Below are 56,591 nucleotides of genomic sequence, written 5' to 3' on the forward strand. Positions count from 1 at the left end.
GTATCGTAAAGTAAAGCCATCCGACGTTACGTAATGTATCAATCCCGAAAGAGACGAATAGTTTATCCGCATTGGAGGAATGGGATCGTGGAGCTCAAACAGTATTTAATGGTCATCCGCAAGCGATTTTGGTTCATCGCAGCGATCGTCATCGTCGTTTGCGCACTGGCCGGAGTCAAGAGTTATCTTTTTACAACACCGATCTACGAGGCCAACGCCAAAATCATCGTCAACCAAACCTCGGAATCGAACGGTGCTGCCACAGTAAATTACAGCGACGTTCAAACGAATATTATGCTGATCAATTCTTATAAGGAAATCATCAAGTCTTCCGCCATCATGAACAAAGTGAAAGAGGAATATCCGGACATCAAAGAATCCCCTGCCAGCATGGCCTACAGCATCTCCGTATCCGCCTCCAACCAGTCCCAGGTGATGAATTTGACATATCGGGACGCCTCCTACAAGGAAGCCGCAAAAATCGTCAACGCGATCGCGACGGTATTCAAGCTTCAAATTCCTTCCATTATGAAAGTCGACAATATTACGATTTTGAATCAGGCCAACGAAAACGACAGGCCGGCTCCCGTCAATACGAATCCCGTCGTTACGATCTTAATCGCGTTTGTGCTCAGCCTGCTGCTCTCTCTGGGAATCGTCTTCCTTATGGATTATCTCGACCATAGCTACAAGACGGCACTTGAAGTGGAAGCCGATCTGGGATTGCCGGTGCTTGCCAGTGTGGTGCAGATGAAGAAGTCGGATCGCAAACGTCTGACTCCATCCCAAAAGCAGAAAGTAGGGGACGGCGCTTATGCTACATCGGCCAACTAACAAGGTAAACAAGAACAGCCTCGTATCGCTGCTCAACCCTGCGTCGCCCGTCTCCGAGGTATACAAGACGCTCAGGACGAACATTCACTTCTCTTCGATCGATTCGCCGCTCAAGGTCATTATGATGACTTCCGCTGTGAAGGGCGAAGGGAAGACGACAACGGTCTGCAATTTGGCCGTCGCCTATGCCCAGGAAGGCAAGAAAGTGCTCCTCATCGACTGCGACTTGCGCGCCCCCGCCGTCCACCAATTGTTCTCCCAAAGCAACCGTACGGGTCTAACCAACATCTTGGCCAACCAAAATCAGTGGCAAGAGGTGATTCGCGACACCCCGATCGATACCTTGTCTTTGCTCACCAGCGGACCCATCCCGCCCAATCCCGCCGAACTGCTCGGATCCTCGCGGATGCAAGCCTTAATTGAAGAACTGCGCCAGCATTACGACGTCATCCTTCTCGATGTTCCGCCCGTTCTGGCTGTTACCGACAGTCTCGTTGTCAGCGCCTTGTGCGATAGCGTCGTGATGGTCGTCGTTGCCGGCAAGGTCGACAAGGAGCTGGTCAAGAAGACGAAAGCCAGCCTGGAGCATGTCAACGCGCGCCTGATCGGCGTTGTGTTCAACCGAATTAACCGTAGAGAGCGGAAGGCGGCTTTCAGTTACTATTGATCGCAATGGAGCGGCTAGCTCAGGTAATGTCTACTGCACCTCTATCACTGTAGGCACTCGGTCATGCTGTGGGTCGAAGACCTTAGACGTGGATCGTCGAGGGTGTGACGCGAGGGGGGGTTAGATGCCCCATTTTCTGAAAAATCGAGCTATGTTTTTTATTGCTTCGTCAGCGGCGTCATAGAAAACGCAGCTCGCTTTTTTAGCAGACATAATCGATGGAGTGTAGAGAAAAATAACAAAGGATAGGATGGGTGATCGTATGTCCAGAGTTCGCAAAGCCATCATTCCCGCAGCGGGATTGGGAACAAGATTTCTGCCCGCGACCAAGGCCATGCCCAAGGAGATGCTGCCGATCGTAGACAAGCCGACCATTCAATACATCGTCGAAGAAGCGATCGAGTCCGGAATCGAGGACATTCTCATCGTGACCGGCAAAGGCAAACGAGCGATAGAAGATCACTTCGATATCGCCTTTGAATTGGAACATAGTCTGATGGAGAAGGGAAAATTCGATCTGCTGAAGGAAGTGCGCAAGTCTTCCAACGTGGAAATCCATTATATCCGGCAGAAAGAAGCGAAGGGTCTCGGGCACGCCGTGTGGTGCGCACGGAACTTTATCGGCAACGAACCGTTCGCGGTTCTTCTTGGAGACGACATCGTTCAATCGGAAGTTCCGTGCACGAAGCAGTTGATCGATCAGTTCGAGGCGCTTGGGCAGCCCGTCTTCGGCGTTCAGATCGTTCCCTATCAGGAGACGCATCGTTACGGTATCGTCGATCCTTCGGACTCCTTCGATCGGTTGTACAAGGTGAACCGGTTGGTTGAGAAACCGCCGCTAGGGCAGACGCCCTCGAATCTCGCGATTATGGGCCGCTACGTTCTGACGCCGGAAATCTTCCGATACTTGGACGAGCAAGAGATTGGAGCCGGCGGGGAGATTCAGCTAACCGACGCCATCGCGAAGCTCAACGAAACGGTTGGCGTTTATGCTTACAACTTCGAAGGCACGCGTTTTGACGTAGGAGAGAAGCTCGGCTTTATTCTGACGACGTTGGATTTCGCGCTTCAAAATCAGGAGCTTCGGGGCCCGCTGTTGGCTTCCCTGGAGGCAATCGTCGCGAGGAACCAAGTCCAGTTGATCGGCTCAAGGGGTGAAGCCCCGTGAGCGCCGAACTGGAGAAGAGCGGCCGAATGGAGAGTGCGCTCGGATCGCAGTTGAAGGCCAAGACGGAAACGTGGACCGTTCGGTCCTTCGTTAAACGAACGATCGACATTGCGGGCGCCTTAATCGGACTGCTTCTGTTGTCCCCTGTCTTCTTGACCATCGCAACTCTTATGAAAGCGCAGGAACCGACAGGACCGATCTTTTTCCGGCAAATTCGAGTCGGTAAAAACATGCACACTTTCAAAATGATCAAGTTCCGCTCCATGGTCGTGAATGCGGAAGAACGGCTTCGGATGGATGTTGGGCTCTATCGGAAATACATCGAGAACAACTACAAGCTGGAGCCGGAGGAAGACCCTCGCATTACGAGGCTTGGACGCTTCTTAAGGAAGAGCAGCCTCGACGAGCTTCCGCAATTGTGGAATGTGCTGCGGGGCGAGATGAGCTTGGTCGGTCCGCGCCCCGTCGTGCGGGAAGAGCTTCGCGAATACGGCGATCGATTGATGGATTTTCTGTCCGTCAAGCCCGGTATTACCGGATATTGGCAAATTAGCGGGAGAAGCGATGTCGGCTATCCGGAGCGGGTGGATCTTGAGCTGTATTATGCGTTCAATCAGTCCCTCCGGCTCGATCTGAAAATTATCGTGCTTACCATCTGGCATGTGCTAAGAAGAAAAGGAGCTTATTGATACCGCAGCATCACTGCAGGAGGGATACCATGGATAAGCAGGATTCGATTTATGTCGCCGGCCACCGGGGATTGGTGGGATCGGCTATTCTAAGAAAGCTCGAACGAGAGGGCTATCGGAATCTCATATACCGAAGTTCGTCGGAGCTCGACTTGCGCGATTCTCGTCAGACAATGGCCTTTTTCCAGGAGCATTCGATCGATTACGTATTTCTAGCCGCGGCGAAGGTCGGCGGAATTGCCGCCAATAACGAATATCCGGCGGATTTCATTCGGGACAACTTAATGATTCAGACCAACGTCATTGAAGCCGCATACCGAACGAACGTCAAGAAGCTGCTTTTTCTCGGCTCCACTTGTATCTATCCGAAGCTTGCCCCTCAGCCTCTAAAGGAAGAGTATTTGCTGACAGGCGAACTGGAGCCGACCAACGAGCCCTATGCGATCGCCAAGATCGCAGGCATAAAAATGTGCCAATCTTACAATCGCCAATACGGAACGCGGTTTATATCCGCCATGCCGACCAACATGTACGGCCCGAACGACAACTTCAATTTACATACGTCTCATGTGCTGCCTGCACTCATTCGGAAATTTCATGAAGCCAAGGAGAACCGTCTCCCGTCCGTCGAGGTATGGGGAACCGGCAACCCGAGGCGCGAATTTCTCCACTCCGACGACTTGGCGGAAGCTTGTCTGTTCCTGATGAACCATTATGAGGACAGCGAGATTGTGAATATCGGAGTGGGCGAAGATATCTCGATTCGGGAATTGGCGGAGAAAATTCGGGACATTGTCGGGTATGACGGCGACATCGTCTTCAACCCTTCCATTCCGGACGGCACTCCTCGCAAGCTGGTGGATGTAGCGAAGATCAATCGCCTGGGGTGGAAGGCAAAAATCGGTTTGGATAATGGCCTCCGTTCCGTCTACGACGCTTTCCGTCAAGATGATCTGGTCAAACAATAACCTGTGGAGTTGGAGGAGTCTGGATGAAGCGAGCATTGATTACGGGGATTACCGGCCAAGACGGTTCATATCTGGCAGAGTTTCTGCTGAGCAAGGGGTATAAGGTATTCGGCTTAAGAAGACGAACGAGCACGCCGAATTACGAGAACGTACAGCAGGTTAAGGATAAGATTACTTGGATCTCGGGGGATTTGACCGATCTCGCATCGCTGATAGAAGCCGTCCGGATTTCCGACCCTGACGAGGTCTACAATTTGGCCGCTCAATCCTTCGTGGCGGCATCCTGGCCGCAGCCGCTGGCCACCGGCCATCTGACAGCCATCTCTGTCACCAACATGCTGGAAGCCGTTCGGATCGTCAAGCCGAGCGCTAGGTTCTACCAGGCTTCCAGCAGCGAGATGTTCGGCAAGGTCGTGGAAACTCCGCAGCGGGAGACGACCCCCTTTTATCCCCGAAGCCCCTATGGCGTAGCGAAAGTTTACGGCCATTGGATCACGGTAAATTACCGCGAAAGCTTCAACATGTTCGCATGCTCCGGCATCTTGTTCAACCACGAATCCCCCAGGCGCGGACTGGAGTTTGTAACGCGGAAGGTATCCGACGGAGTGGCGCGAATCAAGTTGGGTTTGAAGCACGAACTGCGCATGGGGAATTTGGAAGCTCTACGGGATTGGGGCTTTGCCGGAGATTACGTGAAGGCCATGTGGCTGATGCTCCAGCAGGAGGAGCCCGACGACTATGTCATCTCTACCGGGGAGACGCATTCCGTGCGGGAGCTTCTCGAAGTCGCCTTCTCGTATGTGGGCCTGGATTATCAGCAATATGTCGTCATCGATCCCGAATTCGTTCGTCCTGCCGAAGTCGACCTGCTTCTGGGCGACTGCAGCAAGGCCAAGGAGAAGTTAGGCTGGAAGCTTGACGTAGGCTTCAAGCAATTGATCGAGATGATGGTCGATGAAGATCTGAAGCGGGTGCGGGCTGAAAACAACGCTTTTTTACTTGTCAATTGATAGCAGTTTAGACGGTAGCAGAGAAATTCCGGCCATGTGCGTAAACGGGAAGTGTAGGTGTCACCATGAAGATTGATTTTCTAAGAAAGATATCCTCATTAAAAAAAAGCCGGGATTTTAAAAACGTCTCGTATAGTTTATTGTCGTATTCAATTACACCGTTTGTTATTTTCATAACGACACCATTGTTATTGAAGTACCTGGGTCCGGAAAATTACGGGATATGGGTATTGATTAATTCAGTTGCTGCTTTTATGACCTTTTCTAATTTTGGGCTAGGAAATGCGCTAATTAAACTTGGTTCGGAAATTATCTCTGATTCGAAAGACAGTCGAAATGAGTTTAACCGACTCTTTAGTGTAACGCTTACTCTCACAATTTTGATCTCATGTCTTTTTGTGATTGTTATTTTTTTATTCGGTCCCTCAATTTTATCATTATTTATAAAAGGGCACACTGACAACGCAACTTTAAATCTGTCTTATTTATTGGGATTCATCACCGTATTAAAGCTGCTTAACAACGTTATTGCCGCATCCTTTATGGCCAAACAACGATACGACTTAAACAGCAAAATCAATATCGCTGTGAACCAACTCTCTGTTCTTGTTTATACGGTAATAGCCGTTTTAACAGGGAGTCTCTTTTGGCTCGTTATTGCCCTTTTGATCTCCTCGCTAGTGTTAATGCTCATCAGCATTCTCGTTGCCAAGAAGGTTGTACAAGGAATTAGATACTCTCCTTCGCTTGACAAGAAGACAGCCAAGAAGATCATCGATTATGGTTTCTATTCTTGGTCGCAATCATTTATCACATCTATACAAGGCTCGGCTGACAAATTCATTATAGGTGGGTTATTGGGACCAGCGACTATGGGGTACTATACGGTATGCATGACTTTGGTTACGAAAATACAAGAGATCCCCTACGCATCCGGGGGGTTCTTGTTAGCAAAGTTCAGTGCCCTGCATGAAACAAACAACTATAAAAAAATAAGCCGCGTCTACCACACTACCTTAATCTTAAAAAGTATATTTATTGTTTGCGCTACGTCTTTTGTTATTGTGTTCGCGAAAGAAATATTGGCAATTTGGATTAGCGAATCGTTCGCTAATCAGCACTATGAGCTTCTGCGCATTCTTGCAATTGGTGTTGCCATTAGCGCTTTTAGCGTTTTTCCAAGTTATTGCATGAATGCGATGGGATTTGTAAAGATCAACAGCATCATTTCGTTTATTATGTCGGCAATATCACTTGGGTTCTTGTACTTTTTTATTCCTGAATTCGGCGTATATGGAACGGGATATGGTCGATTGGCAGGACTTCCGGTTTTACTATTTTTACTCTACTTTGTGGAGAGAAATGTTCTGAACAAAAAATCGTATTCCGGAAAAAAAGCAGAAGCGTTTAATTCATGAAGCAGGTGATGGTTCTATGCTGGTAACATTCATCCTTTGCGCTGCTGTTCTTATTGTTACCGTATGGAAACGGGAGGTAGGCCTAGCCGTATCGATTCAAGCTTATTTAATTAAATGTTCTCTGAATCCCCCGGATTATTCATACGGACCAAAGGCGCCAATTGAAACGAATGATCTTCTTAGCATTCTGATTCCCATTATCGTATTTGGAGTGATTTTACTAAAAACAGTAAAGAAAGACGACAAGTTTTTCCTCAGGCCGTTGGACGTCCTTTTTGTCACTCTCGGAGGTGTCTTGTTGGGGGGATCGATGTATTCGCCACTTCAAAATAACGGATTATTCATTACGTTTAAATACTTTGCACTCGGAATAAGCTTTTATTTTGTAACCAGATTATTCTTTTCAAAAACATCCCATTTTCAAACCGCTTTAAAAAACATGATGAATACAACGTGGCTTCTTGCTCTCTTCCTTGGACTATTTGCATTCATACGCTCTTGGGGAATGAGTTACAATCGATTAACGCTAGGTTCCGCGCATCCAATACCTTTTAGTCTTTTATTGGCGATCGGTATTGTCATCAATTATGGCTGGTTATTGCGAAATGGGGTTCCATTATGGAAAAAATCACTGCAGGCTGTTAGCTTTATTATTCTGCTTTATATCTTTATTGATTCCAATACAAGAGGAACGATAATCTCTGCATTTGTCGCGATTCTTTTTATAACTGCCGTCTTTGTTATTCGATATAAAGCCTTTACACGTTTACTGCTTTATGTCCCCTTAATCTTAGTTGGAATCGGCGCCGTTAATTGGATCAATCCGAACCTGGTTAATAGAGTAAGCGACAATCTCAGTCTCATTACAAGTGAGGAGCATGGACAATCTATTAATGGCCGGCAAACAGCTTACATGGATGCTTGGGAGATGTTCAATAACAGCCCTTTCTTTGGCGTTGGAACCGGTGCATTCCAACAGCATTCTTTGCTTAGTTACCCGCATAATACATTTCTTGAGCTATTGTCCGAAAACGGGATCATAGGTTTTTTGGTATTGCTTGCTGTATATATGTTAACCATCTATTACATTATTAATATCTGCAGGAAAGGGGGAGTTGATTCCTTCATCTTAGCTTCCGTGGTTCTTTTAAATTTAATTGAAACGCAATTCAGCTTTACTTTATGGATGCATAAAAGCTTTTATTTATATTGTGGAGTGCTGGTTGCCCATTATTACAAAGATAAAATGAAATCGAATACTGCTGTGCATAATCAGGAGATGAAGGAAAATAACCGGCGGGTTGTGTTCAAAATTGATTACTCGTGGAGATAATAATTTCATTCATATTATGGACAATGCATTTAAGGGTCATCACCTACTTTATATAAATGCTTTAAAGAGACTTCCCTTTGTGAGAGATATTTCCAGAGAATATACAGTAAGCTCCAATAAGACGCGACTTATCTCTTATATTCGCGATCGTAAAAGGATTCTAAACTATGCATTAAGCCAAACACAATCGAACGAAATTTTACACTTGTTGTTTCTAGATAATCTCTATACAGCAAGTATTTTTATGCACATTCCTGAGAAAGTAAAAATGATAGGTACCTTACACCATTATCCGAACTGTAAAAAGAAAGAATGGTTATTAAAGTACTTAAGCAAACGTCTCAAATTTATTATTGTTCATTCTGAGTATATAGGAAAACAATTAGAGGCTATACAAATTCGAAATTATATCGTGATCGATTACCCGGCATTCCACTCTTCAAACTCCGGCCTAAATGATCCAGCCAAGTTGCGAGAGAAAGCAGGAATTCCGGGCGATAAAATCGTTTTATCTGCTCTTGGGGGAACTAGATATGATAAGGGACTAGATATCCTCCTCGATTCGCTAAAGTATATCGATGAGGATTGCAAAAGAAAATTATTAATTAATATTGCCGGTAAAGAAGAAACATTTAGCGACCAATTTATTATCCGAAAGACGGAAAATTGCGGTGTGGATATAAGAATAAATTTACGATTTATGTCGGATGAAGAATTTGATCAAAATATACAGCTATCCGATGCAATCATATTGCCATATAGAAACGTTTTTACCGGAAATAGCGGTCCCATGGCGGAAGGGGTTTTTCGGAACAAACCTATTATTGCAACGGACTTTGGCAACTTGGGATTTCTTGTGAACAGTCATCGTCTTGGGTATACGTTTCAAAGTGAGAATTCACGTTCTCTTGCAGGTGTAATTTCCAATTTTATACGCAATGGTTGGTCCATTAGTAATAAAAGTGAAACTTATCGAGAAAAACTTACACTTCAGAATTTTTTAGAGAATCACTATAACTTATACATGAAGCTGGGAAAATAGAGGATGACAGTCTTTAGGGGTTAGACGGCGCTAGCGAAAGGATGCGAATTGTAAATGACGAATAAAGCCAATATACCTAAGCTACTTCTTATAAGCCTCTTATACTTACTAAGCTTTTCTTACATCCTTTCCTATTTCGAAATCGCTTATAATTACTCCATGCTTTCCTACCTGAAATGGATGATGTTAATACTTAATACAGCCTTTCTCCTACTTTTAGTCGGCAAAAAAACTGAACCTCTTGCAAAAATGAACTCCCTCAACTTGAGTGTGGGGGCGTTTATCCTAATGTTTCTGATTTTAAACATTTTTTTGTCCCTCAATGGGACCACAAGTCTTGCCACTTCAGGAATTATTGTATTGTCTTTTATTTTTTTTAAATTGTTAAGTAAGACTGTGAGCCAAGGAATCCTTTCTGTAGTTGAAATTAATCAAATTATTTATACCTCCATCTTTTTTATGGTCTTAATATCGGCCTTCTTATCCATTCATGAGTATCTTACATTTATGGATGTTCTAACGGGCAGCGGGCGTTATAGAATTAAGGGACTCTTTAGACATCCGAATACTTTGGCAATGAATTGTGTTCTGGGAAGTTTTGCTCTGTTTGATAACATCATTAAGTCGTTGTTCGAGAAGAAGAAGCATTTTTTTCAATATGTCATTCTAGCGTTTTTTATTTTCAACATCGTGGTCTCTGATTCGAATACAGCCAAGTATACATTGATTGTATTCGTCATCCTTTATTTTTATATCTATATGCTAGAGTATAAAGTAAACTCCCTTAGGGCCTTCCATTTGTACTTGATTATTATCTTACTAACGGCGGGGATTTGTTACTTACTTTATTACTTATCGACAACCAACCTTGAGGATAGAGCCAACAGTGTTAGCGTTAGATTGAATTCATGGATTACGGTATTTAACTATATTACATCGGAGCCTATACACCTTCTATTCGGGTACGGGTTGAGTGGAACGGGTGGATATAGTACTGGATCGTTTCAACAATTAGAACTGGCTGTGGACAATGGGTATGTAACTTTTCTCTACCAGGCAGGGTTATCCGGTCTTGTTGTTATTGCTTTTTATTTCTTCTCTGTCCTGCTCAAAATCATTTTCAAGCCGGATCTCAAGTCGGAAAGACATTTAAAGGCGATCGTTTTTGCATGCGGATTTAGTTTGCTTCTGTATTCGGTGTTTGAAAATCTCTTAATCGCTATGGGGAATTTCATAACATTATACGTATGGTTTAGGATTTTCAACTTTAAATATGAAGTCAGGACACACACGAAAATATAGCGTTACGGATTAATTCGAAGATCTCTGTATGGTCATTCTTTAGGAGAGTGAAGGAAATTGAGAGCACTTCTATTAACGAATACGATGTCCCCTTATCGGATCCCTGTATTGAATAAAGTCCATGCCGATAAAGACATCGACCTGACGGTATGGTATCTGCAGGAAAGAGAAAGCAACCGGAAATGGAACATCGATCGTGATGAAATCAAATACAACTACGAATGTCTAAAAGGATTTCATACGTATATTCAACGACTGGATTTCGGCCTTCACATTAATCCGGGCCTGTTCTGGAAATTGGTCAAGCACTCTCCGGACATCATTATGACAACCGGCTATGATGCTCCAGGCTATTGGGTCGCTTTATTGTACAGCAAAGTCTTTCGGAAAAAATTTACGGTTTGGTGGGGGAGTACATTAGAGAGCAGCAGAGTTCAGAATACATGGGTAAATCGGCTGCGCTCGTTTTTCTTGAAGCAAGCTGACTCTTTTGTAACCTACGGTACGGAAGCTTCGAAATGTTTAGTGTATTACGGCGTGGAAGAAAAGAAAATCGTTACGGGGTATAACACGGTCGATGTTCGATATTTTTATAAACAATATAAGAAGAAAAGAAAAAGTTCGCAGGATTTGCAAACGACAAATCATGTGAACTTTTTATTTATTGGGCAGCTTATTCCCCGGAAAGGGCTCGAAGAAGTAATCGATGCGTTTTCGGAAATACCGTATACCAATTGGGGCTTGAAAATTGTAGGCTCCGGTCCCATTGAAGAGCTTCTACGAAATCGAATAGCCGAAAAGAAATTGGAGCAGAACGTCACTTTTGAAGGGTTCAAGCAGAAGGAAGAGCTTATCAATTACTTAATCGAAGCCGACTGCTTGGTGTTTCCTTCTTTAAGAGAAGTCTGGGGCTTGGTTGTAAACGAGGCTTTGGCGACCGATACCTTTATTCTGGCATCCAAATATGCGGGAGCTACGAAAGATATCATTATAGATAAGGAAAATGGTCTCGTTATCGATCCCTTAGATCAACATAATCTCGTTCAATCTTTAAATTGGATCATGTCTAACGTCAGCTATGTTAAATCCGCAAGAAAGTTAAGCTTCAAATTATGGCGAAAGCTTCACCCGTTTTCCTATGGCCGTTCTGTAATCCAATGCATAAAATCTTTCAATTAAGATGAGGGGATTCCAATGCCCATAAATTTATTGGTTAATGCCACCGCGCTAAACAGCAGGGGAGGGTTGACCGTCGTCAAGCAATTTATTACAGAAGTCGAAGATTATTTGAGGAAAACAGATGAATTTGCTTTAACGATCATGGTCTCTGTTAAAGATTTTATGCACCACAACCATCGCAATTTAAATATCATTTATAATGATTCGCCAAAGAAAGGGTTTGTTCAGAAATATTTATTTGAAAAAAAAGAAATTCCGAAAATCATCAAAAACCATAACATAAACTGCTACTTTTCGCTTGCAAACACTTTTTTGTTTAAAAGCGATCTTCCACAATATGTGTTGATCCACAACCCGCTTCCTTTCGATCGTCTGAAATGGAGTGAAGTCGACATTCCTAGTTATTTAAAATACAAAGTTATGCTGAATCTAATTTATAAAACTAGGCTTTCCAAAAAAGTAAACGGAATAATCGTACAAACCCAGTGGATGAAGAACGCCATTGTTTCCAAGTACGATTATAAGGGACACGTGCAAGTCATAAGACCCTCTGTGTCCTCCAATAGCGCAACTGAACGGTTAGTCCCGCTTAACTTGCATTTGAACGATGACGACAATGGCTACTTGAAATTCATCTATCCGACGAGCGTCGATAAGTATAAAAATACCCGGAGATTAATCCAAGCGGTAGAACGGTACAATCAGGTTTCGGCCCAAAAGGTCATCCTGTTTTTGACTTTGGAAGGACAAAGTACGGAGCTTGTGAAATATATCGGGAAAATACCGTACGAATCCATGTATTGGGTGTACCGGCAAATGGATGCGCTCATCTTTCCCTCGCTGACAGAAACATTAGGACTTCCACTGCAAGAAGCACTGGACAACGATCTCCATGTGCTGGCGGCCGACTTGCCATATGCAAGAGAAGTATGCGGACTTCACGCTGATTATTTTAATCCTAGAAGCGTTGAAGATATCGCATACGGGATCGGGAAATATGTTCGAAAGAAAAACAAAATAAAGCGTCCATCGCGAAAATATGGAGATATGAATCATTCGTATATCGATTTTTTGGACTTCATCAAAGAATGTGAACTTGGAAAGGGAGAAGGTTCTCCCCATAGACGCTCTGTAGCGTCCCAAGGTACGTTCTAGGAGTTTAGATAGACCACGAAGGAGTGGAAAGAATGGAAAATCGAATGCGATTGGATCAATATCGTCAGCCTGCAGGCTACTCCCGAGGACGAGGTTCAATTTACATTCTTATCTGGTGGTTTGTACAAGCGACGCTTTTCAGACTCTCTCTTCACAATATGTATGGATGGCGCAATTGGCTGCTTAGGAGATTCGGAGCGAAAGTTGGGAAAGGCGTCAAAATACGCTCCTCGGCCAAATTCACCTATCCTTGGAAGGTAACGATCGGGGATCATACTTGGGTTGGCGACCATGCCTACTTTTACAGCTTGGATGAGATCCGGGTCGGAAGTCACTGCTGCATCTCGCAAAACACGTATTTATGCACGGGAAGCCACAAAATGGATGATCCGACGTTCGGACTCGTCGTGAAGCCCATTGTTATCAAAGACGGCGCGTGGGTAGCCAGCGACGTCTTCGTCTTCCCCGGGGTGACCATTCATGAGATGGGCGTAGCCGGAGCGAGAAGTACGGTGACAAAGTCCATTCCCGCCAACGAAGTTCATGCGGGCTATCCGGCTAAATACTTGAAACAGCGTTTTGCAACCGAGGTTGTGACCCCGGATAAAAAGCCTGAAAAAGAGGTCGTGGTCGTATGAGTAAGTTTGGTAAACCCCATATTGTGTTCGTGCCCAATTACTTCTATCCCGACGTAGCGTCGGTCGGGCAGCTGTTCACCGAACTGTGCCTGCACCTGCAGCACGACTTTAATATTACGGTCGTTGCGGCGCAACCCAATTACGCGGGGGAGGAGCTCGGCAGGACAAAGCGGGTGGAGCACGATCGGCTCGAGAACATCCGGATCATTCGAATCAAGCTTCCGAAAGTGAATAAGCAAAGCAAGCTAAGTAGGCTGCGGTATATCGCAACCTACTTTTTTTATTCCGTTTGGGTTGTCATCAGGCAGAAAAATGTGGATGTCGTCTATTCGATCTCCCAGCCCCCCATCTTGGGCGGGTTAATCGGAACGATCGGCAAATGGGCGAAGCGTTCAAAGCATATTTACAACATTCAAGATTTCAATCCCGAGCAAGCACAGGCAGTCGGTTTTATGACGAATAAACTGATCCTGCGCGCAGCCAAGTGGCTGGATATGTTGAATTGCAAATATGCGGATCACATCGTGACTGTCGGGTCCGACATGCAGGAAACGCTGCTGAAGCGGTTCGTTGCCGAACGCGCGATTACGGATAATTCCGTCATCCACAATTGGACCGACGAGAAGGATATCGTGCCTCTCCCTCCCACGCATCCAGGCGTTCGGGCTTTCAAGGAGCGTTATGGATTGGAAGGGAAATTCATCGTTATGTATTCGGGAAACGTAGGGCTGTTCTACGATCTGGAAAACTTGATACACATAACAGAGGAGTTCAAGGGGGAGGCCGGGCTTGCGTTCGTCTTCATCGGAGAAGGGGCCGTTAAAAAACAGATGCAGGAATACGTCACGCTTCGAAATATCCCCAATGTGCATTTTCTCCCCTATCAGGCCAAGGAGCAATTGAAGTACTCCCTCAATGCGGCGGACGTTCATTTGGTAGTGAACCAGAAGGGGATCAAGGGCATCTCGGTCCCGAGCAAGATTTATGGCGTCATGGCCGCAGGCAAACCTATCTTAGGCGTTCTGGAGAGAGGAAGCGAGGCGTGTCGCATGATCGAGGAGAGCCGATGCGGAGTGGTCGTAGAGCCGCAGCGGTATGAAGAGATTGCCGAACAGATCGGCCGATTGTATCGGGAGAGTCCGGCGGAATTGGCCGCCGCGGGCTTACGCGGGCGCGCTTACCTGGAGCAGCATCTGAGGAAGGACATCTCCTTGGATAAATACCGCCATCTGTTGCAGTCCATATCCTAACAATCGAAGGAGGAACGGGGATGAAGCTGGTTCTGTTGTCCGGCGGATCGGGCAAACGCCTGTGGCCGTTATCGAACGACGCAAGATCGAAGCAGTTTCTGAAGGTGTTGGAGGGAGAGAATCGGGAGCGCATCTCGATGGTCCAGAGAGTATGGGGACAAATTGAAGCGAACGGTCTCGGCGAATCCAGCTTTATTGCGACAAGCCGTGCGCAAATCGAGATGATGCGGAGCCAGATCGGGACCGACGTTCCGCTTATTATCGAACCGCAGCGCAGGGATACGTTCCCGGCGATCGCCCTCGTTTGCGCTTATCTGAACTCCGTTCAAGCCGTTCATCCGGAAGAGGTTGTAGCGATATTGCCCGTCGATCCGTATGTGGAAAATCACTTCTTTGACGCGATCAAGGAGCTGGAGGACGTTCTGAACCGCTCCGGGGCGGATCTGGCGCTGATCGGGGTGCAGCCGACGTACCCGTCCTCCAAATACGGCTACATTATTCCGTCGGATGAAAAAACTTGGCATACGGATTACAAGCGTGTCAGCCACTTCCACGAGAAGCCGTCGGAGAAGAAGGCCGAAGAGCTGATTCGAAGGCAAGCTTTGTGGAATTGCGGCGTGTTCGCGTTTAAACTCGGCTACTTGCTGTCCCTGCTGGAGAGCCGGGGATACCCGACTCGGTACGAGGAACTCGTTGAACGTTACCAGGAGCTGCCGCAAATCAGCTTCGATTACGAGGTGGTCGAGAAGGCAGCCAACATTAGCGTGCTCCCTTATGAGGGCTATTGGAAGGACCTGGGCACTTGGAACACGCTGACGGAGGAGATGGCCAACAATCAGATCGGCAAAGGCATCATCAGCGACGATTGCATCAACACGCATCTGATTAATGAGCTGGAAATTCCGGTATCCATTCTCGGATTGTCCAACGTCGTCGTTGCCGCAAGCCCGGACGGCATTCTGGTTACCGAGAAGAGCGCCAGTCCTCGGATCAAAGATTTTATCAACTACGATCAAGGCCCTATGTACGAGGAACGGCAGTGGGGCTGGACGCGCATCCTCGACGATCAGACGTACGAGGACGGACGCTGCGTCGTGACCAAGCGCGTAGGCGTAGAAGCGGGCAAGAGCTTCAGCTATCAGATGCATTCGAACCGCGAAGAGGTATGGACCATCGTTAAAGGTCATGGCGAATTCGTTCACAACGGCAATTACATGAAAGTGCAGCCGGGCAATGTGCTTCATATTCCGGCGAAGACGCTTCATACGATCCGGGCGTTGACGGAGATGGAAGTCATTATCGTGCAGAGCGGCCTGAAAGCCGAGAAAAATCAGATTGTCGAGCTATACAGCACGTGGGACGAAGTATCCCGGCATTGTGTAAAGTAACAGGCTTCCCGATGCGAACCGTCTGTTATTACATTTCCGATTACGGTTACGGGCACGCGACCCGAAGCATCGCCGTCATTCGGCATCTGTTGCGATCGGCGGGGGACGAGCAGAAGCTGATCGTATGCGCCGGGAAGACGCTCCCCTTCGTGCGCGATTCTCTGGGACCGGATTGGCGTATCCGGTATCGGAGGGTCGCATCCGATCTGGGCTATATTCTACGCAGCGATACGTTGGAGCCGGACTTCGAACGATTTCGTGCAGCCTACGAGCGGGAACTGGTCGAGCTCCCGGAGCGAGTCGAACTGGAAAGCGCCTTTCTGCGAGCCCACAATGTCGGTCTGGTCGTCTCCGATATTTCGCCGGTTCCGTTCGCTGCGGCGCAGCGTTGCGGCATACCATCCGTCGGAGTCTCGAATTTTACTTGGTATACCGCATACAATCCGTGGCTCGATTGGAACCGGCTCGAACCGCTTCACGAAGCTTATGCACAGATGGACTACTTCATCCGGCTTGCCGGCGCAAGCGAGCCCGATTGGGGGCGCCTCGGCCGATTGGATGCGGGGTTTATTTGCCGGCCGCCCAGCTTGGCGGAATCGGCAAAGCTGCGGAAGACGCTCTGTCCGGACGGGAAGAGACGGATCGTCTTTTTTGCGCTTGGCATGAGCGTCGAGGCGGAAGATTTGGCGCAGATGCGGCTGTGGCACAGCGACGAATGCCTGTTTTTCGTATCCGGCAACATGCAAGTCGACTTTTCCAATGTGATCCCGATCCCTTCAAGCATTACCGAGACACAGAACGTGGCGGCGGCTTCGGATCTTGTCGTTACGAAACCGGGATGGGGGACGGTAAGCGAGGCGGTCTGTCTCGGCAAGCCGCTGCTTCTGATCAAGCGGCGTTTCTTCGAGGAGGACCGGAACACGATCGGCCGGCTTGACGAGATCGGACATCCTTATCGTCTGATGGAATGGGACCGTCTCCGGCAGTTTGTTCTGACTCGTCCAATGTTCTCTTCCTCCCGGATCGGGACAGAGAGCGTTCGGGTGGAAGCGTTGAACGAGCGGTTGGATCGAATATGCAGTTTTCTTAAGGAGATTATGCTCTAACTCGGGAGGGAGAAAGTCATGAAGCTGGCAGTCATGGGAACCGGCTATGTCGGGCTCGTATCCGGCGTATGCTTCTCGGAGCTGGGAAATGACGTGAGCTGTGTCGACAAAATGGAGGATAAGGTCTTGCGGCTCCAGCGCGGGGAGGTGCCGATTTACGAGCCGGGCTTGCAGGAGTTGATGCAGCGCAATGCGGAAGCGGGCCGGCTTCGGTTCACGACGGATGCGGCCTCTGCCGTCAGGGAAGCGGAAGTGATCGTTCTTGCTGTCGGCACGCCGTCGCTGCCTAATGGAGAAGCGGATTTAACGTACATCATGGAAGCGTCAAGGGAAGTGGCGCTCGCCATGGAAGGCGCGCCCAAAATTATCATGACCAAAAGCACGGTGCCGGTCGGCACGAACGAAGCGATCGAGCGGCTGATCGGAAGCCTGACTTCGCATCCGTTCGCGATTGCTTCCGTGCCGGAATTTCTCCGGGAAGGGACTGCGGTTCGGGATACGATGAACCCCGACCGGATCGTGATCGGAACCGAGAGCGATTGGGCTCGGGAACGGCTGCAGGAGCTTCATCGCCCTCTGACGGACAACATGCTGCTGACGGACGTGAGGAGCGCAGAGATGATCAAATACGCTTCCAACGCGTTTCTGGCGACCAAAATCTCCTTCATCAATGAGATCGCCAATATTTGCGAGAAGGTGGGAGCGGACGTTACCCAGGTGGCCGAAGGAATGGGTTACGACAAGCGGATCGGCCCGTCGTTCCTCCGGGCCGGCATCGGCTACGGCGGCTCTTGCTTTCCGAAGGATACCCAGGCGCTGATCCAGATCGCGGGACATGTCGATTACAACTTCAAACTGTTGAAGGCTGTCGTCGAAGTCAATCAGGAACAGCGATTCAATATCGTTCGCAAGCTGGAAGAGATGCTGGGCGACGTCAAAGGCCGAACGATCGGCATTTGGGGATTGGCTTTCAAGCCCGAGACAGACGATGTGCGGGACGCTCCCGCCTTTGAGATTATCGACACTTTAATCAAGAGAGAGGCTTGCATCCAGGCCTACGATCCGATCGCTGCAGACAATTTCAGACGCAAATTGGATCATCCGGCCGTCCGCTATTGCGGAAGTGCCAGAGAAGCGGCGCTCGGAGCCGACGTCCTGTGCGTGCTGACGGAATGGCCCGAATTTCTGCACATCCCTTTGGCCGACATCCAATCCTGGCTGAAGCAGCCCAACGTCATTGACGGCCGCAATATTTTCAACGAGGAGGAAGTGGCGAATACCGAGCTTGTGTACTATTCGGTAGGCCGGCCCAATATGAATAAAGGGATCAAAGAGCCTGTCGCGTATCTTCTTGGAGCCCGTTAAGGGAAGAAAGACAGCCGCCCTATGAGATATAAATCCTTGTTCCTGCCGGCCGCATTCCTCATCTGGGTCGCCGCCATCTTCACCTTCTCGTCGGAGTCTTATCACACTCAGACGATCGTCCCCTTCCTCCGGAAACATTGGACGGCCGGCCAGCTCTCCGTCGTGCTTCCGGACGTCCGCTTTACATACAACGGCCACCGCTATTCCGCTCGTCAAGACCCTTATTCGTTCATAGAGTTTCTATTTCGCAAAGGCGCGCATCTGTTTATGTATGCCGGCGCGGGAGCTCTTATCCTGCTTTTGCTGGGCAGCGCGGCCGCTTCCTTATGGAAGCGGGTTCCGTTAACGCTTGCCTTGACGGCGGCTATCGCATCGGCGGACGAATGGAACCAGACCCGGGCCATAGGACGAACGTCGACCGTTTACGACGTATGGCTGGATACGACGGGGGCGATGATCGGCGTGATCGCAATCCTGATTTATTGTCGATCCTCGCCTTCCAGGCGGGGACGCAACGGGTCGCAAGAGCTAGAGAAAGGCCTAAAAAAATAGTTACAAAACGTAATTTGTATGCTATTATAGATACAAAATGTATCATCAATGAAGGCAAGCTCCGTATTGGAGGAGACCGATGAGCGTTATTGCGGGGATCTATCGCAGCGAAGAAGCGCCGTTCGAGTCGGAAGAGCGCGACCCGCTCTTGCAGGCGATGGAGCGTTATCCGGGAAGCGGCACAGGGGAATGGGAAGCGAATGCCGTCTGGCTGGCTTGCCGTCATCAATGGATTGCGCCGGAATCCCCCGGCGAGCAGTTGCCGCGCTACGATGCGTCGCGGAGATTGGCCATAACGGCAGATGCCATTCTGGACAACCGGGAGGAGCTGTTCGAGAGGCTGGGCATTTCTCGGGACAGGCGAAGGACATTGTCCGACAGCGAGTTGATTTTGCTCGCCTACGAACGCTGGGGGGCGGAAGCGCCCTCGCATTTGAACGGCGACTTTGCCTTTGTGATCTGGGACGCCGGGAGACGGCGGCTGTTCGGAGCCCGGGACCCGCTGGGCAATCGAACGCTATATTTCACCGCAAGCGGCGGACGCTTCGCTTTCTGCACCGCCATTCGTCCTCTATTGGCGCTTCCGGGCGTCTCGCCCAAACTGGATGAAGATTGGCTGTCGGAATATATGGCCATTCCGTCGATGCTTGATGCCGCGAGCGCATGCTTAACCGTCTACGGAGCGATTCGCCAGCTCCCGCCGGCCCATCGGTTAACCCTTGCACTGCCTGGGCAGGCCGAATTGTCTTCTTACGGGTCGTTGGCGCCGACGGAAAGGCTGCGATTTCGGACGGATGCCGAATGCGTTGAGGCGTTCCGTGACGTGTTCCGCCGAGCGGTTCGGGCGAAAATCCGCACAGGCCGCGAGGTCGGCGCTTCGCTGAGCGGCGGCCTGGATTCGGGCGCGGTTGTCAGCTATGCCGCCAAAGCGCTGGAGGAAGAAGGCAAGATTCTCCATACATACAGTTGCGTACCTCCGAACGATTTTGTCGACTGGACCTCCTCGGGGTGCGTGGCGAACGAACGGCCGTTCATTGAAGCGACCGTTCGCCACATCGGCCATTTGGATGCTCACATTCTCGATTTGCCGGACTGCAATCCGTTCACGGAGATCGACGAGCTGCTGGATATTCGGGAGATGCCGTACAAGGCGTTCGAGAACGCCTTCTGGATCAAAGCTCTGTACGCTCAAGCCGAGCGGCAGGGGGTCGGCGTCCTGCTGACCGGTGCGCAAGGCAATCATACGATTTCCTGGGGACCGGCCATCGATTACTATGCCCGGCTTCTGAAGCGGCTCCGCTGGCTCAAGCTGTATCGCGAGCTTCGGCTTTACAGCCGAAGGATGCGTGTCGGCCGCTCCCGGCTGCTTCCCGTGCTCGGGAAGGAAGCGGCAGCTTCGCTGGTTCCCCTCTCGTTTCCCCCGTCCGAACCGGCCTTCCCGTCCATGATTCATCCCGATTTTGCAGCCAGAACGAAGGTGTACGACCGGATCAAGCATGAGGATGTCGGGCTGGAGCAGGGCAGAGAAAATCCTTGGCGGTTGAGGGAGCGGCATTTCGATAGCGCTTCGATCGGCAATCTGATCGGGACGAGCGGTGCGAAGTTCTCCATAAATTTCGGACTTTGGGAACGCGATCCGACGGCCGACCACCGGGTCATCCGATTCTGTCTCGCCCTTCCGACGGAGCAGTACGTTCGCGAAGGGATGGATCGGGCGTTGGTGCGGCGCGCTACCGAAGGAGTGTTGCCGGATCATGTCCGGCTGAACCAGCGGCTGCGGGGCGTTCAAGGAGTGGATTGGGTGCATCGGATGCGCGGGCATTGGCCTGCCTTCCTCCTTGAGCTTCGGCTCATGTGCAAGGACTCGCTGGTTGCGGGCATTCTCAACGTCCCGCAAGCGGCCGCTTCGCTCGCCCGGATCGGAGACAGCCCTCGTCCGGAGCTTGCGATGGACGACGACGCGCGATTTCTGATGCGTTGCCTGATCGTATACCGGTTTTTAAAGCGAGTGTCCTGAACCGGAAACTTCGGGAAAGACGCCCTAAGTCAATATGATTGTTGAAAATCTTTTGTGGAAAAGACAACACGAAATCAAGGGGTGCAAGAAGTCGGTTTTCACACTCCCTCTTCATTCGGTCCAGATTGTACCGATTTCCATTTGATCCCGTCAAGGATACAGGTTTTCGGCCCTCGCCGACGCTCGTCCTTGAAGGGATGAAACGGAAATCGGTGCCTGGTCATAAGGATGAAGAGACGTTCAGGTCAAGCTGCATTTCGCAGCTTAGCCTGAAGGAAGATTGCCGGGTCATAGCAAGTACGCTTTCGCCACATGGCAACCCTTGGTCTTTCCAAGCAATGATGGTTCATCTCGCTAGGAGGTGAGGAATCTCCCCGAAAAACATGACTTCCCCTTATGGTAGCCGAGGCTTTATGCCTTGTCTATAAACCATATTAATCTACGAGGAGGTGAACACGATGAAAAAAGCATGGAGAGCTCCCGAACTGGAAACGCTCGACATCAGCATGACGATGGCCGGAACCGGTACGAAATACGTGGACTGGTCTTATGTCGGCGGCAAGCACTTGGAGACGAACGACGATCCGAAGTGGAGCGATTACCCGGCTCCGCCTGAGTCTTAATTTACTTACGGTTAATGATGTTCTGCCGCTTCGGCCGGCGCCCTTATCCGAAGCGGCAGATAAGGGCGCTCCGGTAAGCGTTCGGAATCCTTTAGGAATGTGAAGGTGAAGAGATGGCAGCGATCGCGCAACAAACGTCGTACCAAGCGTTCGGCTTGCAGCTGCGGAGCGATCTGCCGCTGCCCGAGTTGCTGCCGTCGGGACGGCGGGAGCTTCAGCCGGATGTCGTCATTACGGTCGGCGACCTCGTTCAGGAATGGGAGAGCGGCACATCCGATTTTACTTATTTCCGGGTACGCGGCGATCGAATCTGGTTCGCCGTTCCCCAAATCGCGATCTACCGGATCTCGGAAGGCAGGGAGATCGTCGTCAGCCCGTTGGACGGCGCCGACGAGCGCATGATTCGCCTCTACCTGCTAGGTTCTTGCATGGGAGCCTTGCTCATGCAGCGCGGCATTCTTCCGCTGCACGGCAGCGCTGTCGTCGTAGACGGCAGAGCCTATGCCTTCGTCGGGGAATCGGGCGCCGGGAAGTCGACGATTGCCGCCGCCTTTGCGAAGCAAGGCTTTGCCTTGCTCAGCGACGATGTCATCGCGCTCTCGTTCGGGGATCCGGGAGACGGGACTCGGTTGCCGACGGTCACGCCGTCTTATCCGCAGCAGAAGCTGTGGCAAGAGAGTCTGGAGCAGTTGGGAATGGAGAGCGGCTTGTTCGCGCCATTAGGCTGCGAGACGACGAAATTTGCCGTTCCCGTGCCCGCTGCTTATTATCGCGATCAGGTTCCGCTAAGCGGCATCTTCGAGCTTCTTCCCTTCGAAAAGGCTAGCCAGGTCGAGATTCGAAAGCTGACTCCCTTCGAAGGCCTGCCTCTGATCGGACAGCACACCTACCGGCAATTCCTCATTCCCCAGCTAGGTCTTCAGGATTGGCATTTCAAACAATCGGCCATCTTGGCGGGCCGGACGGACCTTTTCCGCGTCCGCAGACCTTTGACCCCTTTCTCAGCCCACCATATGGTCGACCGCATCATTCAAACCATTCGCGAAGGAGCCTAATCGTCCGATGAGTCATTCCCTCGAATTTCCGAATCGGTTGTTCACGCAGGCCGACGGCAATCTCGTCAGCGACATGAACGGCGAGAAAGTCATGCTGAGCATTCAGAGCGGCAAGTATTACAATCTCGGCGAAATTGGCGGCCGAATCTGGGAATTAATCGCTTCGCCGCTGTCCGTCGGGCAGATTACCGACATTCTCGTGAACGAATATGAAGTCGATCCGGCCGAATGCAGCCAAGAGGTAGAGCGGTTTATCCAAGCGTTGTCGAAGGAACAGCTCGTTCGGTCCATGGATGCGCTTCCCGAGTAAGGAAGGAGCGAAAGGCGTTGCGAAGGAAATGGCGTTCATTCGTTAAGATGCCGTTCGCTATGAAGCTGATGCTTGCGGAGGCTTACGTCTTTCTCGGGTGGTCGCGTATTTTGAAGCTGTTCCCGTTCTCGAAGGTGGCGCCGAACCTGGGCGTGCAGATGGCGGAGACGTCCTGGTCGCATCCCGGAGAGGATGAGCGAATGATCCGGCGAGTGGCGAGGGCGGTCCGGACGATGAGCCGCTATACGTGGTGGGAGAGCAAATGTCTGGTGAGGGCGATCGCCGCGATGAAGATGCTCCGCCGCCGCGGCATCGACAGCACGCTCTATCTCGGAACGGCGAAGGATAAGTCCGGGCAGTTGGTCGCGCACGCTTGGCTTCGCAGCGGACCTTATTATTTGACGGGCGCGGAAGAGATGGAGCAGTTCACGGTCGTAGGAAAGTTCGGTTACTTCGCCCCTGACCGGCGAGGCCAAAGGAGACATCGGCATGGATGACGCGCTGGAACGAACCGTTCGATCATTGCCGCGGGAGTTGAAGGCATTGCTGCCTTGCCTGCGAATGCAGCAGGGGAAGCCGGCTTGGCGGGAACTTCCCGATTGGGAAGCGATCGATCGCGAACAACTGCTTCGGCTGGTTAAGCATCACCGCGTCTATCCGCTCGTGATGGAAAGTTGGCGCTCCGAAGGGGACTCGAGTGCCGTCCTGCAGGAACTGCGCGCCTTGCGCAACCGGAACTCGTTGCATATGCTTCAACTCGCGGCCGAGATGACCGAGGTCGTCCGACTTCTGGCGGAACGGGGCGTTCCTGCGTTGGTATTGAAAGGCCCGGTTCTCGCTAAGAAGCTGTACGGCGACCTGTCGCTTCGGACGTCCAAGGATTTGGATTTGCTCGTCCCTCCCGGCCGAATCGGGGAAGCGGAGTCCGTCTTGCAAAGCCGCGGCTACCGGGAAGATGGCGCCATCCCTCGGGTGTTGAACGACTGGATGCGGAAAACGCATCATGCTTCCTACAAGCTTCCCGCAACCGGCATTCAGATCGAATTGCACTGGCGGATGAATCCCGACACGGCGAACGAGCCGGATTTCGAAGCGCTGTGGGCGCGGCGGCAGGAAGCGGACTTTTCCGGCCGGACGGTTGCCATGCTGGGCCCGGAGGATCTGTTCGTCTATCTCGTCTCGCATGGCGCAAGACATGGGTGGTTTCGTCTTCGCTGGCTTGCGGATATCGACAGGATGCTGCGGAGCCCGCTGCGATGGACGCTGCTGCGGACGCTTCTGGAGCAGAACGAGTGCCGGCACTTGGCGGGTCAAGCGGCGATCCTGTGCGAAGCGCTGCTCCAAACTCCCGTGCCCGAAGCAATGCGTCCGTATATGGCCAAACGAAGGGCGCTCCGTCTGGCCAAGGGAGCCGTAAAGATCATACGCGATCTTGTTCAAATGACGCCGAAGCCGAACAGCAAAGATGTGAACAAATATTATCGGCGCTACGTGTTCTCCATCCGATCGCTGCGTCAGAAGCGGGCCTATCTGATAAGCAAGCTGTACCCCAGCTCCTGGGATGCCCGGCTCCTCCCGCTGCCCGCGCCATTGCGATTTCTTTATTTTCCCCTGAGACCCTTCCTGTGGTTCTGGAGACGGATGCGGAACGAGGCGTCCTGGAAGACGGAGGACTTAAGATGAAGGAACTTTTGCATTACTTTCGCAAATTTCATGCCTTCGCGGGTCGAAGGCTCTATATCAATCTGATCGGCATGGTGCTGATCAGCTTCATCGAGGGCGTCGGGATCTATTTGCTCGTTCCGATGCTTAGCCTTATGGGCTCCTTCCATCTTAATCTCGGAAGCATCCCCTATATCGACCGTTTAATGGGACCGATTGAGAGCATCCCCGAACAGGCGCGCCTGCCTCTGATTTTGCTCGTCTATGTCGTCCTGATTATTGGCCAGGCGTTGCTGCAGCGCATGCTGCAATTGCAGAACAGCCGAATGAACCAGGGGTTCATTCAGCTCCTGAGATTGGATATTTATCAGCGTCTGCTTGCTTCCGGATGGCACTTCTTCGTGAGAAAGCGGAAATCTGATTTCTATCATATGCTGACGACCGAATTGGGAAGAGTTGCGAGCGGCACCGTGCAAGCGATGACGTTCCTGACTTCCGCCGTGTTCACGGCCATCCAGATCGGTCTCGCCTTCCTGCTCTCCGCCAAGCTCACCCTGCTGGTCATCGCCTGCGGCGTCGGCTTCGTCCTGTTCTCCCGGCGCTTCGTTCGCAGCGCCAAACGGTTGGGCGGACGGATGAGCGAGCTGTCTCAAGGCTACTTCGCCGCAGTCAACGACAGCTTCAGCGGCATTAAGGATATTAAGAGCAACCGGCTGGAGTCGACGCAATTGCAATGGTTCCAGGATTTGAACCGGCAAATGGAAGAGAATGCGAACCAGTTCGTGCGCAATCAGTCGATGAGCCAATTCGTCTACAAGACGGCGTCGGCGCTTCTGATCGTGCTGTTCGTCTTTGTCTCGTTCGAGCTGCTGCATGTCCAGACCGAGCAGCTCGTCATGATTGTGCTGATTTTTACCCGTTTGTGGCCGCGATTTACTTCCCTGCAAAGCAGCGCGGAGCAGATGGTGTCCGCCGTTCCGGCTTATCGGGGCTTGCTCGAGCTGACGCGGGAGTGCACGGAAGCTCGCGAGGCCGAAGTGGAGCTCGCCCTGCGGGAGCCGAATCGGGAACCGCTGACCATTCGTCAATCCATCGTTTGCAGGGGGGTTGCCTTCCGCTACGATCCTCACTCTCCCACTTACGCGTTAAAGAATATTCACCTCGCCATTCCGGCCAATCGGACGACGGCGATCGTCGGCCGGTCCGGCGCGGGGAAGAGCACGTTGATCGATGTGCTGATCGGACTGTTCCAGCCGGAGGAAGGGGAGGTGTTGATCGACGGCGTTCCGTTGACAGGCGACAAGCTGTCCGCTTACCGGCGTTCGATCAGCTACGTCTCGCAAGACCCGTTTCTGTTCCATGCGAGCATTCGCAACAACCTGAAGATGGTGGCGCCGGACGCGACGGAAGAGGAAATTTGGCAAGCGCTTACGTTCGCAGCGGCCAAGGACTTCGTAAGCAGACTCCCTCAAGGGATCGACACGGTGCTGGGCGACCGGGGCGTACGGCTCTCGGGCGGCGAGCGCCAGCGGATTGTGCTCGCTCGGGCGATTCTCCGCAAGCCGTCGATTCTCGTGCTGGACGAAGCGACCAGCGCGCTGGACAACGAGAACGAGGCGAAAATTCAAGAGGCGTTGGATCAGCTTAAGGGCAATCTCACCATCGTCATCATTGCCCATCGTTTATCCACCATTCGCAACGCGGATCAGGTTGTCGTCATCGATCAAGGAACGGTCATCCAGCAAGGCGAATACCTCCAGCTGTCCAAAGAAGCGAAAGGGGTTTTCAGCCAACTGCTGGCTTATCAAGCGAAAGCGTAGGTGCGATCGAAGCATGAAAAAGTGGATCTGGATCGGGATTTCCATCACCGTAGCGCTTTTTGTCATCGCCGGCGGCATGCTGTTTTACGCGTACCATTCGCTTAAGCATACAGCCAAGCAGGTTTATGAGCCTTTGCCTTCCGATACGCCCCGATATGTCAGCCGGGATACCGAGGTCAAGCCGCTGAACAAGGTGGAGACGGGCAAGCTCGCGCCCTTCACGGCCTTGATCCTCGGCGTGGACGAACGGGAGCACGACCGTGGGCGGTCGGACACCATTCTCATTCTGACCGTCAACCCGCAGACGCATAAGGTGCTCATGTTCAGCATCCCGCGGGACACGCGAACGGAAATTGCCGGCAAGGGCGTTCAGGACAAGATCAACCACGCATACGCGTTCGAAGAAGTAGCCGGATCGATTCGGACGGTGGAAAATTTCCTCGATATGCCGATCGACTACTATGTGGAAGTGAACATGGAAGGGTTCGAGGCGGTTGTGAATATTTTGGGCGGGGTCGATGTCCATAATCCGTTCGCCTTCGATTATTTGGGATCGTCCTTCCGGAAGGGGCCGCTGCATTTGAACGGGGAGTTGGCGCTCAAGTATTCGCGCATGCGATTCGACGACCCGAGAGGGGACTTCGGCCGCACCGAACGCCAGCGTCAGATTGTCAGCGACGTGATCCGTCGTGCCGCCCAGTGGAATAACGCGCTTGAACTGCCCAAGGTGCTCAAATCCGTCGAGAAATATGTGCGAACGAATATGACCTTCGGAGAGATGCAGGATCTGGCGCTCAAGTATCGGCAGAAGATCGGCACGATTGAGACGACGGAGATCGAAGGAAAGGGCGCAATGATCGGCGGAATCTACTACTTCATCGTCGATCAGACGGAGAGGGACCGGATTCACGATGCCATGAAGCAAGCGCTTAAGACGAACGCGGCGGGCTGAACGGCGCCTGCCCGGTCAATACTCGCCAGCCCGAATGGAGCATCGCTTTGCTGCGGTATTTTAATCCGGCGGGAGCCCACAAGAGCGGCCGGATCGGCGAGGATCCGCGAGGCGCGCCGAGCAACCTTCTCCCGTTCATCTCGCAGGTGGCGGTCGGGAGGCGGCCCGAGCTGACGATCTTCGGCAACGACTACCCGCCCCCGGACGGAACGGGCGTCAGGGATTATTTGCACGTGGAGGATTTGGCCGCCGGCCACTTGCGGGCGCTGGAGAAGGTCGGCGCGTCGCGGGGCGTGGAAGCTTATAATTTTGGGACGGGCAACGGCTTCAGCGTCCTGGAGATGTGCGAAGACGCATGGAGATGGCAAGTCGGCAATCCGAACGGTTATGCGAAGACCCGCGGCGGCGGACGGCGCCTCGGCAACACCTTCTGATCGCCTCCGGCCGAGACGGTTTCCCTTCCTCTTTCCTCCCCTTCGAGTTTAAATTTCGTTAAATTCCAGGATATAGGCTTGCAAAGCCGCTATAATGAATTCAGTGTCCAAATATAGATAGCCGGAGGGAAGATCATGTCTCAAGTTCCAGTCGCGCGATTGCAGGATGTAACCAAGCGCATCGGCAGCCGCACGATTATCGACCGCGTCTCCCTGGAGATTTATCCGGGAGAAGTGTTCGGATTCCTCGGGCCGAACGGTTCGGGGAAAACAACGACGATCCGCATGATGGTCGGATTGATGGCGATGACGTCGGGGGATATTTCGATCGGGGGGCACAGCGTCCGCACGCATTACCCCCAGGCGGCGGCCCAGGTCGGCGCCATCGTAGAAAATCCGGAGATGTACAAATATCTCACCGGGTACCAGAATTTGCTGCATTACGCCCGAATGAACGCCTCCATCACGCGGGAGCGCATCGACGAAGTGGTGAAGCTGGTCGGCTTGTCCGGCCGCATTCACGACAAGGTGAAGAAATATTCGCTCGGCATGCGTCAGCGGCTTGGCGTCGCGCAAGCCGTCATGCACCGGCCGAAGCTGCTCATTCTGGACGAGCCGACGAACGGACTCGATCCGGCCGGCATTCGCGAGCTCCGGGATTATCTCCGGCAGCTTGCGCAAGAGGAAGGGACCGCGGTGTTCGTCTCCAGCCATCTGCTGTCGGAGATGGAGCTGATGTGCGATCGGGTGGCGATATTGCAGAAAGGGCAAATCATCGACATCCGGTCCATTCGCGGACAAGCGGCATCGGCGCAACAGCAAGCGGAAGAGGCGCTGTTCGACGTCGACCGTCCCGAAGCCGCGCTCGGCGTCCTGCAAGGGCAGGGCGGCGGCCGCATTGTGGACGGGCTGCTTGAGCTGACGGCGGATCGCAACGAGATCGCGGAAGTGAACCGGCGGCTGGTCGAAGCCGGCATCCGCGTCTACGGCATCCGGACGAAGACCAAATCGCTGGAAGACCAATTCCTCGAAGTGACGGGGAGTGAGACCATTGGCTAACTTTTGGAAGCTCGTGCAGAACGAAAATATGAAAATTTACCGCCGCATGCGCACTTGGGTCATGCTCGGAATCGTCGTGCTGATTCCGATCGTCGTCACCGTCGCCTTCTTGCTGCTCTCGGACAGCAAGGATGCGAACAACTGGGAGATGATGCAGCTGGAGACGACCATTCTGTTCTCCCTCATCACGATCTTTACGGTCGTCGTCGCCGCCGATTCGGTGGCTGGGGAATTCTCGACCGGCACGATCAAGCTGCTGCTCATTCGTCCCTGGAGCCGGTCGTCGATTCTATTGTCCAAGTTTATCGCCTTGGTGCTGTTTTCCGTGCTGCTGTCGGTCGTTTGCTTTGTCTTAACGTGGGGAGTGAACACGCTCGTTTTCGGCTTCAGCTCCGACACGAGCGGGCTTATTCCGGCCAACTCCCCGCTTGCGGGACAGTCCCCTTGGACCTATATGGGGCTGGATTACCTGTATGAATGGATCGAATTGATCGTCATCGTCGCCTTCGCGTTCATGCTGTCGTCGGCGTTCCGGAGCAGCGGCCTGGCCATCGGCCTGTCGATTTTCCTGCTGTTCGCCGGCAGCATGATCACCGGGCTTCTCTCCGTCACGAACAAGCCCTGGGTCAAGTACGTCCTGTTCTCGAATCTGGACCTGACCGCTTATTTGAACGGGGGCAACCCGGTGCCGAACTTCAAAACGACGGTCGGCTTCTCGCTGTCCGTGCTGGCCGTCTACTTTATCGTCTTCAATATCGTCTCCTGGACCATCTTCAGGAGACGGGACGTGGCCGCTTAAGGCAAGGCCTTCCGCGGGGCCGCCATCCGACGCCCTTCCGGCTTCATGGCCGGTAGGGCGTTTTTTTGGATCATTCAGCATCTATAAGATGACGCAGAAGGGGCTTTTGTTTACAAGGACCGGATCTGCTGAAGCACCGGCCGAAGCTGCTGGCGGGGCAACAGGCGAATCAAATCCCCGGTGCGGCGCAACCTCTCCTCGATATTCAGCAAATGGAAGTCGGTCGGCTTCGGATCGCGGCGAACCTCCTCCCAGGTTAGCGGGGTAGAGACCGGTGCGCCGGGACGGGCGCGGGGAGTATACGGCGCGGCCAGCGTCCTGCCGGGATAGAACTGCAAATAGTCGAGGTAGATCAGCGTGCCGCGGTTTTTCTTGAGCCTCTCGACGGTGAACAGCTGCGGATGCTTGGCCGCCAAATATTCGCAGACGAATTTGCCGAAGCCGCGGAGATCGTCGTAGGTCGGTCCGGGCTCAATCGGCATGACGATCTGCACGCCTGTCGCCCCCGACGTCTTCGGCACCGCGGACAGGCCGAGCGAAGCGAGCAGTTCGCCGACGATCGCGGTCGCTTCCATAATTCGCGGCTCCACCTCCAACATCGGATCGATGTCCAGAATCCATCGGTCCGGCAGCGCATCGTCCGTGCTCTCGCACGAGACGTGAAACTCCAGGCTGTACAGGCTGCCCAGCCAGACAAGCGTAGGCATGGAATCGAGCACGACGTAGTTGATCGTACCGTTTACGGCGGTGTTCACGTACGGAGGGATGGGCTGAGGGCAGTTTTTCTGGTAAAAGGAGATGCCTCCGATTCCTTCCGGATAACGGATCGTCGTTAAATAACGACGTTCGCTGTGCGGAAGCAAATATGGCGCCAGAGCGGCGAGCTTCTGTACGTACACGAGCTTCGTAATGCCCATCTCCGGCCAGATCGGCTTGTCGGGGTGGGAGAGCTTCAGCTCGGTGTCGCCGAGCTTGATCAAGGTTTTCGTCGCGGCCATCGGCAGGACTCCTTTCCAAGCGCCACGTTCTTTTGCCTTTAGGCTTCCCCGCCGCGCGGGACTTTCTCCTCCCGCTCCGGAAGCCGATCTTATTCGAACACGCATTCCTCCGGCGGCTTGTCCACGAACGCCTGAATGCTGGGCTGGCGCATCGTCCGCCCCTCGTGCAGACGCCATTCGGAATATCGGATCTTGGCGGTCAGCAGCGGCTTGACCCACCGTGCGCCGCGGAACTCCTCATGGCGGCCGGCGAACGGGCATACCGGCGTCTCGATGGCCGTCAGCCGCTCCGTCAGCTCCCGCCAATCGGCCGCGCTCAATTTGCCGGTCCCCACTTTGCCGATAAACAGCAATCGCCCTTCGCGGTATAGCCCGGCCAGCACGGCCCGAACGACGCCCTCTTCCATCCGGAACCCGCCGATGACCGCCACGACGTCGCCGTAATTTTTAACCTTGACCCACCGGGTGTCCTTGCCGCCCGTCGCGTAGGCGCTGTCCGTTTTTTTCGAGACGATGCCTTCCATGCCGTGGCTGCGAATGACGTCGAACAGAGCGGCGCCGTCCGGATGGGAAGCGACCGGCTGAACCGCCCGGCTCGGAACGAGCCGTTCCTCCAGCAACCGCTGGCGCTCCGAGAGCGGCCGGTCGATCGTCCATTCCCCGTCGCAATAGAGGATGTCGAACACCATGTACGCAATCGGGACGCTTTGAACGGCTTGCGGCACGCGGGACAGCGTCCGAATGCCGTCCCGCCGCATGACCTCGTGGAACGAAGGCTTGCCGTCGGCGGCCAGCGCGATCACTTCGCCGTCGAGAATGAACGAGCTCGCCTTGCAGTAAGAGGGCGAGGTCAGCTCGGGATATTGGGCGGTTCGTTCGCGCTTTTTGCGGTTGAACAGCCGGAGGGGCCCGCCGTCGTAATAGGCGAGAATCCGCACCCCGTCCCATTTGATCTGATGAATCCAGTCCGGACCGGCCGGAATGTCCGCCGCCCGAACGGGCTCGAAGGGGACGATCGGTTCCATTCGTCGCATCACCTGCTTCCAGTATGCCCATCCCGGCGTCGCGCAATTTGCCGTTTGACTCGCTTCGGCTCGTTTGAACGCAACAAATCCCGTATGCCCGCCGGTCCAAGATATGGTACGATATAAGCGACAAGAGCCTATCCCGGGGGTGGGAATCGATGAGCGGGCAACGTCCGGAAGACGCCGTCAATCGGATCGAGCTTCTCAGTTGGCTGAAGACGATCGAGCGGGATTTCGACCCGGTGCTGCTCGAAGCGAGGAAGCAGTATCCCGCCTCCGGCTGGGTCGGGGTTTGGCTGGCCCGGTCGCTGCTCGGCATCAAATACAAGAGAATGCCGGAGGACAGCATCCAGAAGACCGTCGCCTTCTTCTCCAGCCGGGCCACGTTGTGGTCGGCGTGGCTCGTCGCGATCGCGGGCAACGCGGCGCTTGCCTGGATTCGGGGCTTCGACGACTGGCAATGGCTCGCCGGCATCGTTCTCCTCGCCGCCGCCGTCGCCGGCTCGCTCAAGAGCAACCTGACCCGCATGCTGACGCCCGGCGATCCTTATTTCAATTCGAGCGCGTATAAGCTGTTCCGCCCGAAGGAATATTTCATGTTCCTCAATTATTTGAAGGAGAACAAGCATACGTTCGGCACGGTCGCCAAGTGGGTCGAGCTTCTGTACAACGAGCATTCGCTTGATCATTTGATCCGCGAGCATCAGGCGATCAACGAACAGCTTCGCCGGGAATCGCGGGAATTCAAAGCCTCGCTGGAGAGAAGCGAACGGAATTTGCGAACCGCCGATATGCAAATCGATCTGCTGAACCGCAAAATCGAGCTTCTCATCCAGCAAGTGAGCGCGAACGAGAACGGCTTTAACGCCGCCATCGACGTCATTTACCGGCTCCGGCGGGCCGATCCGAAGCTTTTTACCCCGAACGATCTGCGCGTTCTGACGGCTTTTTCGCTCTTCGAGCTGGAAGGCGACGTTTTATACCGGATCTGCGAGCAGGGCACAACGGAGACGCCGCCCGCCATTCACCTCGACGATCCGAACTATGCCCGCTATTCGTCGGTCAAGCTCGTTCATAGCGACAATACGATCGAATACGCGACGAGCGACCGGGAAGGCAGAACCGTAGCCAGCTATTGGATCGAGCTTCCGTCGGAGCGGGTCGTCATCTATAACTTTCACTTTGAATCTACAAACCGGTCGATCCATGCTATAATAGAATCGAAAGAAATGTACCGGTTCATCCGGGGGATCTGCATCCATCTGGAAGAGCGCGGTTTGCTGGAGAAGGAGGGGATTCGGCATGCCGAAGCGTAACGTTCGTTCCGCGGACCGGCTCAAGACGAACAGTCAGCGGCTGCAGGAAATTATGGTCGACATCGACCGGATCCGGGCGCAGCGCGCGCAGAACCGCGTGGCCATCCTGGCCGGGCACCAGCGGATGGAGGAGCTCGTCTCCAGCATGACCGAGACGATAGCCAAGCAGGAGCGCAATTTGGACAAGCTTATGAAGCTGGCGGGGGCCAGATAATGTACGCGCGAAGAGGAGCTGCGGGCTCCTCTTTTTATTTGCGTTTTAAAGCCGCTATTTACGTTCATACTAGTTCTACTAGAGCAATCAAAGGGGCCGTAGCGGTGAATCGGGACAAAGTAGTGCGAGGCAAGTTCAGATTGGGTGAAAACCAGTTTCCATCTTCGCGGGAGAAAACGATGAAGATCGTTCAGGATATCGCGAGAATCAATCGGAAAATGGCGGAGAAACGCAGCCGGAAGAAAAACTAGCGGCACGCCCGCCGGTTATTTGAGCCGGCCGATCGAAGAGCTGCAGCGATAGTTGCCGAAGCGCAGCAGATCGTTGAGAAAATCGTTGAACGACGAAGATTCCCGGCCGGGAACCGTCTGTCTTTATCATTTTAGCAGTCGCCGTGAAGGAAGCATAGGCAAGGCGCATTTTCATGAACCAAACCGGAGACGTTCCGAATAGCTTAATTCTAACGAAGCTTTCTCACCATCCGAATGGAGGTACGTCTTCATGGGCCTTCCTCTGTCCTCCGCCTCTTCTCTCGTCTCGCTGTTTCTCGTTTTTTGGACCGGCTCGGCCTGGTTCGCCGCCCTGCATCCGCAGGCGTTCCGGCAATGGCTGAAGGCGTTCGGCCTGTTCGGCAAGACGGCGGACGATCCCCGCTTCCCTTACCGGATCGTCGGCTTGGTCTACGGCGCGGCCGGCTTGCTGCTGTTAGCGTTTCCTTCTTTTTTGAAGTAGGGGTGTTCAAAAGATAGCCTATTTGCCAGGAGATTCGCCGCCGCCTATATACCGAATATTTGCCGGGCACGCTGCTGTCGGAGAACGATCCGGCCGAGCAGCTGCAGATGAGCCGCACGCACTGGCTGAAGCCTGTCGGTGCCTCTTGTTTAAGGAAGATGCGACAAGGAGGATCTTAAGAAGAATGGTTCAGAAGGGGATTCTTCGTTCTGTCGGGAAAGGAACCCTGATCAGTTAACGAATAAAGCGGATTTGTACTTGCGTTAGCTGTAAGCCGCTAATGTCGGGTTACAACAAGCAACGGCTGGCGCAGAAAAAAAACGGGCTGAGCTAAGCTCAACCCGGTAAATAAGGTCAACCTATGAATTCTTGTACCCATTCGCCGTTATAGTAGGCGACGCCGATAGACGTGTAGTGTCCGTTCAAAATATTGGCGCGATGGCCGGAGCTGTTCATCCAGTCGTTCATGACGGCTTGCGGATTTGGCTGGCCTTTGGCGATGTTCTCGCCCGCGTAGTTGTAAGTCACGCCGAATTGCCTCATCATGTCGAACGGCGAGCCGTACGTCGGCGAGTTATGGTCGAAATAGTTGTTCGTGTACATGTCCTTCGCTTTGGCCAGAGCAACCGAAGTCAGCTTCGAATCGGTCTTCAAAGCTTTCAGGCCGGCTTTGGCGCGTTCCTGGTTAACCAGATTGACGACTTGCGCGGCAAAATCGGACTGCGTGGCGTTGGAACCGGAGCCCTTCGACGATCCGGCGCCTGCCGAAGAACCGGAACCCGACGTGGAACCGCTATTGCCCGTCGATCCCGATCCCGAACCGGAGCCGTTCGTCTTACCGGAACCGGCCTTAGAGCCCGTATTCGAGCCGCAATAGCCGGAGCCGGCGTTCGATCCCGAACCGGAACCGTTCGAGGAGCCATAGCCGTTCGTCCAGCCCGAATCGCTGCCCGCGAAGCCTTGCTGGATTTGCTGCAGCAGCGAATTCCAATCGATGCCGTATTGGCTGGCCAACTGCGACCAATTAATGGAATAGGTCTTGGCATGGTTATTGGCCGACGTCGAGGTCGTGGCCGCCGATGCGGCGCCTGCCGCAGGAATGGACAGTGCCAATACGAGAGAGCCGGACAGAACCAACTTGCCGATACCGCTGCGATTGTTGCGTTTAAACAATGAAGATTCCTCCCTTTGTCTGGCCTGCGAGGTTAGCTGACGGGTTCGGGTCAAAGAGTACCCCTGGCGCTTGCAGAGCGCCTTCACCCCACGAACTTGGTTCCCCCGCGCCCATATTCGGGCTTCGGCCTTGGAATACTTCACATTTTAGCAGCTATCGCAGGGCCATTCATTGATTAAATATTGGAAGACCTCTGGGAAAAACCGATCAAGTCCCCGAATCCTTCGGACCTGCAGCGCGCGAAGTCCGCCGCTTCTTGGTCGTGCCGCCGTCGCTTCCCGCCTTGCCGCCGCCTCCGGCCGGCTCGGCTCCCACGGCCGCTTTCGCCTTCGCGGGCGCGCGTACGACCGGCTTGCGCTTGCCCGCCTCCTCCGCCGCCCCGCCGGCAGCCCCGGCCGCAGGCTTGACAGCCTCAAGGCTGGCCTGCAGCGCGGCCATCAGATCGATGACGTTCGTCCGTTCCGCAGCCGGAGCGGTGACGACATCCGCGCCTTCGCCCGCAATTTTCCGCTGGATAGCGTCCAGCAGAGCGATCCGATAATCGTCGGTGTACTTCTCCGGATCGAAAGGAGCGGACAATTGATCGATAAGCAGTTTCGCCATTGCCAGCTCCCGGTCGTTGACCGTAATGTTCTGCGGCAGATTGGGAACGCCCTGCAGTCCCCGAATTTCGTCCGGATAGAACATCGTCTCCATACAGATGCAGTTGTCCAGCACGCGGATGGCGGCGAGGCTGCTTTTGCTGCGAATCGCGACTTTGGCGATGCCGATCCGCCCGGATTGGCGCATGGCCTCGAGAAGCAGATTGTACGCCCCGCCTCCCGCCTGATCGGGGGACAAGTAGTACGTCTTCTGATAATAAATCGGGTCGATCTCCTCCAGGTCGACGAAGTCCAAAATCTGAATCGTTCGCGTCGTCTCGGGCTTGACCGCCTCGAGCTCCTGCTCGTCGAACAGCACGAAGCGCCCTTTCTCATATTCGTAGCCCTTCGTAATTTCTTCCCACTCCACGGCCTTCTCGCAATGCGGACAGCTGCGCGTATAGGCGATGGGGGTGCCGCACGGCTTATGGATGTACCGCAGGTGAACGTCTTTGTCTTCGGTGGCGGTGAACATTTTGACGGGAACGTGGACGAGACCGAAACTGATAGCGCCTTTCCAGACCGTATGCATGGGCCGAAGCTCCTTTCCGTTGTATCGTTGTCTCCGGATGCCCGCGAGCCGCCGGAGCGTATGAGCGCAGTCGCTTTGCGGCTTAGGGTTCCCCGAATGCATGGTTCCAATCTGCCGGGGGCATATTGACGATGAAAACCCACTTCACCGGGCGGAGGCGACAGAACGAATGGACAATCCGAACGAAACCGACTCCCTCTTCGAGGGGAAAGACGTGTACGACATGGATATCGACCGGATGATCAACGAAGGGCTCGGCGGCGGCCAGGTGACGATTCATAACGGGCGGATCGAAGAGACGACGACGGACACGATGGAGGAGAATTGGGAAAAATGAACGTGCAGCGAGCCAAACAAATTTACGAGTCGAAAGATACGATCGAGGTGGAGATGGAAGGCCGCCCGGTCTGGATCGAGAACGTCGACACCGCGAACGGAATGGCGACCGTACAGATCGGATCCGATCCGCTCAACACGCAGACGGTATCGGTGGAACGCCTGGAAGAGAAGCGGCATTGACGCAACGGCAAGACGGGGCCATTTCGGCCTCGTCTTTCTTGCCTTTTTGATAGCGCTTAAAGGAAGTGGTACAATTAGGAAGAGATAGACAAACCGACGAAGGGAGACGGGAGCATGTACGATGTAGCGATTATCGGCGGAGGTCCGGCGGGCGCGAGCGCGGCGATTTTCACCGCCAAAGCGGGGAAAAAAACGATTGTGATCGACAGCGATCAAAGCGTCACGAGGAGGGCGTGGTTGGACAACCATTACGGGGCTCCGGCCATCTCGGGACCCGATCTGGTAGAGACCGGCAAGAAGCAGGCGGAGAAGTTCGGCGCCGAATTCGTTCGGGCCAAGGCGGGCAAACTAACGGCCGGCGACGGCTTTCTGACGGTCGAGACGGATGCGGGCACGTACGAGGCGACCCACGTCATTATCGCGACCGGCATGTTCGTCGACTTCGCGGAAGCGAGCGGCATCCGGACGAAGCCGGGCACCGAGCCGAGAATCAAAACGATCATCGACGCCACTCCCGAAGGCAAAACGAGCCTGGACAACGTCTGGGCGGCCGGCACGGTAGCGGGCGTAAGCATGCATACGATCGTCACCGCCGGCGACGGCGCGAAAGTGGCGATCAACGTCATCAGCGAGCTGAACGGCGAGCGGTACGTCGATCACGACGTTCTCAAGAACGGCTGACTTATCCTAACAGGATACAACGGCGCTTTACAGGCTGCCTCGGAGCGAACAGGCTTCGGGCAGCCTTTGTCTTTTTATCGGGCCGCGTTGTTGTCCGCTGGCGAGACGCTGTCGGACAAGGAAGCGCTGTAGCCGGGTTGAGAGCGTACAATCGTTTCGCCAACAGCGATTGCAGGGAATTCGGAATGGGCCGACGAAAACCTATAGAGGGCTCCATCCGAACGGAGTTCCCTTATCCAAAAAGCGGAAGAAGGAATGACGCAGTGAACGTTTACGAAGCCCGGACGGAATCGGTGTTGACGACGCCCGACCCCGATTCGTTCGTTACTCATGCGCAAGAGCGCATTACGGTCGATCTGGGAGGCATTCCCGGCGACCGGCATTACGGCTTGCTGCGGCCCGCGGATTCGAGGCAGAAGCTGTATCCGAGGGGAACGATGATCGCCAATCGCAGGCAGATCAGCATTGTGTCCGTCGAAGACAACGCGGAGGTGGCCGAGCGGCTTGGCGTGGAGAACATTTTGCCGGAATGGCTGGGGGCCAACGTCTTGCTCGCGGGATTCGAACGCCTGACGTTGCTTCCTCCGGGGGCCAGATTGCTGTTCGAGTCCGGCGCGTCGCTCATTTGCGAGGGCGAGAACGAGCCTTGCATCGCCCCGGGGAAGGAGATCGCGGCGCAGTACGGCCGTCCGGAACTGGCCGCCCGGTTCGTCAAGGCGGCGAAGCAGCGGAGGGGCATCGTCTGCTCGGTCGAGCTGCCGGGCGTCATCGCCGCGGGCGACAAGGTGCGGATTGCGTTGCCCCGTTAGCGCGGTCCCGGCCCGCCGGTTATGCAGCCGAGCGAGCGGGGGCCTCGGCCGCCGGCGCTGCGCGTCTTGCGTTTTTGCAAGTTCGGGCTTGTGCCGATATAATGGAGATTAAATTGAAAGCAAGTGCGATGAAGACGGCGATCGGCCTGCCGCCGACGATCCCGCAACCCGCTCGCAATGCGCACATCCGCGCTTGGACGCATGCCTGTCCGCACGCGGATTTTCTCTATTTTAGCGGACGGCAGGCGGATAAGCCCTTGCCGCGCTAAGAACCGCAAAGGATGGGACCGTATATGAGCATCGGAAACGGCGATTCCGCCGGGAGAACGTTCGTCTTCCGGGCGGACACGGAGGCCGACACGGCCGGATTCGCGGCGCGTCTTGCCGCCCTTGCCGAGCCCGGCGCCGTGCTGGCGCTCGACGGCGATCTGGGCGCCGGCAAAACCCGCTTCGCGCAAGCGTTCGCCGGCGGACTCGGCGTACCGGGCGTCGTCAATAGCCCGACATTTACGATTATTAAAGAATACGAGGGCGGAAGACTTCCCTTTTACCATATGGACGTGTACCGGCTCGGGCCGGATGAAGCGGACGAGCTCGGCCTCGAGGAATATTTCGAAGGCGACGGCGTGTCCCTCGTGGAGTGGGCATCCCTGATCGAGCCGCTGCTTCCGGAAGAGCGGCTTCACATCCGGCTGACGACGACGGGACCGACGTCCCGAACGGTGGAATGCCGTCCGCTTGGCGGAAGGTATGAGGCATGGTGCATCCAACTGGGGATCACCGAAATTGCAAAGGAGGAGACGGCGGAGTGAACGGCACCAACAGTGGGAAAATGGAAGGCGGCTGCACGGCGCTCGCGCTGGACACGTCCTCGGCCGTGCTCGCGACGGCGATTACCCGCAACGGCAGCGTATGGGACAGCTCGCAATCGTTCACAGAACGGAACCATTCCGTCCGGGTCGTCTCCGATTTGCGCGAGCTGATGGCGAGAGCCGGATTGCGCCGGGAACAAATCGACTTCATCGCGGTGGGCCGGGGGCCCGGCTCGTATACAGGCGTGCGCATCGCGGTGACCGCCGCCAAAACGCTGGCCTGGGCTTGGCAGAAGCCGCTTGTCGGCGTCTCCAGCCTCGAAGCGATGGCGTTCGGGGCGTGGCATCAATGGACCGGACGCCCCGATACGGAACGTTCCGCGTGGATCGTTCCGGTTATGGATGCACGGCGCGGCCAAGTGTACACGTCCCTGTTCGCGGCGAACCGGGACGGGAAGTGGGCGAGAGCGGAGGCGGACGGCATCCGTCCGCTCGCGGCCTGGTGCGATTCTTTGCGGGAGCTCGCCGCCAATGCGGACGATAGCGAACGGCCGCAGGCCGTTTATTTCGTCGGCGAGTCTTCCTTTCTGGAAGGCAAACGGGAGGCGATTGCCGCCGGGGCGGGGACGATTCCGTTCCGCACGGAGGCTTTCGCAATCGAGGCGGGGGCCGTCGGCTTGCTCGCGGAACGGAAATTTCGGCGCGGAGAGCGGGACGACATCCACGGCTTCGTCCCCAACTATACCCAACTGACCGAGGCGGAGGTCAATCTTATGAAGGCCAGAACGGAGATCGCCAAATGATGCCCAATCGGAAGCCGGACGTCGGCCGCCTGGAATTCAGAAGCATGACGCCGGACGACATCGGAACGATCGTCGAGATCGAGCGGGAAGTGTTCGCCGCGCCTTGGACGGAGGAAGCTTTCCACAATGAACTGAAGCAAAATATGTTCGCCAAATATTTGGTCATGGAAATGGACGGCGCCATTCTCGGCTACGGAGGCATGTGGCTCATCGTCGACGAAGCGCACGTGACCAATATCGCGATCCGGGAGCGCTATCAGGGTTGCGGTTACGGCAAAAGGCTGCTCGCCGAAATGATGAGAACCGCGCATTGGCTCGGCGCGCGCCGCATGACGCTGGAGGTCCGGGTCAGCAACGATCGGGCCCAGCGGCTGTACCGGAAGTTCGGCTTCGTTCCGTCCGGTCTTCGCCCGGGCTATTACTCCGACAATCAGGAGGACGCGGTCATCATGTGGGCGGATTTAGAGCCGGAAGTGTGGACCCGCGAGAACAGCGCCGCAACGTCGGAAGGAGAACAACGATGACTCGTCCTTATCATCTTCTTGCCATCGAGACCAGCTGCGACGAGACTTCCGTGGCCGTCGTCCGCAACGGCGGCGAAGTATTGTCCAACGTCGTCTCCAGCCAGATCGACACACACCGCCGGTTCGGCGGCGTCGTGCCGGAGATCGCTTCCCGCAAGCACGTCGAGAGCGTAACGGTCATTCTCGAGGAAGCGGTCGCGAAGGCGGGCGTATCTCTCGGAGACATCGACGCCGTCGCGGTTACGCAGGGCCCGGGCTTGGTCGGCGCGCTGCTGGTCGGCGTCGTCGCCGCCAAAAGCCTGTCGCTCGCGCTGGACGTGCCGCTCATCGGCACGCATCATATCGCGGGGCACATTTACGCCAACCGGCTGGTCGGCGAGATCGAATACCCCGCGCTTGCGCTCGTCGTGTCCGGCGGACATACCGAGCTGGTGCTGCTTGCGAGCGAGGGCCGCTTCCAAATTATTGGCCGAACGCGGGACGACGCCGTCGGCGAAGCGTACGACAAAGTCGCGCGGGCGCTGTCCTTGCCCTATCCCGGCGGTCCTCATATCGACCGTCTTGCCCAGGAAGCGCGAGAGGAGATCGAGCTTCCCCGCGCCTGGCTGGAGCCGGATTGTTACGACTTCAGCTTCAGCGGTTTGAAGTCGGCCGTGCTCGCCGAGATCAACCGCGCGAACATGAAGGGCGAGCCGATCCGGGCCGCGGCGCTGGCCCGGGGGTTCCAGGAATCGGTCATCGACGTCGTGACCGCCAAAGCGATGAAGGCCGCGGCCGAATACGGCGTCCGCCAGCTGCTTCTTTGCGGCGGCGTCGCGGCCAACCGCGGGCTGCGGGAGCGCCTGTCGGCGCTCTGCGCGGAAGCGGCCTTGCCGCTGCTCGTTCCGCCATTGTCGCTGTGCACCGACAACGCGGCCATGATCGCCGCCGCCGCAGATTTGAAGTGGCGGCGCGGCGAGTTCGGGACGCTCGACTTGAAGGCGGAGCCCCAGCTGTCGCTGGAGGACTGGTCCGTCTCGCATTGAACGTCTGTCAACCGAAGGCTTCTCGCCTTCGGTTTTATTTTGTGCCGTGCGACAGCTCCCCCTCCCAATCCCTCTATATCTCTTTTTTCTCCATTTATATCCTTATCCCCGCTCCTCAGTCGGCTTTGGATACGCCAATTCCGCACTTGCTAGTCAATAGAAACGCGGTCCGGTGCAGGTTATCGTTGATTCAGAATTTTCCAAAAGCCGGAAGCCTGCATTTGAGTGTTTTCGTGAACATGCGCTTTTTAAGGATTGACGAAACTTGTGTATTACGGTCATAATACACTTGAAGTGTATGAACCACTTAGTACACACACTCGTAAAAACGGCGAGGTCATGACACATGAGAAAAGGCGAGCTCTGGGCCGAGGTTGCGTTCAACAGCCGGGATCCCGTTTACTTGCAGGTCGTTCGGCTGTTCAAGGAAAGGATCGCCACGGGGGATCTGCAGCCTGGACAGGTCATTCCGTCCAGACGGGAGATCGCGGCCGCGCTGAAGATCAATCCCAACACGGCCCAGAAGGCTTATAAGGAAATGGAGGAGCAGCGCTTAATCGTGACGGAAGGAAATTCCCCAAGCCGCATTACCCGGGATTCGGAGATTTTCCGATCGATTCGCTCGGAGTTGATCGGAGGAGCCGTCGAAGCGTTTCTCGAATCCGTGCGCAGCATTGACGTGCCGCTCGACGAACTGTTGGAGCTCGTGCGGCGTAAATACGCGGAAGTCAAAGCGAATAAGCAGAGCGGACAAGGAGGGGAAGGTCATGATTGAGGTTGCGAATCTGCGCAAGCGGTACAGACGACGGAATGTATTGAACGGGGTGAGCTTTGCCGTGGAGAAAGGGCAAATCGCATGCTTAATCGGCTTGAACGGCGCGGGCAAGTCGACGGTGCTCAAGGCGATTATGGGACTCACGCCGGTTCAGGAGGGAACGATACGCATTGACGGTCGTCCGGTCGGCAAGGAAACGTACGAGAAGGTATCCTATATTCCCGACCGGCTGACGGTTCCGCCCTACATGAAGTTGTGGGAGGGGCTTCGGTTTATGCAGGATTTCTATCGAAGCTGGAACCCCGAGCGAGCTCGTGAACTCATGGCGTTCTTCGGTCTGGATGCGCAGGAGAGGGTCGGCAATTTGTCCAAAGGAACGGCTGCCAAATTCAATCTCGTGCTGGGGCTCGCGCCCGATTCGGATTATGTGCTGATGGACGAGCCGTTCTCGGGGATCGACCTGTTCAGCAGGGAGAACCTTGCCGGCATTTTCTCCAGCGGCCTTATCGGCAGCCGCGGGGTTCTGCTGACGACGCATGAGGTCGATGAGATCGAGCGTCTCATCGACAAGGCGATTCTGCTTCGGGGCGGAACGGTCGTACGGTCGTTCGATTGCGAACGGGTGCGCGACGAGGAAGGCAAGTCCGTTGTCGACGTTATGAGGGAGGTGCTTCTCGCTTGAACCGTTACTTCAAGCTCGTTCATCTGGAAGTTTACCGGTTTCGCTACATATTGTTCGGCCTCATGGCGGTTACGGCAATCGTACAAATCGCCGCGTTGCTCTGGGTATCCAGGAACGAGGTCGCCCAAATTCAGGCGGAAGGCGTTGCGGCGAACGTGAATCGTGTTCTTTTCCCGGATGAGAAGCTGTCGTTTGCCTGGGCGATTTTCAGCACGCAGCGTTGGTTTGCCTTGCCGATTTTGCTGAGCATCGCCACCCTGGGGCTTTATGTGTTTCTGATCTGGTACAGAGATTGGTTGGGGAGAGATACGTTCATCTATCGATTACTCACGTTGCCGACGGCGCGAAGAAATATTTTCTTGTCGAAGTTAACGGCGATTCTCCTGTTCGTCTTCGGTCTTATCTCGTTCCAATTGGCGTTGCTGCCGATCGAGCGTATCCTTTTTAACATGGCGGTTGCGCCCGATCTAAGAGAGCCGTCGCCTTTCACCGATGCGATCCTCGCCAGCCAGGTATTCAAACGGTTGCTTCCGTTGGACCGGACGCAATTTCTGGTCAGTTACGGGTTTGGAATCATCGCCGTTCTCGCCGTCTTCGCCGCGATTCTGCTGGAGAGAAGCTATCGGCGAACGGGCATTCTGTACGGGTTTGTTTACCTCGCGGCCTGCGCCGTCGCCGTGTTGTACCCGTTGTATGCCTTGGGATTGAACCAAGCTGACGCTTATTTGTATCCGGAGGAAGTGATCGCGATCGAGCTGGCCGTCTGCCTGGTCGTCGCCGCCGCGTCGATCTGGTTGAGTTGGCGCCTTCTCGCCAAGAAGATTACAGTATAGGAGAGACGGTAAATCATGATGAAGCGCTATTCGATTACGCTCGTTCTCGTTCTGCTGGTCGTAGTTGCGCTTGGCAGCTATTACGCTTTCGGAGCGGACGAGCGTCTTCCCCAATATAAATTGACCGCGCTTGAAGGAGATCCGCAAGAAGCGGAGGGGCTCGAACTGAGCGGTTCCTTCGGCGGCAGAATGTGGTCAAAGTTCTTAAGCGTGAGCGTGAACGGAAGCCGTTATTCCAGCGACCAATTGCTCGTCGGACAGTGGTGGAATTCTCTTTGGAGGCGATCCGGCCATTCGGAAATCGACAATCTTCAGCGGGAATATCCGAATTTCATGAGGACCAAGCGGAATCCGGACGGGTTTTATAAAGACGGCGATTGGCTCGTTTACGTTCAAGCCTCCATAACGAAGCCGGAACGGGGCGCCCGTTGGGCGTGCGATATGCTGGAGCTGTCGACGGGCAAGAGAACCCGCTTCTCCGCTTCGGCACCTGGAGAGGATGCCTATCATTCTGTCAACGTGCTTGACGTTCAAAAGATTGGCAATGACATTCATGTATTGACAAGGATGCTTTCGATGGGGGATGGAGGAGGATACGGGGTCGACGGTTTCCACGATATCGTCATCGATGCCGCAAGCGGTCAAGTCGTCCGGGACCGTCCGTTGCCGCTCGAGGAATATGCCGGTCTCCATCGATCGCTGCTCCTTGAAGACTTCTCCGATCGCATCCCGTCCAAGCCTAATGATTATGCCGTTCTGGTTATAAGCGGCGAACCGGGCGATGGGCCCTCCGATCCGAGCGCGGCTCCGAAGGAACAGTCCGTCACCAAACTCTATGCCTACACCTATCGCTCGGGAGAACTGACGGAACTGCCGCAATTCGCAGGGAACGGGGATTCGCATGCGTACATGTACAACTTGCAGGGAGACCGGCTCATCTTTTTGCGGAACGATACCAACCAAGTCATTCTATCGCAGTACGATCTAAGGGCGGGGCGCAAAGAAGCCACTGTCGAGGTGGCAGCCGAGAAGCTGGGCCGGGGCATCATTCAAGACGCGCAAGTTTACGACGATCGGATTTACATTCTTTTGAAGAGCGACGATATGCCCATAGCGGCAGTAGCCGATGCGTCAGACGGACGGATTCTTTACAAAGGTCAGGTCGTCTGCACGGATCCGAAGTTCGAATCGGAAGAGCAGGTTAAACGACTGAGTCTGCTCAATTTATCGGTGCAAACGTAGCCGGCCCTGCGCGTCGTCCCCCTAGACCTTCTTGATACGCATAACAACGATTCGCCGCGAGAGGCTCTTTATGCAGGCGTCCTGATCAGGCGTTCGTCCGTTTACCCGTACGTATCCGACCGCTGGCCTTTGGCAGCGTATCGATCTAGGAAACGGTTGACTGAATTTACCTGAAAAGGGATGATAGAAAGGAAGTGGGAAGAGGAGGGGAAGCAACGTGAACGGGTTCGGGGAAGAGCCGGGATTCGCGGGATTATTTCGAGATATGCCGATCGTTTTCAAGTTGTTTTTCTTCGGCATTGCAGGGATTATTGCCGCGACCCTCGTTTACGCCATCGTCAGCGGCATTGTCCGGTGGTCCCGGAACAACGCTTCGCCGCTGCTGACGGAGACGTCCAAAGTCGTGGCCAAACGAACGGAGATGAGCGGCGGATCGGAAGATTCCAGCGCCAGAACGTATTATTATTATTACGTTACCTTCGAATTCGCCGAAGGCGACCGAGTTGAGCTGCAAGTCGCCGGCCATCAGTTCGGCCTGATCGCAGAGGGGGACGTAGGCCGCTTAACGTATCAAGGAACGAGATTCAAAGGCTTCGACCGTTTGAAGGGAGAGGCGTGAAGCGCGGCAATCCAGCCCGTCATGCGATCCGCGGAACGGCGTCTTGGCGGCCAACTGCCGGGCCTGATGTGCATCGGCTTCCGCAACCCGAACTCGGGCAACCGGAATCTGTCCGCCGCCGGCCGGATCGTCGATTCTATTAGGGACATCGTCTTCGATTAGGAAGGATCGCTTCCTAATAACAACGGGTGTGGACAAACTTGTTCACACCCGTTGTGCATAATGTGGACAAAACGCGGAAACCGTTGGGGGAGTGGGGCTGGCTGTAAAATGAAAAGGGGATGAGTTTTTCAGGGTGATCTTGTGGAAAATGTGGACATTGTGGATAAAACGGAGAAAAAGTCAGATCGTTTACATTCCGAAAATAAAAAAGCTTGCGTAGAGCGACTTTCCTCCGAAGAAGAGCTCTCTTCTCCGGCAGATTCGCTATGCGCAAGCTGTGGATAAACTAAGAATGAACCGGATCGCCCGCAGCGCCCGATGAAACCGAAGCCTGTATGCCACCGAGAACGCCGTCACCTCGTTCACTCGACCAGCGATTCCCACAGCGCGTAAGCTTCGTCCAGCGCCGCTTTGCGCTTGTCGACTTCGGCCTGCTTTTCGCGCAGCAGCACATAATTGGTATACACTTCCTCCGCCGCCATCTCCATCTCCAGCGCGGCAATCTCCTCCTCGAGGCGCGCGATGTCGGCCTCGGCCTGCTCCTTCTTGCGCTGGCGGGCCCGTTCCTCCCGCTTGGCTTGCTTCTCCGCCTCGTAGTCCTGCGCCGGCGGCGTCTCCTTCTGCGAGACAGTCGCGCGATCCGACGCCCACGCGGCCATTTCTTCTTTTTTCTCCAACATATCGTCATAATTGCCCAGGAAATGTCGCGCGCCGTCGGGATGGATCTCGACGATCCGGTCGGCGAGCCGGTTCAGAAAGTAGCGGTCGTGGGAGACGAAGATGAGCGTGCCTTCGTATTCCTCCAGCGCCGCCTCGAGCACTTCCCGGCTCCACAGATCCAAATGGTTTGTCGGTTCGTCCAGCACGAGCACGTTCGCCTTCCGGAGCATCAGCTTGGACAGCGCGACGCGCGCCTTCTCGCCGCCGCTCAAGCTGCCGACCGTCTTCTTCACGTCGTCCCCGCTGAACAGGAAATTGCCGAGCACCGTGCGGATCTCCGCTTCCGGCAGCATCGGGAATTCGCTCCATACTTCCTCGAGCACCGTGTTCGCCTTGTTCAACCCGCGCTGCTCCTGGTCGTAATACCCGAGCATGACGCCGGTTCCCCAACGGATCGTGCCGTCCCGCAGCTCCAGCGATCCGACCAGCGCCCGCAGCAGCGTCGTCTTGCCGACGCCGTTCGGGCCGAGAATGGCGATGCGCTCGCCCCGTTTGACCTCGAACGACACGCCGCGGAACAGCGGTGCCAGCTCCGCCGAAGGCGCGGCCGAAGCGTCGGCCACCTGCAGCACATCCTTGCCCGTCTTGCGCTCGGTCGTGAACGAGAAGCTGGCCTGCTTCTGCGTGCTTGGCTTCTCCAGCCGCTCGATGCGCTCCAGCGCGTTGCGCCGGCTTTGGGCCCGCCGAGTCGTCGTGGCCCGAGCCAGGTTGCGCTGGATGAAGTCTTCCATGCGCATAATTTCTTTGCGCTGCTGTTCGTACAGCTTCACGCGCTGGGCGAAGTCCGCCGCTTTCAAATCCATGAAGCGGGAGTAGTTGCCCGTGTACCGCGTGGCGGCATGACGCTCGATCTCGACGATTGAGGTGACCGTGGCGTCGAGGAAATAGCGGTCGTGGGAGACGATGACCATGGCTCCGGCATACGTCTTCAAATATTGCTCCAGCCAGGTCAAGGTGGCGATGTCCAGATGGTTGGTCGGCTCGTCGAGCAGCAGCAGCTCGGGCTGGACGACGAGAAGACGGGCGAGCGCCAGCCTCGTCCGCTGCCCGCCGCTCAGGCTGGAGACGGCCGTGTCCGGCGGAAAATCGCCGAAGCCCATGCCGTGCAGCACGCTGCGGATGCGGTTGTTCATCTCGAAGCCGCCCGCCTCGCGGAACCGGTCGTTCAAATCCGCATACTGACTGAGCAGCGTCTCGTAACGCGAAGCGTCGCGCTGCTCGTTCGGATCGGCCATTCTCTCTTCCAGCCGCCGGAGGTCTTTTTCCATCTCCAGCAAAGGTCCGAAAGCGTTCATCATAACCTCGCGCAGCGTCAGATCGCCGTCGAAACCGCTATTCTGAGCCAAATAGCCTATTCTAAGCTCGCGCGGCTTCGAGACGGAGCCTTGGTCCGCTTCCAGCTCGCCGGCCAATATGCGCAGAAAGGTCGACTTGCCCGCCCCGTTCACGCCGACGAGCCCGATGCGGTCGCGCTCGTTAATTTGAATCGAGACGCCTTCGAGCACGGGCGTCGCGCCGTAATGTTTCGTTATGCCTGATGCCTGCAAAAGCAAGAGGAATCCCTCCGACTTCGTCTAATTTCTTCATTGTATATAGAGTCTTTTTCAAGTGTATCGCAAAACGACGTACTCGTCCAAACCTCGGCGGGAAGCGGCGTGTCGGCATTCTTGGCGAATATGGGGAAAAAATGATACACTGGAACTAACTTTAACGCATAGGACGGGGGAACTGCGGATGAATCGGCCGAACGTCGAGAGCCTGAAGCGGGAGCTTCGCCGCAGCTTCGCGGCCCTTCGGGACGGGCTGACGCCGGCCGAGCGCGCGAAGAAGTCCGCGCTTCTGTGCGAAGCCGTCGCGAGGGAGGCGCTTCTCCCGCTGGAGAGCAAGGCCGGAAGGCCGCTCGTCGTCTGCGCGTACGGCGCTTTCCGGTCGGAGGCCGATCCGTCCGGCGTCCGTGAATGGTGCCGCGGGCGCGGACACCTGGTGATCGCTCCGCGCGTCCGCGAGGACGGAGAAGGCATGGAACTGCGGACCGTCGCGTCGCCGGCGGATTGGGCGCCCGGCCGATGGGGCGTGCCGGAGCCGAATCCCGGGCGAACGGCTCCGTATCCGATGGACGGGCCGATCGACGTCGTGCTGGTCCCGGGCCTCGCGTTCGATTCCCGGGGCGGAAGGCTCGGCTACGGCGGCGGCTATTACGACCGTCTCTATGCCGAGCGAGAGGAGGCCGGAGCGAACGCCGCGCTGTGGCTCGGCTTCGCGTTCGGCTTGCAGAAGGTCGGGAAGCTTCTGCCGAAGGAGCCGCACGACTTGCCGCTCGGCGGCTTGGCAACGGAAGATGGCATCTTGTGGTTCTGACAGGAGGGGATCGGATGGAAGCGGAAGCTCATCCGGAGCGGTTGACGCATTTTAACGAGCAGGGGCGAGCCCGCATGGTGGACGTCTCGGACAAGGCGGTGACGGCGCGCACGGCGCTCGCGGAGACCCGCGTGAAGATGCGTCCGGATACGTTGCGGCGCATTCTCGACCGGTCCGTCGCGAAGGGCGACGTGCTGGCGGTGGCGCAGGTGGCGGGCATTCAGGCGGCCAAGCGGACGTCGGACTGGATCCCGATGTGCCATCCGCTGCCGTTGACGGGCGTGAACATCGAGTTCGCCGACAACGGCGAAGATACGCTGTTCATTACGGCGGAAGTGAAGACGACCGGCAAGACGGGCGTCGAGATGGAAGCTCTGACCGCCGCATCCGCGGTCGCCTTGACCGTTTACGATATGTGCAAGGCGTTGCAGAAGGACATGGAGATCGGCCCGACCCGGCTGCTCGTCAAGACCGGAGGGAAGAGCGGAGACTACGTCGCCGAAGCCGGCGCCGAAGGCCGCTGACGTTCGTCTCCCGGCGCCCGGGGAGAGACCGGGAAGCCAGGCGAATCCGGGTTCGGGTGCCGCCGCGCGAACGGACCGACGCTAACGCAGCGAATCCGCTGCATTCGGCAAATAAGGGGAGCGGAGGGGAACGGGCATGCATTGGAAAGTAGCCTTGTTGTCGGCAAGCGACAAAGGATCGCGGGGGGAACGAGAAGATACGAGCGCCCAGGTCATCCGGGAGCTCGTCGAGGAAGAGCTAGGCGGAGAGATCGTCGATTACCGAGTCATTCCGGACGAGCAGGACGAGATCCGGGCCGCGCTGATCGAGATGGCGGACTATTTCCAGGCGGACCTGATTCTGACCACCGGGGGCGCGGGGCTCGGACTGCGCGACGTGACGCCGGAGGCGACGTTGAAGGTGGCCGAGCGGATCGTTCCCGGCATGGCCGAGGCAATGCGGGCGGCGGCTATGGTTCGGACGAGACGGGCGATGCTGTTCCGCGGCGTCTGCGCCATTCGCGGAAGAACGCTGATCGTCAATCTGCCGGGAGATCCGAAGGGCGTGCACGAGCTGTTGATGGCGATTATAGACGTGCTGCCCGCAGCGCTGCTTCAAGTGAAAGGACTGGGGAGGGAGATTGACGAATGAATCGTTCCAATCCGAAGCCATCCGGCTCGGCCGTGAAGCGGATCGGCGAGTCGGTGCTGCGCGAGGTCAAGGTTGAAGATGCGGTAGGCATGGCGCTCGCGCACGATCTGACGCAAATTTTGCCCGGGTCGTTCAAGGGCCGGCTGTTTCGCAAAGGGCACCGGGTGACGGAGGAAGACATCCCCAAGCTGAAGGATATCGGCAAGGAGCATTTGTTCGTCCTGGAGCTCGCGGCCGGCGACCTGCATGAAGACGACGCCGCGCTGCGGATGGCGGTCGCGCTGGGCGGCGACCATACGAGCCGAACGGAGCCGCACGAAGGCAAAGTGACGCTCAAATCGACGATCACAGGGCTCGCTTCGATCTCCAAGGAGATTGTCGACCGGATCAACGGGCTGGGCGAGATCGCGCTCGCGACGGTAACCGGCGGCCGGGTCGTACATCCGGGAGAAGCGGTCGCCGCCACGCGGGCCATTCCGCTTATCGTGCCGGAAGCGAAGGTGGCCGAAGTCGAGCGGATCGCCGCGGATTATCGCGAGCGGGAAGGCGCCTGGCCGATCGCGGTCAAGCCGTTCCGCAAGATGCGGGCGGGGCTGCTGACGACCGGCAGCGAAGTGTATTCGGGGCGGATCGTCGACCGCTTCGGGCCGGCGGTGGCGAAGAAGCTGGAGGAGCTCGGATCCGAGGTCGCGGAGCAGCGCTTCGCCCCGGACGACCGACAAACAATTGTCAACGAAATTTTATACCTTCTAAATGAAGGGTATGATATGATACTTGTGACCGGCGGGATGTCCGTCGATCCGGACGACCGAACGCCGGGCGCCATAGCCGACGCGGGGACCGAGATCGTCAGCTACGGCACGCCGATGCTGCCGGGCTCGATGCTGCTTTTCGGTTACTTGCGAGGGGTTCCGATCTTCGGATTGCCGGGCTGCGTCATGCACGATCCTTATACGTCCTTCGACGTGCTGCTTCCCCGGGTGCTTGCAGGAGAGACGATTGTGCGAGAGGATATTGTCCGTATGGGGTACGGCGGTTTGCACCGCTGATTCATTTTCAGCTACCACACATTTGAACAGGAGGCGTTACGATGTCTGGCATCGGCGCTACAGGTTTTATTTTGCTCGTGATTGTCGCCCTTCTTCTGTTCGGACCGAACAAGCTTCCCGAGTTGGGCAGAGCGTTCGGCCGCACGTTGCGCGAATTCAAGAAAGGCGCGAACGGCATCTTGGAAGAGCCGCAAGAGGCGGCTCCCCGCCGAGTGGACGTGTCTTCGCAGGAGACGGAGCAACCCAAAGCGGAACGTCGCCTTCCGGAATAGAGGTCGGGCATGGCTGATCGTTCGCGTTCCGCAGGGTCCCGTGCTCCGGAAGGATGGATGCCCCTGCTGGATCATATCGGCGAGCTGCGGAAGAGACTGATCTACGTGCTGATCGTCTTCGTTCTCGGCGTCGTCGGCGGCTTGTTCGGAGCCGGCCCGCTGTTCGATTATCTGGTGGAGAAGACGCCGGCCGGACGAATTGAGCTAAGCGCTTTCTCGCCGTGGGACGCTATCGGGCTCTATATGAAGTTCGCCTTCGTGATCTCTTTCGTCGTCGCCATTCCGTTCGCCTTGTACCAGCTGTGGGCGTTTGTCCGTCCCGCGCTCGGCGTCAAGGAACAGAGGGCGACGCTGAAGTATGTGCCGGGGGCCTTCGTCATGTTTATCGCCGGTTTGGCCTTCGCATACTACATCGTGTTCCCGATGGCCTATCAGTTTACGGAGAACGTGACCAGCAACATGGGGCTCAAGCAGCTTTACGGAGCGGGACAATACTTCTCGTTCATGTTCAATATTGTGGTACCGCTTGCGCTTCTGTTCGAGCTGCCGGTCGTCATGATGTTCCTCACCCGGGTCGGCATTCTCAATCCGATCGTGCTCCGGAAGCTGCGGCGGATCGCCTGGTTCGTCATGGTTGTGGTGGGGACGGTCATTACGCCCCCGGACGTCGTGTCGGACCTGCTCGTCGCCGTCCCGCTCGTCGCGCTGTACGAGCTGAGCGTGCTTCTCTCCACTTTCGCGTTCAAGAAACGGCAGGCCAAGCTGCGGGCGCTGGAGATGGAGGACGAGGAAGATACATACGGCGCTTTAACGGAATAAGTTCGGCGCAAAGCCGGTTTCGTCTTTTAGAGAGGCGGAGCCGGCTTTTTTATATGGCGAACCGGCCTGAATCGCATCGTTCAATACGCTTTAGCCGTTTTTCGATGTAGGCCGTTGACGAATTTTGTGGTAAACTAGGAAACATAGCCCAAGGCAAACGCTTACATAATAGAGGCGACTTTATCGGGAGGGGACTTAGGCAATGCGCAATTCGGGAATCGGATTGGGACAAAAGATATGGATCGGCTACATCCTATTATGCTTCTTGCAGCTGCTCGGATTGACACTGACGTTGATCGGCATCGATCTGCCGTCGCATCCGGCGCTGATGGCCGAGTTGATCGCGGTCGCCGCCGTCATCGTCATCGTCGGAGGGATCGGAGCGGCGTATTTCAACCGGTCCGTCATCGGCTCGATCGGCAGCGTGACGGGGGCGCTGAAGAACATCGCTTCCTCCGGGGGCGATCTGACCCGCCGGATCGCCGTTTCGTCCAAGGACGAGATCGGCGATTTGGCGAACGCGGCGAACGGAATGCTGGACGGCCTGCAGAAAATGATGAAGGAGCTTCGCGACAGCACGGCCGAATTGGCGGCTGCTGCTGTTCATTTGAAGCAAGGCGCCGACGAGAACGCCCGCATGAGCGGCGAAGTGTCCAAGGCGGTGGAGCGGGTCGCCGCGGGCGCCGTCACTCAGGTGGCCAAGTCGCAGCAAATCTCGGCCGTCATGCAGGAGACGCTCGAAGGCTTGAATCAGGTGGCGGCTACGACGACGGGCGCATCCGACGCGGCGCTCTCGACCCGCAGCCGGGCGGAAGACGGCTCGTCGGTGCTCCGTGCGGCGACCGGGGACATCGTTCAGGTCGAGCAGTCGTTCCGTTCGCTGCAGGAGACGGTTCGAGGGCTGAACCATAAATCGGAACAGGTGCTGGAGATTATCGGCTACATTTCGGAGGTGTCGAACCAGACGCACCTGCTGGCGCTTAACGCGGCGATCGAGGCGGCGCGGGCGGGCGAGCACGGCAGAGGCTTCGCCGTCGTCGCGGGGGAGATTCGCAAGCTGGCCGACCAGACGCAGCAATCCGCCGTGCAGATCGGCGACACGCTGCAGGCGATGTCGAAGGATATCGGAAGCGCCGCCGTCATGTTCGAGCAGAGCGCGGAGCAGGTGTTCGGAGCGGTGGCGGGCATGCGCCGGGCGGAGGAGTCGTTTAGCGGCATCGCCAGCGACGTCGGCAAGCTGAGCGGCAACATCGTCGAAGCGGCGGCCGCGATCGAGCAGATGACGGCGGGAAGCGAGTCCGTCAACCAATCGATTCAGGAGATAGCGAGAGTGACGGAAGAGACCGCCTCGTTTACGGAACAGGTGTCCTCGATGACGCAGCAGCAATTTTCGTCCACCGGAGAGATGGCGTTGACCGCGGACCGGTTGAGCGAGATGGCTTCCCGCCTGAAGGCGATGGCCGGTCATTTCCGGACATGAATGAAGAGCGGTGCGGCAGGACAGAATGAAATAGGCATTCCGGTACGAAGCAGACCCGAGCGATGCGAGGGTCTGCCTTTTTAACGGAAAAGGGCTTGAAAACCAATCGCAAAATCAGTATCATAAGAGATGGTTATTAGCACTGATCACTATCGAGTGCTAATAAACTACATCCACTACTTAATCAACCTATTTACAAAGGAGGCTATTTTCATGATCAAACCTTTGGGTGATCGCGTACTTGTAGAAGCGAGTGCCAAGGAAGAAAAAACCGCAAGCGGAATCGTCCTTCCGGATACGGCCAAGGAAAAGCCGCAAGAGGGAACGATCGTGGCGGTGGGCAGCGGCTCGCTGAACAAAGACGGCACGCGCGTGGCGCTTGAAGTTAAAGTTGGCGACCGCGTACTGTTCTCCAAATACGCCGGAACCGAGATCAAGTACGAAGGCAAAGAATACTTGATCATGAAGGAAAGCGACATCCACGCGATCGTAGGCTGATTCGGCGGCTGCGATTCTGCGAACGACATAAGAAGCAAACGATTTATACGTAGGTTCGAACGAAATTTTGAGGAGGGTTATTGAGAATGGCTAAGGAAATCAAATTCAGCGAAGACGCGCGCCGCGCGATGCTTCGCGGTGTAGACGCGCTTGCCAACGCCGTTAAAGTGACGCTCGGCCCGAAAGGCCGCAACGTCGTTCTGGAAAAGAAATTCGGATCTCCGCTGATCACGAACGACGGCGTAACGATCGCCAAAGAAATCGAACTGGACGACCCTTTCGAGAACGCGGGCGCTCAACTGGTTAAAGAAGTCGCAACCAAGACGAACGACGTGGCCGGCGACGGCACGACGACGGCGACGGTTCTGGCGCAAGCGATCATTCGCGAAGGCTTGAAGAACGTAACCGCCGGCGCTAACCCGATGGTCGTTCGCAAAGGTATCGACAAAGCCGTTCGCGCCGCTGTCGAAGAGCTGAAGAAAATCTCCAAGCAAGTCGAAGGCAGCAACAGCATCGCGCAAGTCGCCGCGATCTCCGCAGCCGACGAAGAAGTGGGCCAACTGATCGCCGACGCGATGGACAAAGTGGGCAAAGACGGCGTCATCACCGTCGAAGAGTCCAAAGGCTTCTACACGGAGCTGGAAGTCGTCGAAGGGATGCAGTTCGACCGCGGCTACGTCTCCCCGTACATGATTACCGATACGGACAAGATGGAAGCTCTGCTTGAAAATCCGTACATCCTGATCACCGACAAGAAGATCTCCAACATCCAAGAGATTCTTCCGGTGCTCGAGAAAGTCGTACAATCCGGCAAGCAATTGCTGATCATCGCGGAAGACGTCGAAGGCGAAGCGCAAGCTACGCTGATCGTCAACCGCCTGCGCGGCACGTTCACTTGCGTCGCCGTTAAAGCTCCGGGCTTCGGCGATCGCCGCAAAGCGATGCTGCAAGATATCGCGGCGCTCACGGGCGGCCAGGTCATTACCGAAGAGCTCGGCCTCGAACTGAAATCGACGACGCTGCAACAACTCGGTACGGCTCGCCAAGTTCGCGTCAGCAAGGAAAACACGATCATCGTCGACGGCGCCGGAGATCCGAAGGACATCCAAGCGCGCGTCAACCAAATCAAAGCGCAAATCGAAGAGACGACTTCCGACTTCGACCGCGAGAAGCTGCAAGAGCGTCTGGCGAAGCTGGCCGGCGGCGTAGCCGTCATCAAAGTCGGCGCCGCTACCGAAACCGAGCTCAAAGAGCGCAAGCTCCGCATCGAAGACGCCCTGAACGCAACCCGCGCTGCGGTTGAAGAAGGCATCGTATCCGGCGGCGGCACGGCGCTGGTGAACGTATACAATGCGGTTGCAGCCGTTCAAGCCGAAGGCGACGAGAAGACGGGCGTCAACATCATCCTTCGCGCGCTGGAAGAGCCGATCCGCACGATCGCCGCGAACGCGGGCCAAGAAGGCTCCGTCATCGTCGAGCGCCTGAAGAAGGAACCGGTCGGCATCGGCTACAACGCCGCAACCGGCGAATGGGTCAACATGTTCGAAGCCGGCATCATCGATCCGGTGAAAGTAACCCGCACCGCGCTGCAAAACGCTGCTTCCGTAGCGGCTATGTTCCTGACGACCGAAGCGGTCATCTGCGAAAAGCCGGAGAAGGAAAAAGCGCCTGCAGGCGGCGTGCCGGGCGGCATGGGCGGAATGGGCGATTTCTAATCGCCGCCCGCCGCATAAAATGCAAAAAAGCTCCCCTCGGGGAGCTTTTTTGCATGCCGATCGTTTATTGCGCGCGAACCCGGCGGAATTTGACGAAGCTGCCGATGCGCCAGATGCAAATGTAAACGTAGGCCATCACCATCGCGAGGAACGTGAACTCGACGTAATCGAGGGTTTTCAAATATTGGGTCAGTCCGATGCGGATGACGATGATGGTGAGAAGAACGTATTGGAAATTTTTGTTCGGTTTGGAATAGACGCGGCCGTCCGCACGTTTTTCATACTCCGTATAATAAAGCATGACGCTCCCTAAAATCGTGCCGATCGCGCAGGCGCATAAAATTTCCCATACGGCGGGAAGATGGAACGGATGATCGGGAATGTGGGTGAGCGAAGCTAAGCTGAAGCCGAACACGATCAGCAAGACGACGACGGGAATGAGCATGCCGAAGCCGTTGCGGCGAATCGGACGCGGTTTGGCGCTTCTGCGGCTCCGGAGCCAGAACATAAGCAGAACGATAACCAGGATGATTCCATAACTGTACAGGGAAGAATTGTTCATCGGGATCGAACTTCCTTTCTATTCTCTTCAGTTCCAAGTGTATTATATCA

General features: G+C 55.2%; 59 protein-coding genes, 1 pseudogene and 1 riboswitch. Of the genes and pseudogenes, 54 read left to right on the forward strand and 6 right to left on the reverse strand.

The window, feature by feature from the left end; translation table 11 throughout:
• Nucleotides 1-87: 87 nt before the first annotated feature.
• The 28 genes and pseudogenes from G485_RS0119075 (at nucleotide 88) to G485_RS0119215 (ending at nucleotide 29,795) form a co-directional block, all read left to right on the forward strand.
• The gene (locus G485_RS0119075; RefSeq protein ID WP_027093838.1) at nucleotides 88-834 is read left to right on the forward strand and encodes a YveK family protein; all 747 of its coding nucleotides are present in this window, start codon (nucleotides 88-90) and stop codon (nucleotides 832-834) included.
• A complete protein-coding gene (locus tag G485_RS0119080; protein ID WP_027093839.1) occupies nucleotides 815-1,501 on the forward strand; it encodes a CpsD/CapB family tyrosine-protein kinase in 687 nt (228 codons plus the stop codon). Before G485_RS0119075 ends, G485_RS0119080 begins: the two co-directional genes overlap by 20 nt.
• Nucleotides 1,502-1,763: 262 nt before the next feature.
• Complete coding sequence (gene galU, locus G485_RS0119085) at nucleotides 1,764-2,669, forward strand: UTP--glucose-1-phosphate uridylyltransferase GalU (protein WP_027093840.1); 906 nt, start codon at nucleotides 1,764-1,766, stop codon at nucleotides 2,667-2,669.
• Between the two features lie 26 nt (nucleotides 2,670-2,695).
• Nucleotides 2,696-3,358, forward strand: coding sequence for a sugar transferase (locus tag G485_RS0119090; RefSeq protein WP_084423403.1), 663 nt, complete (start codon nucleotides 2,696-2,698; stop codon nucleotides 3,356-3,358).
• A 29-nt stretch (nucleotides 3,359-3,387) separates the two neighbouring features.
• Entirely contained in the window at nucleotides 3,388-4,326 is a 939-nt protein-coding gene (locus G485_RS0119095; protein ID WP_027093842.1) for a GDP-L-fucose synthase family protein, read from the forward strand.
• Between the two features lie 23 nt (nucleotides 4,327-4,349).
• Nucleotides 4,350-5,336 carry a GDP-mannose 4,6-dehydratase gene (gmd, locus tag G485_RS0119100; protein ID WP_027093843.1) on the forward strand — a complete coding sequence of 329 codons (987 nt, stop codon included), beginning with the start codon at nucleotides 4,350-4,352 and terminating at the stop codon, nucleotides 5,334-5,336.
• A gap of 65 nt (nucleotides 5,337-5,401) precedes the next feature.
• Nucleotides 5,402-6,754 carry a flippase gene (locus tag G485_RS0119105; protein WP_027093844.1) on the forward strand — a complete coding sequence of 451 codons (1,353 nt, stop codon included), beginning with the start codon at nucleotides 5,402-5,404 and terminating at the stop codon, nucleotides 6,752-6,754.
• A gap of 16 nt (nucleotides 6,755-6,770) precedes the next feature.
• Complete coding sequence (locus tag G485_RS0119110; RefSeq protein ID WP_027093845.1) at nucleotides 6,771-8,087, forward strand: O-antigen ligase family protein; 1,317 nt, start codon at nucleotides 6,771-6,773, stop codon at nucleotides 8,085-8,087.
• A gap of 79 nt (nucleotides 8,088-8,166) precedes the next feature.
• On the forward strand, nucleotides 8,167-9,129 hold the full coding sequence (locus G485_RS0119115; protein WP_169732346.1) for a glycosyltransferase: 963 nt from the start codon (nucleotides 8,167-8,169) through the stop codon (nucleotides 9,127-9,129).
• A gap of 1,359 nt (nucleotides 9,130-10,488) precedes the next feature.
• Complete coding sequence (locus G485_RS0119125) at nucleotides 10,489-11,610, forward strand: glycosyltransferase family 4 protein (RefSeq protein ID WP_156922496.1); 1,122 nt, start codon at nucleotides 10,489-10,491, stop codon at nucleotides 11,608-11,610.
• 66 nt (nucleotides 11,611-11,676) lie between these two features.
• Nucleotides 11,677-12,765, forward strand: a complete 1,089-nt coding sequence (locus tag G485_RS0119130; protein ID WP_169732347.1) for a glycosyltransferase — start codon at nucleotides 11,677-11,679, stop codon at nucleotides 12,763-12,765.
• A 32-nt stretch (nucleotides 12,766-12,797) separates the two neighbouring features.
• Nucleotides 12,798-13,403, forward strand: coding sequence for a putative colanic acid biosynthesis acetyltransferase (locus G485_RS27355; RefSeq protein WP_051318416.1), 606 nt, complete (start codon nucleotides 12,798-12,800; stop codon nucleotides 13,401-13,403).
• A complete protein-coding gene (locus tag G485_RS0119140; protein ID WP_027093850.1) occupies nucleotides 13,400-14,653 on the forward strand; it encodes a glycosyltransferase family 4 protein in 1,254 nt (417 codons plus the stop codon). Before G485_RS27355 ends, G485_RS0119140 begins: the two co-directional genes overlap by 4 nt.
• A gap of 20 nt (nucleotides 14,654-14,673) precedes the next feature.
• Nucleotides 14,674-16,041, forward strand: a complete 1,368-nt coding sequence (locus G485_RS0119145) for a sugar phosphate nucleotidyltransferase (protein ID WP_027093851.1) — start codon at nucleotides 14,674-14,676, stop codon at nucleotides 16,039-16,041.
• Between the two features lie 11 nt (nucleotides 16,042-16,052).
• Nucleotides 16,053-17,147 carry a hypothetical protein gene (locus G485_RS27360; protein WP_051318417.1) on the forward strand — a complete coding sequence of 365 codons (1,095 nt, stop codon included), beginning with the start codon at nucleotides 16,053-16,055 and terminating at the stop codon, nucleotides 17,145-17,147.
• A gap of 18 nt (nucleotides 17,148-17,165) precedes the next feature.
• Complete coding sequence (locus tag G485_RS0119155) at nucleotides 17,166-18,512, forward strand: UDP-glucose dehydrogenase family protein (RefSeq protein ID WP_027093852.1); 1,347 nt, start codon at nucleotides 17,166-17,168, stop codon at nucleotides 18,510-18,512.
• Between the two features lie 21 nt (nucleotides 18,513-18,533).
• Nucleotides 18,534-19,064, forward strand: coding sequence for a VanZ family protein (locus G485_RS0119160; protein WP_027093853.1), 531 nt, complete (start codon nucleotides 18,534-18,536; stop codon nucleotides 19,062-19,064).
• A 79-nt stretch (nucleotides 19,065-19,143) separates the two neighbouring features.
• Entirely contained in the window at nucleotides 19,144-21,081 is a 1,938-nt protein-coding gene (locus G485_RS0119165; protein WP_027093854.1) for an asparagine synthase-related protein, read from the forward strand.
• A 458-nt stretch (nucleotides 21,082-21,539) separates the two neighbouring features.
• Nucleotides 21,540-21,704 carry a paeninodin family lasso peptide gene (locus G485_RS31575; protein WP_156922498.1) on the forward strand — a complete coding sequence of 55 codons (165 nt, stop codon included), beginning with the start codon at nucleotides 21,540-21,542 and terminating at the stop codon, nucleotides 21,702-21,704.
• A gap of 113 nt (nucleotides 21,705-21,817) precedes the next feature.
• Nucleotides 21,818-22,759, forward strand: coding sequence for a phosphoenolpyruvate carboxykinase (ATP) (locus tag G485_RS0119175; protein ID WP_027093855.1), 942 nt, complete (start codon nucleotides 21,818-21,820; stop codon nucleotides 22,757-22,759).
• A 7-nt stretch (nucleotides 22,760-22,766) separates the two neighbouring features.
• The gene (locus G485_RS0119180) at nucleotides 22,767-23,069 is read left to right on the forward strand and encodes a lasso peptide biosynthesis PqqD family chaperone (protein ID WP_051318418.1); all 303 of its coding nucleotides are present in this window, start codon (nucleotides 22,767-22,769) and stop codon (nucleotides 23,067-23,069) included.
• A gap of 59 nt (nucleotides 23,070-23,128) precedes the next feature.
• Entirely contained in the window at nucleotides 23,129-23,566 is a 438-nt protein-coding gene (locus G485_RS0119185) for a lasso peptide biosynthesis B2 protein (RefSeq protein WP_240489210.1), read from the forward strand.
• On the forward strand, nucleotides 23,559-24,752 hold the full coding sequence (locus G485_RS27365; protein ID WP_051318419.1) for a nucleotidyltransferase domain-containing protein: 1,194 nt from the start codon (nucleotides 23,559-23,561) through the stop codon (nucleotides 24,750-24,752). The genes G485_RS0119185 and G485_RS27365 overlap by 8 nt, the downstream gene beginning before the upstream one ends.
• Nucleotides 24,749-26,551: an ABC transporter ATP-binding protein gene (locus tag G485_RS0119195; protein WP_027093858.1), complete on the forward strand. Its 1,803-nt coding sequence runs from the start codon at nucleotides 24,749-24,751 to the stop codon at nucleotides 26,549-26,551. Before G485_RS27365 ends, G485_RS0119195 begins: the two co-directional genes overlap by 4 nt.
• Before the next feature lie 13 nt (nucleotides 26,552-26,564).
• Nucleotides 26,565-27,503, forward strand: coding sequence for an LCP family glycopolymer transferase (locus tag G485_RS0119200; protein ID WP_035157275.1), 939 nt, complete (start codon nucleotides 26,565-26,567; stop codon nucleotides 27,501-27,503).
• A 32-nt stretch (nucleotides 27,504-27,535) separates the two neighbouring features.
• Nucleotides 27,536-27,937: pseudogene (locus G485_RS27370) on the forward strand (NAD-dependent epimerase/dehydratase family protein); the annotation flags it as partial.
• Nucleotides 27,938-28,072: 135 nt separating this feature from the next.
• Entirely contained in the window at nucleotides 28,073-28,996 is a 924-nt protein-coding gene (locus tag G485_RS0119210; RefSeq protein WP_035157279.1) for an ABC transporter ATP-binding protein, read from the forward strand.
• Entirely contained in the window at nucleotides 28,980-29,795 is an 816-nt protein-coding gene (locus G485_RS0119215; protein ID WP_240489211.1) for an ABC transporter permease, read from the forward strand. The genes G485_RS0119210 and G485_RS0119215 overlap by 17 nt, the downstream gene beginning before the upstream one ends.
• 110 nt (nucleotides 29,796-29,905) lie before the next feature.
• Here the strand turns inward: G485_RS0119215 and ligD are convergent, their stop codons facing one another.
• Together ligD and G485_RS0119225 are read right to left on the reverse strand one after the other, a co-directional pair.
• The gene (gene ligD / locus G485_RS0119220; protein WP_035157282.1) at nucleotides 29,906-30,793 is read right to left on the reverse strand and encodes a non-homologous end-joining DNA ligase; all 888 of its coding nucleotides are present in this window, start codon (nucleotides 30,791-30,793) and stop codon (nucleotides 29,906-29,908) included.
• A gap of 89 nt (nucleotides 30,794-30,882) precedes the next feature.
• Entirely contained in the window at nucleotides 30,883-31,818 is a 936-nt protein-coding gene (locus G485_RS0119225; RefSeq protein WP_027093864.1) for an ATP-dependent DNA ligase, read from the reverse strand.
• A gap of 158 nt (nucleotides 31,819-31,976) precedes the next feature.
• Here G485_RS0119225 and G485_RS0119230 point away from each other — a divergent pair, with 158 nt between their 5' ends.
• The 3 genes from G485_RS0119230 to G485_RS0119245 all read left to right on the forward strand — a co-directional run bounded on the left by G485_RS0119230 (nucleotide 31,977) and on the right by G485_RS0119245 (nucleotide 34,080).
• Entirely contained in the window at nucleotides 31,977-33,134 is a 1,158-nt protein-coding gene (locus G485_RS0119230) for a hypothetical protein (protein ID WP_027093865.1), read from the forward strand.
• Entirely contained in the window at nucleotides 33,121-33,348 is a 228-nt protein-coding gene (locus tag G485_RS0119235) for a hypothetical protein (RefSeq protein ID WP_027093866.1), read from the forward strand. The genes G485_RS0119230 and G485_RS0119235 overlap by 14 nt, the downstream gene beginning before the upstream one ends.
• Before the next feature lie 501 nt (nucleotides 33,349-33,849).
• Nucleotides 33,850-34,080, forward strand: a complete 231-nt coding sequence (locus G485_RS0119245; protein ID WP_027093867.1) for a hypothetical protein — start codon at nucleotides 33,850-33,852, stop codon at nucleotides 34,078-34,080.
• Between the two features lie 354 nt (nucleotides 34,081-34,434).
• On the opposite strand, the gene G485_RS29445 is transcribed toward G485_RS0119245, so the two are convergent.
• Together G485_RS29445 and ku are read right to left on the reverse strand one after the other, a co-directional pair.
• Entirely contained in the window at nucleotides 34,435-35,253 is an 819-nt protein-coding gene (locus G485_RS29445) for a CAP domain-containing protein (RefSeq protein ID WP_027093868.1), read from the reverse strand.
• Between the two features lie 6 nt (nucleotides 35,254-35,259).
• Nucleotides 35,260-35,393, reverse strand: a riboswitch (cyclic di-AMP (ydaO/yuaA leader).
• A 68-nt stretch (nucleotides 35,394-35,461) separates the two neighbouring features.
• The gene (gene ku / locus G485_RS27375; RefSeq protein WP_084423399.1) at nucleotides 35,462-36,427 is read right to left on the reverse strand and encodes a non-homologous end joining protein Ku; all 966 of its coding nucleotides are present in this window, start codon (nucleotides 36,425-36,427) and stop codon (nucleotides 35,462-35,464) included.
• A gap of 169 nt (nucleotides 36,428-36,596) precedes the next feature.
• Between ku and G485_RS30510 the strand changes: the two genes are divergently transcribed.
• The 14 genes from G485_RS30510 to G485_RS30140 all read left to right on the forward strand — a co-directional run bounded on the left by G485_RS30510 (nucleotide 36,597) and on the right by G485_RS30140 (nucleotide 45,913).
• Nucleotides 36,597-36,764: a hypothetical protein gene (locus G485_RS30510; RefSeq protein ID WP_169732348.1), complete on the forward strand. Its 168-nt coding sequence runs from the start codon at nucleotides 36,597-36,599 to the stop codon at nucleotides 36,762-36,764.
• Nucleotides 36,761-36,946, forward strand: a complete 186-nt coding sequence (locus G485_RS0119265) for an H-type small acid-soluble spore protein (protein WP_027093869.1) — start codon at nucleotides 36,761-36,763, stop codon at nucleotides 36,944-36,946. The genes G485_RS30510 and G485_RS0119265 overlap by 4 nt, the downstream gene beginning before the upstream one ends.
• A 114-nt stretch (nucleotides 36,947-37,060) precedes the next feature.
• Nucleotides 37,061-37,627 (forward strand): FAD-dependent oxidoreductase, encoded by a 567-nt coding sequence (locus G485_RS0119270; protein ID WP_027093870.1) that lies wholly within the window; start codon nucleotides 37,061-37,063, stop codon nucleotides 37,625-37,627.
• Between the two features lie 263 nt (nucleotides 37,628-37,890).
• Nucleotides 37,891-38,436, forward strand: a complete 546-nt coding sequence (locus G485_RS0119275; RefSeq protein WP_035157285.1) for an MOSC domain-containing protein — start codon at nucleotides 37,891-37,893, stop codon at nucleotides 38,434-38,436.
• A 293-nt stretch (nucleotides 38,437-38,729) separates the two neighbouring features.
• Complete coding sequence (gene tsaE, locus G485_RS27380; RefSeq protein ID WP_051318420.1) at nucleotides 38,730-39,248, forward strand: tRNA (adenosine(37)-N6)-threonylcarbamoyltransferase complex ATPase subunit type 1 TsaE; 519 nt, start codon at nucleotides 38,730-38,732, stop codon at nucleotides 39,246-39,248.
• Nucleotides 39,245-40,051: a tRNA (adenosine(37)-N6)-threonylcarbamoyltransferase complex dimerization subunit type 1 TsaB gene (tsaB, locus tag G485_RS0119290; RefSeq protein WP_051318421.1), complete on the forward strand. Its 807-nt coding sequence runs from the start codon at nucleotides 39,245-39,247 to the stop codon at nucleotides 40,049-40,051. The genes tsaE and tsaB overlap by 4 nt, the downstream gene beginning before the upstream one ends.
• A complete protein-coding gene (gene rimI, locus G485_RS0119295; RefSeq protein ID WP_027093873.1) occupies nucleotides 40,048-40,575 on the forward strand; it encodes a ribosomal protein S18-alanine N-acetyltransferase in 528 nt (175 codons plus the stop codon). Before tsaB ends, rimI begins: the two co-directional genes overlap by 4 nt.
• Nucleotides 40,572-41,600 carry a tRNA (adenosine(37)-N6)-threonylcarbamoyltransferase complex transferase subunit TsaD gene (gene tsaD / locus G485_RS0119300; protein ID WP_027093874.1) on the forward strand — a complete coding sequence of 343 codons (1,029 nt, stop codon included), beginning with the start codon at nucleotides 40,572-40,574 and terminating at the stop codon, nucleotides 41,598-41,600. Before rimI ends, tsaD begins: the two co-directional genes overlap by 4 nt.
• Before the next feature lie 346 nt (nucleotides 41,601-41,946).
• Nucleotides 41,947-42,375, forward strand: coding sequence for a GntR family transcriptional regulator (locus G485_RS0119305; protein ID WP_027093875.1), 429 nt, complete (start codon nucleotides 41,947-41,949; stop codon nucleotides 42,373-42,375).
• Nucleotides 42,368-43,057 (forward strand): ABC transporter ATP-binding protein, encoded by a 690-nt coding sequence (locus G485_RS0119310; RefSeq protein ID WP_027093876.1) that lies wholly within the window; start codon nucleotides 42,368-42,370, stop codon nucleotides 43,055-43,057. The genes G485_RS0119305 and G485_RS0119310 overlap by 8 nt, the downstream gene beginning before the upstream one ends.
• A complete protein-coding gene (locus G485_RS0119315; RefSeq protein ID WP_027093877.1) occupies nucleotides 43,054-43,890 on the forward strand; it encodes a hypothetical protein in 837 nt (278 codons plus the stop codon). Before G485_RS0119310 ends, G485_RS0119315 begins: the two co-directional genes overlap by 4 nt.
• Before the next feature lie 15 nt (nucleotides 43,891-43,905).
• The gene (locus tag G485_RS0119320) at nucleotides 43,906-45,132 is read left to right on the forward strand and encodes a hypothetical protein (protein WP_027093878.1); all 1,227 of its coding nucleotides are present in this window, start codon (nucleotides 43,906-43,908) and stop codon (nucleotides 45,130-45,132) included.
• 217 nt (nucleotides 45,133-45,349) lie between these two features.
• Nucleotides 45,350-45,751: a DUF2500 domain-containing protein gene (locus G485_RS0119325; protein ID WP_027093879.1), complete on the forward strand. Its 402-nt coding sequence runs from the start codon at nucleotides 45,350-45,352 to the stop codon at nucleotides 45,749-45,751.
• A 21-nt stretch (nucleotides 45,752-45,772) separates the two neighbouring features.
• Nucleotides 45,773-45,913 (forward strand): hypothetical protein, encoded by a 141-nt coding sequence (locus tag G485_RS30140; RefSeq protein WP_156922502.1) that lies wholly within the window; start codon nucleotides 45,773-45,775, stop codon nucleotides 45,911-45,913.
• Between the two features lie 362 nt (nucleotides 45,914-46,275).
• Here G485_RS30140 and abc-f read toward each other — a convergent pair whose 3' ends face one another.
• Nucleotides 46,276-48,186, reverse strand: a complete 1,911-nt coding sequence (gene abc-f / locus G485_RS0119335) for a ribosomal protection-like ABC-F family protein (RefSeq protein ID WP_027093880.1) — start codon at nucleotides 48,184-48,186, stop codon at nucleotides 46,276-46,278.
• A gap of 181 nt (nucleotides 48,187-48,367) precedes the next feature.
• Here abc-f and G485_RS0119340 point away from each other — a divergent pair, with 181 nt between their 5' ends.
• The 9 genes from G485_RS0119340 (at nucleotide 48,368) to groL (ending at nucleotide 55,979) form a co-directional block, all read left to right on the forward strand.
• Complete coding sequence (locus G485_RS0119340) at nucleotides 48,368-48,991, forward strand: 5-formyltetrahydrofolate cyclo-ligase (RefSeq protein WP_035157289.1); 624 nt, start codon at nucleotides 48,368-48,370, stop codon at nucleotides 48,989-48,991.
• Between the two features lie 14 nt (nucleotides 48,992-49,005).
• Nucleotides 49,006-49,515 carry a cyclic pyranopterin monophosphate synthase MoaC gene (gene moaC, locus G485_RS0119345; protein ID WP_027093882.1) on the forward strand — a complete coding sequence of 170 codons (510 nt, stop codon included), beginning with the start codon at nucleotides 49,006-49,008 and terminating at the stop codon, nucleotides 49,513-49,515.
• A 136-nt stretch (nucleotides 49,516-49,651) separates the two neighbouring features.
• Complete coding sequence (locus G485_RS0119350; RefSeq protein ID WP_027093883.1) at nucleotides 49,652-50,146, forward strand: MogA/MoaB family molybdenum cofactor biosynthesis protein; 495 nt, start codon at nucleotides 49,652-49,654, stop codon at nucleotides 50,144-50,146.
• Nucleotides 50,143-51,195 carry a molybdopterin-binding protein gene (locus G485_RS0119355; protein WP_051318422.1) on the forward strand — a complete coding sequence of 351 codons (1,053 nt, stop codon included), beginning with the start codon at nucleotides 50,143-50,145 and terminating at the stop codon, nucleotides 51,193-51,195. Before G485_RS0119350 ends, G485_RS0119355 begins: the two co-directional genes overlap by 4 nt.
• 41 nt (nucleotides 51,196-51,236) lie before the next feature.
• Nucleotides 51,237-51,467 (forward strand): twin-arginine translocase TatA/TatE family subunit, encoded by a 231-nt coding sequence (gene tatA, locus G485_RS0119360; RefSeq protein ID WP_027093885.1) that lies wholly within the window; start codon nucleotides 51,237-51,239, stop codon nucleotides 51,465-51,467.
• A 57-nt stretch (nucleotides 51,468-51,524) separates the two neighbouring features.
• Nucleotides 51,525-52,286 carry a twin-arginine translocase subunit TatC gene (tatC, locus tag G485_RS0119365; protein ID WP_035157292.1) on the forward strand — a complete coding sequence of 254 codons (762 nt, stop codon included), beginning with the start codon at nucleotides 51,525-51,527 and terminating at the stop codon, nucleotides 52,284-52,286.
• A 202-nt stretch (nucleotides 52,287-52,488) separates the two neighbouring features.
• On the forward strand, nucleotides 52,489-53,766 hold the full coding sequence (locus G485_RS0119370) for a methyl-accepting chemotaxis protein (protein WP_027093887.1): 1,278 nt from the start codon (nucleotides 52,489-52,491) through the stop codon (nucleotides 53,764-53,766).
• Between the two features lie 213 nt (nucleotides 53,767-53,979).
• Nucleotides 53,980-54,264 carry a co-chaperone GroES gene (gene groES / locus G485_RS0119375; protein WP_027093888.1) on the forward strand — a complete coding sequence of 95 codons (285 nt, stop codon included), beginning with the start codon at nucleotides 53,980-53,982 and terminating at the stop codon, nucleotides 54,262-54,264.
• A gap of 86 nt (nucleotides 54,265-54,350) precedes the next feature.
• Nucleotides 54,351-55,979, forward strand: coding sequence for a chaperonin GroEL (gene groL / locus G485_RS0119380; protein ID WP_027093889.1), 1,629 nt, complete (start codon nucleotides 54,351-54,353; stop codon nucleotides 55,977-55,979).
• A gap of 64 nt (nucleotides 55,980-56,043) precedes the next feature.
• Here the strand turns inward: groL and G485_RS0119385 are convergent, their stop codons facing one another.
• Entirely contained in the window at nucleotides 56,044-56,541 is a 498-nt protein-coding gene (locus G485_RS0119385) for a CcdC protein domain-containing protein (RefSeq protein ID WP_027093890.1), read from the reverse strand.
• Between the last annotated feature and the right edge of the window lie 50 nt (nucleotides 56,542-56,591).

The sequence above is a fragment of the Cohnella thermotolerans DSM 17683 genome, from assembly GCF_000429825.1.
GTDB lineage: Bacteria > Bacillota > Bacilli > Paenibacillales > Paenibacillaceae > Cohnella > Cohnella thermotolerans.

Bases quoted from the DNA above. Each gene is read 5' to 3' on its own strand.
- G485_RS0119080 (WP_027093839.1), top strand. From the start codon at position 815: ATGCTACATCGGCCAACTAACAAGGTAAACAAGAACAGCCTCGTATCG.
- galU (WP_027093840.1), top strand. From the start codon at position 1,764: ATGTCCAGAGTTCGCAAAGCCATCATTCCCGCAGCGGGATTGGGAACA.
- G485_RS0119090 (WP_084423403.1), top strand. From the start codon at position 2,696: ATGGAGAGTGCGCTCGGATCGCAGTTGAAGGCCAAGACGGAAACGTGG.
- G485_RS0119095 (WP_027093842.1), top strand. From the start codon at position 3,388: ATGGATAAGCAGGATTCGATTTATGTCGCCGGCCACCGGGGATTGGTG.
- gmd (WP_027093843.1), top strand. From the start codon at position 4,350: ATGAAGCGAGCATTGATTACGGGGATTACCGGCCAAGACGGTTCATAT.
- G485_RS0119105 (WP_027093844.1), top strand. From the start codon at position 5,402: ATGAAGATTGATTTTCTAAGAAAGATATCCTCATTAAAAAAAAGCCGG.
- G485_RS0119110 (WP_027093845.1), top strand. From the start codon at position 6,771: ATGCTGGTAACATTCATCCTTTGCGCTGCTGTTCTTATTGTTACCGTA.
- G485_RS27355 (WP_051318416.1), top strand. From the start codon at position 12,798: ATGGAAAATCGAATGCGATTGGATCAATATCGTCAGCCTGCAGGCTAC.
- G485_RS0119140 (WP_027093850.1), top strand. From the start codon at position 13,400: ATGAGTAAGTTTGGTAAACCCCATATTGTGTTCGTGCCCAATTACTTC.
- G485_RS0119145 (WP_027093851.1), top strand. From the start codon at position 14,674: ATGAAGCTGGTTCTGTTGTCCGGCGGATCGGGCAAACGCCTGTGGCCG.
- G485_RS27360 (WP_051318417.1), top strand. From the start codon at position 16,053: ATGCGAACCGTCTGTTATTACATTTCCGATTACGGTTACGGGCACGCG.
- G485_RS0119155 (WP_027093852.1), top strand. From the start codon at position 17,166: ATGAAGCTGGCAGTCATGGGAACCGGCTATGTCGGGCTCGTATCCGGC.
- G485_RS0119160 (WP_027093853.1), top strand. From the start codon at position 18,534: ATGAGATATAAATCCTTGTTCCTGCCGGCCGCATTCCTCATCTGGGTC.
- G485_RS0119165 (WP_027093854.1), top strand. From the start codon at position 19,144: ATGAGCGTTATTGCGGGGATCTATCGCAGCGAAGAAGCGCCGTTCGAG.
- G485_RS31575 (WP_156922498.1), top strand. From the start codon at position 21,540: ATGAAAAAAGCATGGAGAGCTCCCGAACTGGAAACGCTCGACATCAGC.
- G485_RS0119175 (WP_027093855.1), top strand. From the start codon at position 21,818: ATGGCAGCGATCGCGCAACAAACGTCGTACCAAGCGTTCGGCTTGCAG.
- G485_RS0119180 (WP_051318418.1), top strand. From the start codon at position 22,767: ATGAGTCATTCCCTCGAATTTCCGAATCGGTTGTTCACGCAGGCCGAC.
- G485_RS0119185 (WP_240489210.1), top strand. From the start codon at position 23,129: ATGAAGCTGATGCTTGCGGAGGCTTACGTCTTTCTCGGGTGGTCGCGT.
- G485_RS27365 (WP_051318419.1), top strand. From the start codon at position 23,559: ATGGATGACGCGCTGGAACGAACCGTTCGATCATTGCCGCGGGAGTTG.
- G485_RS0119195 (WP_027093858.1), top strand. From the start codon at position 24,749: ATGAAGGAACTTTTGCATTACTTTCGCAAATTTCATGCCTTCGCGGGT.
- G485_RS0119200 (WP_035157275.1), top strand. From the start codon at position 26,565: ATGAAAAAGTGGATCTGGATCGGGATTTCCATCACCGTAGCGCTTTTT.
- G485_RS0119210 (WP_035157279.1), top strand. From the start codon at position 28,073: ATGTCTCAAGTTCCAGTCGCGCGATTGCAGGATGTAACCAAGCGCATC.
- ligD (WP_035157282.1), bottom strand. From the start codon at position 30,793: ATGGCCGCGACGAAAACCTTGATCAAGCTCGGCGACACCGAGCTGAAG.
- G485_RS0119225 (WP_027093864.1), bottom strand. From the start codon at position 31,818: ATGGAACCGATCGTCCCCTTCGAGCCCGTTCGGGCGGCGGACATTCCG.
- G485_RS0119230 (WP_027093865.1), top strand. From the start codon at position 31,977: ATGAGCGGGCAACGTCCGGAAGACGCCGTCAATCGGATCGAGCTTCTC.
- G485_RS0119235 (WP_027093866.1), top strand. From the start codon at position 33,121: ATGCCGAAGCGTAACGTTCGTTCCGCGGACCGGCTCAAGACGAACAGT.
- G485_RS0119245 (WP_027093867.1), top strand. From the start codon at position 33,850: ATGGGCCTTCCTCTGTCCTCCGCCTCTTCTCTCGTCTCGCTGTTTCTC.
- ku (WP_084423399.1), bottom strand. From the start codon at position 36,427: ATGCATACGGTCTGGAAAGGCGCTATCAGTTTCGGTCTCGTCCACGTT.
- G485_RS30510 (WP_169732348.1), top strand. From the start codon at position 36,597: ATGGACAATCCGAACGAAACCGACTCCCTCTTCGAGGGGAAAGACGTG.
- G485_RS0119265 (WP_027093869.1), top strand. From the start codon at position 36,761: ATGAACGTGCAGCGAGCCAAACAAATTTACGAGTCGAAAGATACGATC.
- G485_RS0119270 (WP_027093870.1), top strand. From the start codon at position 37,061: ATGTACGATGTAGCGATTATCGGCGGAGGTCCGGCGGGCGCGAGCGCG.
- tsaE (WP_051318420.1), top strand. From the start codon at position 38,730: ATGAGCATCGGAAACGGCGATTCCGCCGGGAGAACGTTCGTCTTCCGG.
- rimI (WP_027093873.1), top strand. From the start codon at position 40,048: ATGATGCCCAATCGGAAGCCGGACGTCGGCCGCCTGGAATTCAGAAGC.
- tsaD (WP_027093874.1), top strand. From the start codon at position 40,572: ATGACTCGTCCTTATCATCTTCTTGCCATCGAGACCAGCTGCGACGAG.
- G485_RS0119305 (WP_027093875.1), top strand. From the start codon at position 41,947: ATGAGAAAAGGCGAGCTCTGGGCCGAGGTTGCGTTCAACAGCCGGGAT.
- G485_RS0119310 (WP_027093876.1), top strand. From the start codon at position 42,368: ATGATTGAGGTTGCGAATCTGCGCAAGCGGTACAGACGACGGAATGTA.
- G485_RS0119320 (WP_027093878.1), top strand. From the start codon at position 43,906: ATGATGAAGCGCTATTCGATTACGCTCGTTCTCGTTCTGCTGGTCGTA.
- G485_RS30140 (WP_156922502.1), top strand. From the start codon at position 45,773: ATGCGATCCGCGGAACGGCGTCTTGGCGGCCAACTGCCGGGCCTGATG.
- G485_RS0119340 (WP_035157289.1), top strand. From the start codon at position 48,368: ATGAATCGGCCGAACGTCGAGAGCCTGAAGCGGGAGCTTCGCCGCAGC.
- moaC (WP_027093882.1), top strand. From the start codon at position 49,006: ATGGAAGCGGAAGCTCATCCGGAGCGGTTGACGCATTTTAACGAGCAG.
- G485_RS0119350 (WP_027093883.1), top strand. From the start codon at position 49,652: ATGCATTGGAAAGTAGCCTTGTTGTCGGCAAGCGACAAAGGATCGCGG.
- G485_RS0119355 (WP_051318422.1), top strand. From the start codon at position 50,143: ATGAATCGTTCCAATCCGAAGCCATCCGGCTCGGCCGTGAAGCGGATC.
- tatA (WP_027093885.1), top strand. From the start codon at position 51,237: ATGTCTGGCATCGGCGCTACAGGTTTTATTTTGCTCGTGATTGTCGCC.
- tatC (WP_035157292.1), top strand. From the start codon at position 51,525: ATGCCCCTGCTGGATCATATCGGCGAGCTGCGGAAGAGACTGATCTAC.
- G485_RS0119370 (WP_027093887.1), top strand. From the start codon at position 52,489: ATGCGCAATTCGGGAATCGGATTGGGACAAAAGATATGGATCGGCTAC.
- groES (WP_027093888.1), top strand. From the start codon at position 53,980: ATGATCAAACCTTTGGGTGATCGCGTACTTGTAGAAGCGAGTGCCAAG.
- groL (WP_027093889.1), top strand. From the start codon at position 54,351: ATGGCTAAGGAAATCAAATTCAGCGAAGACGCGCGCCGCGCGATGCTT.
- G485_RS0119385 (WP_027093890.1), bottom strand. From the start codon at position 56,541: ATGAACAATTCTTCCCTGTACAGTTATGGAATCATCCTGGTTATCGTT.